Raw genomic sequence first — 57,671 nt, 5'->3', positions numbered from 1 at the left:
ACGATCTCGACCAGGCGCGCCTCGGTCGCCCGGGCTTCAGAAGGCATGGTCGAAGCCCACCTCGCCCTGCACGGCCACCTGGTAGGCGGACACGCGCCGCTCGAAGAAATTGGTGAGCTCCTGCACGTCCTGCAGCTCCATGAACGGGAACGGGTTGTGCGCGCGGTACAGCGGCGGCAGGCGCAGCATCGCGAGGCGCCGATCCGCGACGTACTCGAGGTACTGGCGCATCTCCTTCAGGGTCAGGCCGGCGACGCCGCCGCCGAGCACGTCCTCGGCGAACCCGGTTTCGCAGTCGACCGCCTCGCCGATCATCTCGGCGACCTGCGCCGCCCATCGCGCATCGAACAGCTGCGGCTGCTCGCGCTCGACCGTGCGCAGCACCTCGAACGCGAAGTCCATGTGCGCCGACTCGTCGCGGAACACCCACGCGGTGCCCGCAGCGAGTCCCGGCAGCAGGCCGCGCGAACGGAGGAAGTAGACGTAGGCGAACGCGCCGAAGAAGAACAGGCCTTCGATGCACGTCGCGAAGCAGGTCAGGTTGAGCAGGAAGCGGCGCCGGTCCTCGTCCGACGCGATGCGGTCGAGCGCGTGGACCGAATCGATCCAGCGCTGGCAGAACGCGGCCTTGCGCCGGATCGACGGGATGGTGTCCACCGCGGCGAACGCGTGCGCGCGGCGATCGGGTTGCGGGATGTAGTTGTCGAGCAAGGTGAGGTAGAACTGCACGTGCAGCGCCTCCTCGTACAACTGGCGCGACAGGTACATGCGCGCCTCGGGCGCGTTGATGTGCCTGTAGAGGTTGAGCACGAGGTTGTTGGCGACGATCGAGTCGCCCGTCGCGAAGAACGCGACGAGGCGCTCGACGAGGTGGCGGTCGGCGGGCGTCATGCGCTGGGCGAGATGACCGAGATCGATCTGGAAGTCGATTTCCTCGACCGTCCAGGTGTTCCTGATCGCCGCGCGGTACATCTCGTAGAACCGCGGATAACGCATCGGCCGCAGGGTGAGGTCGAAGCCGGGATCGAGCAGGCTGCCATGAGCGCTCATTGGCAGGCCTCGCACGCTTGCGGGTTCTCGAGCGAGCACGCAACGGCTGCGCCGTCGTCGTATGCCCTGGCCGGGGTGCCGCCGACGGTCGCCTTCGCAATGCGCGTCGCAGGACGCGAACGCAGGTAGTACGTGGTCTTCAGCCCGCGCTTCCAAGCGTACATGTACATGCTCGACAGCTGGCCGATGCTCGGGTTCTCGATGAACAGGTTCAGCGACTGGCTCTGGTCGATGAATGCACCGCGGTCGGCCGCCATGTCGATGAGCGCGCGCATCGGCGTCTCCCACACCGTGCGATAGATCGTGCGCAGTTCCTCCGGTAGCGCCGCGATCGACTGCACCGAACCTTCGGCGAGCTTGATCGCGTCGCGGACATCCGCGGTCCACAGGCCGAGGCGCTTGAGCTCGTCGACGAGGTAGCGATTGACCTGCAGGAAATCGCCCGACAGCGTCTCGCGCTTGAAAAGGTTCGACAGCTGCGGCTCGATGCACTCGTAGCAACCGGCGATCGAGGCGATCGTCGCGGTCGGCGCGATCGCGACGAGCAGCGAGTTGCGCAAGCCGTGCACGCGAATCTCTTCGCGCAGCGCGTTCCAGCGCGCTGCGTCGCGCGGTGCGACGTTCCAGGCGTCGAACTGCAGTTCGCCGAGCGCCGCCCGCGTCTGCGCGAAGGCGGGATGCGCTCCCTTCTCGCGCGCGAGTTCGAGCGAGGTGCGCAATGCCCAGTAGTAGATCTCTTCGGATATGCGCGCTGACAGTTCGCGCGCGGCGGCGCCGTCGAACGGGAGGCGCAGCGCGAAGAACACGTCCTGCAGGCCCATCAGGCCGAGCCCGACCGGCCGCCAGCGCAGGTTCGACGCGCGCGCGGGTTCGATCGGATAGAAGTTGAGGTCGATCACGCGATCGAGCTGCCGTACCGCGACCTGCACCGTGTGCGCGAGCCTGTCGAAGTCGAACGCGACGCCGTCGTGATGCTGCGCGAGATTGATCGAGCCGAGGTTGCACACGGCCGTTTCGCCGGATCGCGTGACCTCGACGATCTCGGTGCACAGGTTCGACAGATGCACCGTGTTGCCGTCGCGCGCGGTCTGGTTGCACGCGCGATTGCAGGCATCCTTGAACGTCATCCAGCCGTTGCCGGTTTGCGCGAGCGTGCGCATCATGCGCGCGTACAGGTCGCGTGCCTTGATCGTCCTGCGCGCGAGGCCTCGTGCCTCGGCCTGCGCGTAGGCGTTCTCGAACGCCTCGCCCCACAGGTCCGGCAAAGTCGGGACGTCCTTCGGATCGAACAGCGACCAGTCGGCGTCGGCGTCGACGCGACGCATGAACAGGTCGGGGATCCAGTTGGCCAGGTTGAGGTGGTGCGTCCGGCGCGCCTCGTCGCCCGTGTTGTCGCGCAACTCGAGGAACGCCTCGACGTCGGCGTGCCACGGCTCGAGGTAGACGCAGGCCGCGCCCTTGCGCTTGCCGCCCTGGTTGACGGCGGCGACCGACGAATCGAGCGTCTTCAGCCATGGAACGATGCCGTTGCCGAGCCCGTTGGTCGAGCGGATCAGCGAGCCCTCCGAACGCACGCGGTGCCATGCGACACCGATGCCGCCGGAGAACTTCGACAGCAGCGCGACGTCGCGATAGGTGTCGTAGATCGCCTCGAGCGAATCGTCGGGCGAGTCGAGCAGGAAACAGCTCGAGAGCTGTTCGTGGCGCGTGCCGGCGTTGAAGAGCGTCGGCGAACTCGGCACGTAGTCGAGGCGGGCGAACAGCCCGTACAGCTCGATCGCATCGGCGGCCTGGTCGCAGAGGGCGCACGCGACGCGAAGCCAGAAGTGCTGCGGCGTCTCGATCGCCTGCCGCAGGGTCGGATGCCTGAGCAGGTAGCGGTCGTACAGCGTGCGCAGGCCGAAGTACTCCAGGCGGCGCGTATGCGCCGGATCGATCGCGTCGTTGAGCTTGCGCGCGTTCGCCTCGACGAACGCGAGCACGCGGTCGTTGATCAGCCCGGCGTCGTGACCGAGGCGGATCGACTGCGAGAACGAGTGCACGCCGAGTCCGTGCACCTCCTTGTCGACGTAGCCGGCGAGCAGGCGCGCGGCGACCTTCGAATACTCCGGCTCCTCGGCGATCAACGACGCGGCGGTGCGGATCGACAGCTCGTCCAGCTCGCGCGTCGAGGCGCCGTCGTAGAGGCCTGCGATCGTCTTCAGCGCGACGCGCATCGGATCGACGTCGGCGAGGCCATCGCAGCAACGCGCGACCGCGCGCACGATTTTCTCGAGATCCACCGGCTCCTTCGCGCCGGAGCGTTTGGTGACGCACATCGACGCCGGCGCCGCATGCGGCGCCGTGAGGCGGAAATCGGACTGGGTCGGCGCTGCAGCGACGGCCGCGGGCGCAACGGCCTCGCCGGCTTCGGGGATGGTCATCGGAGCTTCTCCTTCGCGATCGGTGGACCCGCGAGAAGAACGGCACGACGACGCGCGGATCGAGACGATCGTCCGCACCCCGCCGGCCATCGCTCCCGCGAGCGAAAGAAGACCGGCAGTCGGACACGGACGAAGGGACGGAGGCCCCGACGGGACGCCCATCTCCCGACCGGCCCCTCCCACGAGGGCCTTCGAGCCTGCGCCACGCCGGGGAGGCGCGACGGTCGGGCAGGTATTCGGACTTGCGGGCGCGAGGGAAACCCTCTCCTAGTGGACGCGACGGCGGGCCTCGCGGCCCGTCGCCCACATCGTTCGTTCCCGACCACCGTTGCGGGGCAGCTCCGGATTCGCACCGGAATTCCCCTCGCCGGCATGAGGCCGGCGGCCCAGATGTTGTGCTGGGCGCCATCGACGAACACAAGAGTATGGGTTCGGACGTGGATCCGCAATGGGTATCCGCGACGCCAGGCTCGGGCGTCCATCGACCGCGTTGCGACGAGAGTCGCTCGGGTCGCACCCTCATTCGCGCAATTCCGGCAACGCGATCGATCTGCCCAAAGCAAGCTTACGTCGTGCATCGTACGTAATCCTTTGGACAGCGTGCGTCGCACGCGTTTCGCGACTCGTAGGGGTTCATGCCGGCATACCTCTCTCCCGGCGCCGCCTGGCGGCGTCGCGCCACGCGCAGCGGTGCACGCGCGTGCTGAACGCACACGTCGACATCGGAAGCCGCCCCGACGATGCACAGGCGCGGCTCGAACGGGCCTCGCGCCTGCTGCGCGAGGGAAGGACCGGCGACGCGGAGCGCGTGCTGCGCGATGCGCTGGTGCATCGGCCGCGTGACGTTCCTGCCATGACCTTGCTCGGTCGCGTGCTCCTCGCTGGCGATCGCCCGGCCGAGGCGGCCGAGGTGCTCGAGCGGGCCGTCGCGACGACGCTGCGCGTGCCGCCCGAACTGCTGCTGCTGCGCGCGCAGGCGTTGCTTGCGGCAGAGCGGGCCGAGGCCGCGATACCGGCTTTCCACGAAGCGATCGCGGCGTCTCCGCACGACGGCAAGGCCGAACTCGGCCTCGCGGTCGCCTTCGCCCAGCATGGCCAGTACGAAGCCGCCGCGCGCGCCGCGCGGAGCGCGATCGCCAAGGGCGCGGACAGCGCCGGTGCCCGCTTCGTGCTCGCGCGTGCGCTGTTCGACGGCGGACGCCTCGACGAGGCCGAAGCGCAGTTCCGCGACGTGCTGCGGCTCTGCCCCACGCACGTACCCGCGCATACGAATCTCGCCGAGCTCGTCTGGATGCGCAGCGGCGACGCGGCGGCCGCGGCGACCGAACTCGACGCGGCCCTGCGCGCGTCGCCGTCGCTCGCGACGTTGCGCATCGCGAAGGCGCGACTGCTCGAAAGCGCCGGACAACTCGAACGCGGCTATTCGGCGCTCGCCGCAGGCCTCGCGCTCGCGCCGGAACAACCGGACCTGCATCTGGCCGCTGCGCAGCTCGCGATCGGCTTCGACGCTCCGCGCGCGCTGGCGCACATCGAGCGCGCGCAGCGATGCGCGGCGAACCGCACTGACGTCTTCGCCGCGCTCGCGGACATCCTGCTCGCGCTCGGCCGCGCGCGCGACGTCATCGACGTGACCGGCGAACTGCTGCGTCGCGATCCACACGACGGCCACGCGATGGCCCTGCGCACGAGCGCGTGGCGCCTGCTCGGGGACGAGCGCCACGGGGCCACCTGCAACTACGGCGCGTTCGTGCGCGCGGCGATGCTCGAAACTCCGGCCGGCTGGAACGACCTGCCGTCCTACCTGCGCGACCTCGCCGCGGCATTGCACCGGCGCCACGTGCTGCACGCGCACCCGGTGCACCAGACGCTGCGCCACGGCACCCAGGTGTCGATCGACCCCGAGCGCGCCGCGGAGCCCGCCATCCGAGCGTTCGCGCGCGCGATCGCGGCGCCCGTGCGCGACTACCTGGACCTGCTCGGTTCGGGCAGCGATCCATTCCGCAGGCGCAACACGGGGGCTTGCCGCGTCGGCGACATGTGGTCCGTGCGCTTGCGCAGCAGCGGCCATCACGTGAGCCATTTCCACGGCAAGGGCTGGCTTTCCTCGGCGTGCTACATCGAATTGCCACCCGGAATGGGCGATCGCGACGGCGCCGGCTGGCTCACGTTCGGCGAATGCGGCGTGCCGACGCCGACGGCGCTGCCGCCGGACTACCTGGTCAAGCCGGAGCCGGGACTGCTCGTGCTGTTCCCTTCGTGGATGTGGCACGGCACGCGGCCATTCCACCCGGGCACGGGCACGCGCCTGACGATCGCATTCGACCTCGTGCCCGCCTGATTCCGCCGATCGCCGTGCCGGTTCGGGGATTCGTCGCCGGACCGCGTATGGGGAGGAAACAGGAGGTGCATCCATGATCCGCTCGCTGGCCGTCGCCGTCGTCTTCTCGCTCGTCGCCGTTTCCGCTCGTGCCGACATCCTGATCGGCAGCTACGGCGACGGCGGCCTCACGCCGCAACCGCTGCGCGCGTTCGCGGACGACGCGGACGGCGACGCGCTGCCGCTGCGCGTGCTCGGTGGTCCGCAATCGACGATCGTGTCGGCGACCGGCGGAAGCTTCGAGGCGAACGAAGGCGTCGTCTACGTCGCCGACTTCTGGGGCCAGGCGATCCGCGTGTTCCCCGCCTACGCCGACGGCGACGTCGCGCCGCTGCGCGTGCTCGACGCGCCGATCCTCGGCCAGGCGCGCACGGTCCTCACCGATGCCGCGCACGGTGAACTCCTCACGACCGCAAGCGGCTGCTGCCTGGTCGGCTTCGCGCTCGACGCGAGCGGTTCGGCGCCATGGCTGCATCTGCTCGACTGGGGCGGCTCATCGACGAGCGTGACCCAGCTCAACTATCCGGGCTCCCTCGCCTACCTCGCCGCGAGCGACGAAGTGGCGCTCACCGACAGCGACTTCGCGCCATCGTTCGCGCCGAAGGTACTCGTGTTCAACCGCGCGGACGCCGGCAACACCGCGCCCAAGCGCGTGATCAAGGGCGAGCTCGCCGGCCTCGGAGGATGGCTCGGCGGCATCGCCTGGGACGCGCAGGCGCACGTGTTGTTCGTCGGCGCCAACACGCGTCTTCCCGACGGCTCGGTCTCCGCGCGCATCCTCGCGTTCCACGACGACGACGACGGCGACGTCGCGCCGCTGCGCGTGATCGCCGGTACGGCGACCGGCCTCGAGCTGCCGTCGGGCTCGCACCTGCTCGGCCTCGCGATCGATCCGCTGCGCCGCCGCCTCGTCGCGAGCATCAGCGCCGACTCCGTGACGACGGACAACAAGCTGCTCGTGTTCGGCCTCGACGACGACGGCGACGTCGCGCCCCTGCAGGTGATCGCCGGGCCTGGCACCGGCATGCAGTCGATCGGTGCGCCGGTCTGGATACCGCCCGACGCGATCTTCGACGACGCCTTCGACGGGCCCGCATAGGCATACCGCGCGCGCTAGACTAACCGGTCAACCCGCCAGGTCGGACCGGATGTCTGCCGTAGAACCCTCGCAACACACGCCGCTGATGCGCCAGTACTTCGCCGCCAAGGCGGAGTATCCCGATACGCTCGTGTTCTTCCGCATGGGCGACTTCTACGAGCTGTTCTACGACGACGCGCGCAAGGCCGCGCGCCTGCTCGACATCACGTTGACGCAGCGCGGCGCGTCGGCCGGTGCGCCGATCCCGATGGCGGGCGTGCCGTATCACGCGGTCGAAGGCTATCTGGCCAAGCTGGTCAAGCTCGGCGAGTCGGTCGCGATCTGCGAGCAGATCGGCGACCCGGCGACCAGCAAGGGCCTGGTCGAGCGAAAGGTCGTGCGCGTGGTCACCCCCGGCACCGTCACGGACGCGGCGCTGCTCGAGGAACGCCGTGACAACCTGCTGCTCGCGATCGCGGCCGGCACGTCGAGCTACGGGCTCGCCTGGATCGATCTCTCCACGGGCCGCTTCCTGCTCGGCGAAGCGGCCGACGCCGAGGCGCTCGCGGCGGAACTCGCGCGCCTGGCGCCTGCGGAAACGCTGGTCGGCGAAGACGTCGCGTGGCCCGCGTTCGTCGCTGCCCTGCCCGGGCTGCGCCGGCGCGCGCCATGGCATTTCGACCCGACCACGGCGCAACGCGAACTCGCGCGCTTCTTCGGCACGCGCGACCTGTCCGGATTCGGTTGCGACGACCTCCCGCTCGCGGTCGCCGCCGCGGGCGCGCTGCTCGGCTACGTGCAGGAGACGCAGAAGTCCGCGCTGCCGCATCTCGCGGGGCTCGCGATCGAGAGCGCGGACGAGACGCTCGCGATGGACGCGGCGACGCGCCGCAACCTCGAGCTGGACACGCACGCGAGCGGGAACCGCGAGCACACCCTGCTCGGCGTGCTCGACCGCACGATCACGCCGATGGGCGCGCGCCTGTTGCGCCGCTGGCTGCATCGGCCCCTGCGCGACCGCGACGTGCTGCGCCGGCGCCAGCAGGCGGTCGACAGCCTCGTCGACGCGCGCCGCCACGAGGAGCTGCGAGAGGTACTGCGCGGCATCGGCGACCTCGAACGCATCCTTGCACGTGTCGCGCTGCGGTCCGCACGCCCGCGCGACCTGTCGACCTTGCGCGACGGCCTCGCGCTCGCCCCCAGGCTCGCCGACGCGATCGTCGCGACGCGCGGTCGGCTCGAGCGTGACGACGCCTCGCGCCTGAGCCCGCTGCTCGGCGAACTCGTGGACCGGCTGGGCGAGCACTCCGACACGTCCGCGTATCTCGCCGCCGCGATCGTCGACGCGCCGCCCGTGCTCGCGCGCGATGGCGGCGTCGTGCGCACCGGCTTCGATGCCGAGCTCGACGAACTGCGCGCCCTCGCGACGAACGCCGACCAGTTCCTGGTCGAGCTCGAGGAGCGTGAGAAGGCCGCCAGCGGCATCCCGACCCTCAAGGTCGGCTACAACCGCGTGCACGGTTACTACATCGAGATCAGCAAGGGCCAGGCCGACAAGGCGCCCTTGCACTACACGCGGCGTCAGACGATCAAGGGCGCCGAGCGTTACGTCACGGAGGAGCTCAAGGCGTTCGAGGACAAGGTGCTGTCCGCGCGCGAGCGCTCGCTCATGCGCGAACGCGCGCTGTACGACGACATTCTCGGATTCCTCCTGCAGCGGCTCGCGCCGCTGCAGGCGGCCGCGACGGCGGTCGCCGAACTCGACGTGCTCGCGAACCTCGCCGAGCGCGCCGACAGCCTGCGCTGGAGCCGCCCGATGCTCGCGGACGCCGGCGGCATCCACGTCGTGCGCGGGCGGCATCCGGTCGTCGAACAGGTGCGCAGCGACCCGTTCGAGCCGAACGACCTCGATCTGCACGACGGCCGGCGCATGCTCGTCGTCACCGGGCCGAACATGGGCGGCAAGTCGACGTACATGCGCCAGGCGGCGCTGATCGTGCTGCTCGCGCACATCGGCAGCCACGTACCCGCCGACCGCGCGACGATCGGCCCGATCGACCGCATCTTCACTCGCATCGGCGCCGGCGACGACCTCGCACGCGGCCAGTCGACGTTCATGGTCGAAATGAGCGAGACGGCGAACATCCTCCACAACGCGACCGCGCGCAGCCTCGTGCTCATGGACGAGATCGGCCGCGGCACCTCGACCTACGACGGCCTCGCGCTCGCGCGCGCGTGCGCGATGCACCTCGCGACGACGAATCGCGCGTACGCGTTGTTCGCGACGCACTATTTCGAACTTACCGGGCTCGCCGAAGAAGTCGAAGGCATCGCCAACGTCCACCTGGACGCGGTCGAATTCCACGACAAGGAGCGCGGCGAGCAGCTCGTGTTCATGCATGCGGTCAAGGAAGGTCCGGCCAATCGAAGTTTCGGCCTGCAGGTCGCCGCGCTCGCGGGCCTGCCGAGGTCGGTCATCGCCGATGCGCGCGCGACCCTGCGCGCGCTCGAAAGCGGAACGCACGCGGCGGCCGAGCCGACCCCGCGGGCGCAGGCGCAACTCGGCCTGTTCGCGCCGCCGCTGCCCTCGCCCGCGGAGGAAGCGCTGCGTGCGCTCGACCCGGACGCGATGTCGCCACGCGAGGCGCTCGATGCGCTTTATCGCCTGAAGAAGCTCACGTGAACGCTGCCGTCGGCGTCGCCTCCGGGACGATCCGCGAAGTCGGCCCCGTTCCGGAGGCCGCGCGCGGCGCCGCGGCGATCGACCGCGCGACGTCGACCTCGCACGTCGCACACGTCGACGGCCTGCGGGCGCTCGCCGTCCTCGCGGTGCTCGCCTATCACCTCGACGCAGGCTGGCTGCCGGGCGGATTCGCCGGCGTCGACATCTTCTTCGCGATCTCCGGTTTCGTCGTCGCCGGCTCGGTCGCCGCCTGGAAGCACGGTGGCATCGTCGCCTTCCTGTCGTGGTTCTACGCGCGCCGCATGCGACGCATCGTGCCCGCGCTGCTGGCGTGCCTGCTGCTGACCGCGCTCGCATCGAAGCTGTTGATCCCCGCCGCATGGCTCAGCAATGCGAACGAGACGACGGGCCTGTACGCGTTCTTCGGATTGAGCAACTACTTCCTCGCCTACCATCGCGAGAACTACTTTTCGCCTGCGATCGACTACAACCCGTACATGCACACGTGGTCGCTCGGCGTCGAGGAACAGTTCTACCTGATCTTTCCGCTGCTGTTCTTCGCCTGGACGCGCGGTGCCCGTTGGCGCGCGGCCTCGGTCGCGCTGTTCGCGATCGCTCTGTGCGCTTCCATCGCGCGAGGGTCGCAGCTCGGGCGCTCGGATCCCGCGGCAGGCTTCTTCCTGGTCACGAGCCGACTGTTCGAACTCGCCGCGGGCGTGCTCCTCTACCAGGCGCTCGCATGGCGCGACTCGCCGGCCGGCGCCGAATCGCGGACGCGTCCTTTCGCCGCGGCAGGCGCATGGTTGTCCGCAGCCGTCCTGGCGGCCTGCCTGCTGCGCTCGAACCCGGCGGATTTTCCGTTCCCGGGCGCCGTACTGCCCGTGCTCGGCACGCTCGGACTGCTCGGTTTCCTGCACCGCGGCAGCGGCGGCGCGCTGCGCGGCATGCTCGGCAGTCGCATCGCGACCTCCATCGGGCGCCTGTCGTATTCGCTGTACCTGTGGCACTGGCCCGTGTTCGTGACGTTCCGCTGGACCTGCGGCCTCGACACGGCATCGACGCGCGCTGCCGCACTGTGCACGACCTTCGCGCTCGCGATGGCATCGTTCCATGCCGTGGAACGACCGTTGCGTTACTCGCGGCGACTGCGCGCGTGGCCACGCGTCGCGGTCGTCGCGCTCGGCCTCGCATCGATCGGCGGAGGATACTGGCTATCGACGCGGCTCATCGCCGCGCCCGGCTCGCTGTCGCTCTCCACCGTCACGCGCCATGCCGACGACTGGTATCCCGGCGCGGTCGTCGCGCTGCCGGACGTTCCCGGGTGCCGCCTCGAAACCCGTCTCGCGGCTGCGGCGGGCACCGATGCCGTCGTGATCTACGCGCCGAGCGGATGTGCGGCGGCCACGGCGCCGACGCCGAACGTCTTCGTCCTCGGCGATTCGCATGCCGGCGCGTACCTGACCCTGCTCACCGAACACGCGCTCCGTACCGGCGCCACGATCGTCTTCTATAGCAATCCGGGCTGCACGTTCGCCAGCCTGCAACCGGAGCGCGAACAGGGCGCCTGTCCGCAACGCGCGAAGGCTGCGATCGACGACATGGTCGCCCGGGGACGCCCGGGAGACGTCGTCCTGCTCGCCGCGCTGCGCCTGGCCCGCCTCAGCAGCCAGTACGCGCCGCTCGACGAGGCCGCGGCGCGCGAAAGCATGAACGGCGCTCCCGCGAAGGCGCGGCGAGCTGCAACGGAGAACGCGCTGATCGCGCAACTCGCCCCTTTGGCGCGCACCGGCATGCGGATCATCGTCGATGCGCCGAAGCCGGTGTTCCGCGCGCCGGCCTTCCGCTGCGCGGATTGGTTCGATCGCGCGAATCCCGCCTGCGCGGCGGGCCTCGAGATGCAGCGCGAAGAACTCGAGCGTTATCGCCGACCGGTGCTCGACAGCCTCGAGCGCATCGCGCGGCGCATGCCCGCGCTGCAGGTCTGGGATCCGTTCCCGGTTCTCTGCCCTGGCGCCGTATGCACCGCGATGCTCGACAGCAAGCCGCTGTTCTTCGACGGCGATCACCTGAGCGCATACGCGAATCGCGTGCTGCGCGACGATTTCGATCGCGTCCTGCGCGACGTGCGCGCGAATCCGACGACCTACGACCGACCCGGCCCCTACAGCGCGTCGATGTCGCCGAGGGCGCGGATCAGGCGTCGCGCACGCTTGTCGGGCTTGCCCGGCGGTTTCGCGTACCCGGCCCCCGTGAGTCGGCGCTGCTCGGCGGCGGCGAGGCGTGCGGCGCGGCCGGACTCCGTTTCGCCATACAGGCGCTGAGCGGCGCTCGCCGGCCCGCGCGCTTCGCCGAGTTCGAGCACGTCGACTTCGTAGCGCTCCTCGCCGCGGGCGATGCGCAGGCGGTCGCCGACGTGCACGAGCCGCGCCGGACGCGCGCTGCCCTCGGCGAGTTCGATCTTGCCGCCCTCGATCGCCTGCTTGGCGAGCGAGCGCGTCTTGAAGAAGCGCGCGGCCCACAACCAGACGTCGAGGCGCACGCCCGCGCGCGATTCGCCACCGGCGCGCGCGGCTTGCCTCGTCATGCCTGGCCTGCTCCACCGAGCCACTTGAGTCCGATCACGCCCGCGAGGATCAGCGCGATGCAGGCAAGCCGGGCGACGTCGCGCGATTCGCCGAACAGCAGCATGCCGAGGATCACGGTGCCGACGGCGCCGATGCCGGTCCAGACCGCGTACGCGGTGCCGAGCGGGATCTGGCGCATCGCGAGCGCGAGGAAATAGAAGCTGACGATCATGCCGGCGACGGTCCCGAGCGTCGGCAACGGTCGCGAGAAGCCGTCGGTGTACTTGAGGCCGACTGCCCATGCGATCTCGGCGAGTCCGGCTAGGAGCAGATGGAGCCAGGGCAGCGACATGGATGCGGAACCGCACGGCGGATACGGCCGAGCAGCCTAGGCCGGGCAGGATTTCCGGTCAACGCGCGACGGCGCGCCACGGATCGATCCGAGCCGAGGGTGGTCGAAACGACTTGCTTCGTGTATGGTGCATCGGTCTGTTGCGCCGCTACGCGGTTTTCCCTCTGGAGCGCACCCGATCGCCGCCATCCGCAGCGATCCGCGTTCCGTACCGATCGGCTTCGTCGCCTCATTCCGGAATCGTCGGCCATGCCGGCCGCGATCCGCCCATCTTCGCACCTGCAGCGCGGTTTCTTTGGGAACGCTGGGTGCTGCCTGGTCTTTCGGTCGCCTCGACGGAAACGCCGGCACGGCACATTCGTGTGCCGACTCTCACCAGGAGTTTGCAATGTCTTTCGAAACCCTCGGGCTCGCGCCCGCGCTGCTGCGTGCGCTCACCGAGCAAGGTTATACCGATCCGACGCCGATCCAGGCCGCGGCGATTCCGCCCGCGCTGGAAGGTCGCGACCTGCTCGCGGGCGCGCAGACCGGCACGGGCAAGACCGCCGCGTTCTCGCTGCCGCTGCTCCACCGCCTGTATACGGGCGAGCGCAGGCCGGCCGCGCCGAAAGCGCCGCGTGCGCTCGTGCTCACGCCGACGCGCGAGCTCGCCGCGCAGGTGCACGAGAGCGTGCGCGCCTACGGCAAGCACCTCGGCGTGCGCGCGACGACGATCTTCGGCGGCGTCGGCATGCAGCCGCAGATCGAAGCGCTGCGCCGCGGCGTCGAGATCCTCGTCGCCACCCCCGGCCGCCTGCTCGACCACATCCAGCAGCGCACGGTCGATCTCTCGCGCATCGAAGTGCTCATCCTCGACGAGGCCGACCGCATGCTCGACATGGGCTTCCTGCCGTCGATCAAGCGCATCCTCGGCCACTTGCCGAAGCAGAACCGCGTCACGTGGCTGTTCTCGGCGACGTTCGCGCCGGAGATCAAGGCGCTCGCGGGCGAGTTCATGCGCGAGCCCGTCGAGATCCAGATCGCCAAGCCGAACAGCGTCGCCGCGACCGTCACGCACCGCGTGCATCCGGTCGACGCGTCGAGGAAACGCGACCTGCTGCTGCATCTGTTGCACAACGATGCGCGACAGACGCTCGTGTTCGGCCGCACCAAGCACGGCGCGGACAAGCTCGCGCGCACGCTCGAGCAAGCCGGTCTGCGCGCGGCCGCGATCCATGGCAACAAGAGCCAGAACCAGCGCACGCGCGCGCTCAAGGACTTCAAGGGCGGCAAGATCTCCGTGCTCGTCGCCACCGACATCGCCGCGCGCGGGCTCGACATCGACCAGCTGCCGATGGTCATCAACTACGACCTGCCGATGGTCGCCGAGGACTACGTGCACCGCATCGGCCGCACCGGTCGCGCCGGCGCCGAAGGCCTCGCGATCTCGCTCGTCTCGCACGAGGAAGACGGCCTGCTGCGCGACATCCGCCGCCTGCTCAAGCAGGACATCGCGGTCGAAGCCGTCACCGGTTTCGAGCCGTCGCACCCGCTGCGCATCGACGATTCGGCGCGTTCTCGCCCGCAGCAGAACCAGCGCGCGCCGCAGCGCCATGCGCGTCGCCCGCACGTCGGCAGCAACGGCGGCAACGCGCATCCGGGCGCACGCAACCGCAAGCCGCAGCGCGGCGGCGACCAACGCAGTTCGCGTCCGGCCTGACCGCGACCCAGGGCGCCGCGCGTTGCAACGCGCGGCGCAACTGCTACGCTTGCGCATTCCGTAGCGGAGTATCCAAATGCGCACGAAGTGGCGGGTCGCTGTCGCCTTCACCCTGCTTGCCGGCGCGGCGTTCGCCGCACCGAAGACCGAGTACGTGCTTTCCCTGAATGGGGCGCTCGAAGTCGGCCCCGACGGTTCCGTTCGCAGCTATGCGATCAACAGCGATGCCGACGCGGCGGCGAAGAAGGCCGTCGAAGCGGCGGTCGCGAGATGGCGCTTCCAGCCGATCGTGCGTGATGGCAAGCCGGTCATCGCACGCACGACGATGCGCCTGGGCCTCAAGGCGATCCCGACCGAGCACGACACGTACCAGTTGCGCCTGACCTCGGCCTCGTTCGGCGACGACGTCAGGATCAAGAGCATCCCGGCGCCGAAGTACCCCTACGCGGCCGCGCGCGCCGGACTCGGCGCACGCGTGCTCCTCGTGCTCGAGGTCGACGCCGACGGCAAGGTACGCAACGCGGGCGCCTACCAGACGAACCTCGGCGCCACCACGACCAACGCCAATGTCGCCGAGGAATGGCGGCGACTGTTCGAGCGATCGGCCTTGAACGCGGCGCGCGCCTGGACCGTCCAGCGTGCCGACGGCAGCTCGGCCCCGCTCGAACCGCGCCAGTACATCGCGCCGGTCGAATTCCGGATGCTCAGGCAAGGCGAGGACGAGAACAAGCCGCGCTGGATGGCCACCGTACCCGGCCCGACGCACGCGGAGCCGTGGATGCACCTCACCTCGATGCGCGCGGACGCCGTCGATGGCCTGCCGAATGGCGCAGCCGTCGCGCTCGATTCGGACTTCACCCTGCTCAGCGACGTGATCGGCAAGACGCTCTGAGCGCCTCCGGGGGCGCTCAGCGGTGATGCGCGACCGCGAAGCACTGCGACAGCGCGACGCCGAGCCGCGTCCGATAGCCCTCCGGCATCGCGCGCACCTCCAGCTTCGCGCCACCCTGCGGCGATTCGACCGTGAGCCACAGCTGCTGGCCGCCGTCGGCGACCCAGCGTCGCAGCAGGCGCGCGAGGTCGGTTTCCTTGTTCGATCGTCGCGCGCTCGCGAGCAGGAAGCCGTCGCCATCGACGCCGCGCCAGCCCGAGATCGGGCTCGTCACGTCCATCGCGTTCGGCCCGAGCATCGACCATTTCGCGAGCATCTTCGTTTCGCCGACGCCGTCCGGCCCTTCGAACGCGTCGAGCGGGAACCCCGCGACCGCTTCCGGCGCCGGCAGGATCGCGGCGACCTGCAATGCGCCGCCCTTGCCCGTCGTGCAGCTGAACTCGAGCTTCGCGTCGGCGAGCGGCGTGTCCCCGACACGCGCCTGTGCCGGCATGCGCAGCACGCCACGCGCGGTCGCCGGCGTCGCGTCAGCCGGCACTTTCGGCGGCTCGGCCGCGAGCGCGCATGCGCACCCGAGCGAGAGCAGCAACGGCATGCGACGGGCGAAACGCATGGGGATCTCCGGTTGGTCGGACGGCGGGTCGAATACTAGCGGCTCCTCGTGCCCCTCGCATGACGACGTTCATGGCGGCGACGGATCGTCATCGGGCATGTCCGGGAAGCGGCGACGGAACGCGCGTTCGATGCCGCCGCCGAACTGCACGGCGAGCGCACCGAGCGCGAAGGCGATCGCCACGCCGACGTACTGTCCTGCGCCGCAGGCGACACCGATGAGCGCGGTGAGCCAGACCGTCGCCGCGGTCGTGAGCCCGCGCACGCGCCCCGCGTCGTGCAGGATCACGCCCGCGCCGAGGAAGCCGATGCCCGTGAGCACGCCCTGGATCACGCGGCTGAGCGCATCGACGCGTTGACCGACCTCGCCACCCGGCGGCAGGATCGCGATCACCATGAGCGCGGTACCGAGGCTCACGAGCGCATGCGTGCGTACGCCGGCGGGCTTGTGGTGCAGGTCGCGGTTGAGACCGATCAGGCCGCCGACGACGACCGCGAGGCCGAGGCGAACGAGTGTCGTGACGATGTCGTCGGCGGCCATCGTGGGCTCCTGTCGCATCGGGGCGCGATCATGGTGCGCATTCCGCCGCCGCGCGGCAAGCCGTCACGCCCGCGCGTGCGCAGCCAGGGCGGCACGCAGCGGCACCCTGGCGGTCGCCGGTTCGCAGCGGCCCAGGCTCACGCGCGGCGTCGCGTGCCAGTCCGCACAGTCGAGGATCGCGGTGGCGAGCGCATCCAGCAGGGACTCGCCGGCCTGCACGCCCGCCTCGAGATGGAGCGCCTTGACCTCGAATACGCCGTCGACCCGGTGCGCCTTCGCGTCAAGGCGCCCGACGAGGCGGCCGCGATGCAGGATCGGCAATACGTAGTAGCCGAATCGCCGCTTCGGCGCCGGCACGTAGCACTCGATGCGGTAGTCGAAGCCGAACATCGTCGATGCACGCTCTCGATCCCACACCACCGGGTCGAAGGGGGACAACAGCACGCTGCGCGTCGCGCGCAGGCGGCCCTGCGCCGCTTGCGCGAGCAGGTCCGCATGGGCCGCGTGCACGTAACCCGGCTTGTCCCAGCCGTCGACCTCGACGCGCAGGAGCTCGCCCGTGTCGACCCAGCGATCGAGCTCCGCATCCTTGAGCTTGCCGCCGGAACGGAAATAGTCGTTGACCCAGCGCGACTGCGTCACGCCGAGGGCGCGCACGGCACCGAGCACGAACGCGCGACGCATGGTGGCCTCGTCGTCGACCGGCTCGGGCCGCGCGAGCCGGAGCGCCTTCGCGCGAACGCGTTCGGCGAGGTCGTAGACGCGCTGGAAGTTCTCGCGCCGCGCGATCATGAGCTCGCCATGCGCGAATAGCGCTTCGAGCCAGCGCTTCTCGTCCTTCCAGCCCCACCAGCCGCCCCCGGCGCCGTCCTTGCGTTCGAATTCGGACGCCTTCACGGCTCCGTTCGCGCGGATGTGCTCGAGCAGTCGGGCCATGCCGTCGGCGTGCGCGTCGCGCGCGCGCGCGGCGCTTCTCATCGACCAGTGCGCGCGGCGACCCGCGTGGAAGCGGTGCAGATCGTGGTCGACGAACGGAGCGAAGCACGCCTCGTGCGCCCAGCACTCGAAGATGCGGCCTTCGTCGAGCAATTCGTCGAGCCATTGCGGCGCATAGCGGCCGAGGCGCGAATACAGCACGAGGTAGGGACTTCGCGCGACGACGTGGATCGTGTCGATCTGCAGCACGCGCATACGCGCGATCGCGTCGAACACGTCCTCCTTGCGTGCGCGGCGGCGCGGCGGCGCGAGCAGGCCCTGCGCGGCGAGGTGGAGGTTGCGCGCCTGTTGCGCGCCGAGTCCGTGCACGGTGCGACTCCGCGGACGAACGCGCTCAGCGGCGCGCTGCGAGGATCGCGCCGAGGCGATCGGGGGTGCCGGGGATGCGCTCGAGGTGCGGATACTTCAAGCCGTCGTGGTAATCGACGCGCACGCTGCGGTAGTCGTCGCCGTCCCTGACCAGCAGCTCGATCGGCGCCTTGCCGCCCTTCGCCGCCTTGATCGCGTCGGCGAGGCGCTCGGGGGTGAACGCGCGCGAGTCGACCGCGACGAGGGTGCCGCTCGCACCGAGCCCCGCCTTGAATGCGGGGCCGTTCCAGCGCACGTCGGCGATGCGGCCGTCCTTCGTGCCGACGACGATGCCGAGCGAAGCCGACAGGTCGATCGACTTGCGATCGGCCTCGACGCTGCGCTGGAACGCACTCGGCGCATCGGTGTAGGCAAGCTTCCAGCCGCTCGCCGCGAGGCCGTCGAGCGGCGCCGCCTTCGCCTCGACGTGCGCGCGCAGGAAGGCGTCCCAGTCGAACCGCGCGATCGCATCGAGCGCGGCGACGACATCGGCGCGGGTATAGGTCTTGACGCCCCAGCGCCCGTCGTCGATGCCGAAGAACGCGCGCGCGAAGTCGTCCAGCGAGCGGCGTTCGCGGCTGAGCTCGCGCAGCTTCGCGTCCACCGCGAGCCAGGTGAGCAGGCCCGCGTTGTAGTAATCCTCGCTCATCTGCCAGCTGCGGTACGGCAGCGGCCGGCGCGCGGCGACGATCGGATCGTTGGTCGTATCCTGCACGTCGCGCCAGTCGAAGCCGGGCCGGTTGTCGGCGTAGGTCTGGGCGACCAGCGCGAGCGCGTCGCGCGCCTGTTCCTCGCTCCACAGGCCCGAGCGCGCCGAGAGCACGTGGCCCCAGTACTGCGTCTGCCCTTCGTAGACCCACAACAGGCTGCCCTGCATCGGCATGTTGAAGTTCGCGGTCGCCAGATCGGCCGGCCGGCGGAACTTGCCGTTCCACGAGTGCGTGAATTCGTGCGGTAACAGGCTGCGTCCGGGCGCCTGCTTGTCCCAGTCGGTGAAATAGGCGGGATCGGCGCTGTTCTCGCTCGAGCGGTGATGCTCGAGGCCGATGCCGCCGAGCTCGTCGCTGAGCGCGAGCAGGAAGTCGTAGTGATCGTAGTGCTGCGCGCCGAAGAGCTTGCGTGCCTGTTCGACCAACGCGCGATGCGCGCGAACGTGCTCCGGCTTGGCTTCGAGATTCTTCGCTTCGTCGGCGACCAGATCGAGGAACACCGGCGTCTTCGCGCCGGGCGCGAGATCGATCCGCTCGAAATGACGCCCGGCGTACAGCGGTGAATCGACCAGCGTGGCGAACGGCACGGGTGCGAAGCGCACGCTGCCGTCGGCCGAGGTCGCGTTCGGCGTCTGCCCGGGGGCGACATCGAGCGCGCCGGCGAAGCGCCAGCCGGCCGGCAACCGCACGCCCGCGTCGACGAGGATGCCGCGGGTGTCGACGCCGGATGGATAAAGCGCGACGGTTTCCCACTGCAGGTTGAGCATCGAACGCGTGACGATCACGCGACCCTGCGTGCCGTCCTGCGGCGTGAGGAATTCGAACGCGATGTCGAGCCGGCTCACGCCCGCAGGCACCTCGAGCTCGAACGCGTACACGTCGAGCGGATCGCGCTTCCATGCGATCGCCTGGCCGTTGGCGCTGAAGCGCAGCCCCGCAAGCTTGTCGATCGGCCCACGCGGCGCGTGCTTTCCGGGCAGCCATTCGGGATAGAGCAGTTTCAGCGGACCCGGCGACACGGGCAGCTGCTCGCGCACCCGGAAGATGCGGTGATCGATGTCGGTCGCGTCGACGTCGAGCCTGATCGTGCCGGGCCACGTCGCCGCGAGCGGCGCATCCGCGCGTGCGATCGATGCGGCGGTGGCGAAAAGCAGGGCGATGGCGGTGACGGCAAGGCGCGTTGTCGGCATGCGAAGGTTCCGGGGACGGCGGCGGCAGTTCGGCACAAGCCGATTGTTGCACGCCTGCCTGCGGTACCGGATCGGTCTGCATGCCCGACTTGCGATCTACGAAGGACCTCGTTAAAAATCGCGGCAACGGGGACTCGATGGAGGCCGGGATGAAGATGCTCGCCGCAGGTATCGCGATCCCGCTCCTGGCGTGCGTCGCCCTGTGCTTTCTCGTGCCCGGTGCCGGCGACGCCCGAAGGCCGCCGTCGATGCGCGCAAGCGCGCCCGGCGAGCCGCGCGCCGAACGCGGCAAGCGCGAGGTCGAAGCGCCGGGCGACGCGGCGTTCTGGGAATGGCGTCTCGCCTATCCGACCGGACGCTACAGCCCGCACTGGTACGCCGACGCGCGGCCGAGCGATGCGCGCTTGCGCAAGGCGACCCCACGGGCAACGCCGGATGGCGAAGCGGCGACCGGCGTGTTGCCCGCGGACCGCGCCACCGCGCTCGGGCCTGCTCCGCTCGCCAATCCGACCTACGGCCTCGTCGCGGGCCGCGTCACCGCGATCGTCACGCATCCGGCCGATCCGCGCATCGCCTGGTTCGGATCGGACGGCGGCGGCGTCTGGAAGACGACGGACTGCTGCAGCGCCGGCACGACGTGGACGCCGAAGACGGATGCGGTCGGCATCGCCGACATCGCGATCGGGACGCTCGCGCTCGATCCGACCGATCCCGACATCCTCTACGCGGGCACCGGCGACTTCCGCCGCAATCGCCCGTTCGTGTTCGGCGCCGGCGGCCTGCTCAAGAGCATCGACGGCGGCGAACACTGGCAGGTGCTCGCGACCGACGTCTTCGATCCGGCCTACGAACAGCCGCCCGGCCGGTTCCCCCAGTACCGGGCGATGAGTGCGATCGTGGTCGACCCGCATGCGCCGTCGCGCGTCGTCGTCGGGACGAACCAGGGGCTGTACTTCAGCCATGACGGCGGCAGCCACTTCGACGGCCCGTGCTACACGAATGCGTGGACGAGCCAGCGCCAGGACGTCACCGGCATGATCGCGGTCGACGACGGCGAGCGCACCGACCTGCTGGTCGCGATCGGCGCGATCGGCCGTCCCTCCGACGTCCGCGCGGACCTGCGCGAGAACGGCGCCAACGGCGTCTATCGGGCAGCGATGCCCGCGAGCGGCTGTGCGAGCGGGTGGTCGCTGCTGTCGCGGGCCGACAACGGCTGGCCGGCCGGCAGCGGCAGCGGACGGCCTGCCTACGCGGGCGGAAACCCGCTCGGGCGGCTCGATCTCGCGGTCGCGCCCGGCCGTCGCGACACCATCTACGTTCAGGCGATGGGCATGGGCGTATTCCGCACTCGCGACGGCGGCGCGACCTGGACGAACAGCGCGGTGCCGCCCGCTGATTTCGCCAGCGGGTGCGTCAACGACGCGTACGCCAACGGCATGCTGTTCGAGGACTACAACGCGGGCCTGCTCGTGGACCCGACGAACGCCGATACGCTGTTCCTGAGTTCGACCGACCTGTGGCGATCGACCGATGGCGCCGACACGTTCGCCGACCTCACCTGCGGCTACGACGAGATCGCACCCGATCGTCCCGGCAGCGTGCACGTCGACAACCACGTGCGCGCGTTCGTCGGCGGCGATCCCGATCGCCTTCTCATCGGCAACGACGGCGGCATCTACTACAGCGCCGACGCACGCGCGCAGCGGCCGACCTTCGTCGCGATGAACGGCGGCACCAACACGATCGAGTTCTACTCCGGCGACATCACCGCGCGATTCGACGATCCGGCGACGACCATGCGCGGCATCAGCGGCGGCGCGCAGGACAACACGTCCTCGTCGCAGACCTGGGGTGCGGGCGAACCGCCCGGGCTCGCGCACTGGGGCACGCGCCTCGACGGCGACGGCACCTACACGAAGATCGAACCGATCCTCGCGCAGCGCTGGTACTACAGTGCCCAGTTCGGCTTCATCGTCGCCTCCACCGATGGACCGCACGCCGACGCGGCGCAGCTCGTCGCCCCGTACGACGAACAAACGGGCGAAGTCTGGCGCGGCGATCGCACCGGATTCCTCATGAACTACGACCTCTACAAGTTCGGCGGCGACGATACCTGCCCGCCGACGACCGGGTGCCAGCGCATGCTCGCGGGCACGTACCGCGCGTGGGAGTCGTTGAGCGGGGGGTTGCCGAATACCTCGTGGTACCCGACCAGCCCCGACCTCACCAAACGGATCACGACCTCGGCGAACCTGTCGATCATCAATCGCGTGCGCTATGCCTATTCCGACCCGACCCGCGCGCTCGTCGGCACCAACGACGGCAATGTATGGGGCGGCATCGCGCTCGGCGGCGGCGCGGCGCGGCCGGCACGCTGGATCGACCTCACCGGCGACAACGCCGTGCTGCCGAACCGCCCGGTCATGGACGTCGTCCACGATCCGGCCGCGCCCGACGTCGGTTACGCCGCGCTCGCGGGCTTCGACCAGAACACGCCGGCGACGCCCGGCCATGTCTACCGCGTCGACTGCGACCCCGGCTGCAGCGCGTTCCGCTGGAGCAACCGCAGCGGCAACCTGCCCAATATCCCGGTCAACGCGATCCTGCTCAATCCGAACGTGCCGGGCCAGGCATACGCGGGTACCGACTGGGGCCTCTACTACACCGACGACATCGACGCGGACGCGCCGACCTGGAACCGCTTCGACGCCGGCCTGCCGTCGGCGATGGTCTGGGATCTCGTGATCGATCGCGGCGCGACCACGCTCGCGATCTTCACGCGTTCGCGCGGTGCCTGGGTCTGGCCGCTGCCGCAGGCGCGAGCGCCCGCGGCCCCTCGCGCGCACAGCACCCACGCGCTTGCGCCGCTGCCGGGGCGTCGCTGAACGCCACGCGTCGGAACGGTCCGCGACACCGACCTTGACGAACGGCACCCCGGCGGGTGGGAGCGGACTGTTATGATCGGCTGTCTCATCGAGCCGGATACGCGATGCTGTATCACCTGCATGAAATCAACCGCACCCTGCTGAATCCTCTCGTCACCTGGTCGGGTGCGGCCGCAAACGCGCTGTCGGCGCCGGACAACTGGCTCTCGCGCATGCCCGGCGTCGACCGCGTGGCCGCCGGCTACGAACTGTTCTACCGGCTCGGCAAGGACTACGAGAAGCCCGCGTTCGGCATCACCGGCGTGCACGCGCACGGGCGCGAGGCCGCGGTCATCGAAGAGCGCGCGCTGGACCTGCCGTTCTGCAACCTGCTGCACTTCAAGCGCTGCAGCGACGACCCGCAGGCGCTCGCGCGACTGCGCGAGGACCCGGTCGTGCTCGTCGTCGCGCCGCTGTCGGGCCATCACGCGACGCTGCTGCGCGACACCGTGCGCACCCTGCTGCGCGACCACGACGTCTACCTCACCGACTGGGTCGACGCGCGCATGGTCCCGCTCGACAAGGGCCCGTTCGGGCTCGACGATTACATCGCCTACGTGCGCCGGTTCATCGCCCATCTCGGTGCCGATCGCCTGCACGTGATGTCGGTGTGCCAGCCGACGGTGCCGGTGCTCGCCGCGGTTTCGCTGATGGCGTCGGCGGGCGAGACCACGCCGCTCACGCTCACGATGATGGGTGGCCCGATCGATCCGCGCCGTTGCCCGACCCAGGTCAACGACCTCGCCACGCACAAGCCGTACGCATGGTTCGAGACGAACGTCGTGTTCGACGTGCCGCCGAACTATCCGGGCAAGGGCCGGCGCGTCTACCCGGGCTTCCTGCAGCACGCGGGCTTCGTCGCGATGAACCCGAGCCGCCATTTCAACGCGCACTGGGACTTCTACCGCAACCTCGTGCGCGGCGATCTCGACGACGCCGCTGCGCATCGGCGCTTCTACGACGAGTACAACGCCGTGCTCGACCTGCCGGCGGAGTTCTATCTCGACACGATCCGCATCGTGTTCCAGGAACACCGCCTGCCGCTCGGCACCTGGCATGTCGACGGCGAACGGGTAGCGCCCGAGGCGATCCGCCGTTCCGCCCTGCTCACGATCGAAGGCGAGCTCGACGACATCTCGGGGCTCGGCCAGACGCGCGCCGCGCACGACCTCTGCAGCGGAATCCCGGCGGCGAACCACGCCCATCTCGAGGTCAAGGGCGCGGGCCACTACGGCATCTTCAGCGGCCGCCGCTGGCGCGACGTCGTCTATCCCGACGTGCGCGATTTCATCCGCCGTTTCCACGCGGCGTGAGGGCCGCCAGCGCGGCGCCCGCACGCGGACGCCGCGCGATCGGACCTCGCGGCCGCCGCCGCGCCGACGGCCGGTGCTAGCGTTTGGTCAGTGCGTAACGGCCGGGCCCGGTGATCGCGAGCAGCAGCAGGCCGCCCATGATCGCCATGTTCTTGAGGAAGTGAACCTGGTTGAGCGCGCGCTCGGCCGCCGCCATGGTCCAGAACGGATGGCCGATCAAGGCGGTCCCGGCGACGAACACGAACAGCACGAGCGCGAGCACGCGCACCTGGAATCCGAACAGCACGGCGGCGCCGACGGCGAACTCCATGATCGTCGCGACGACCGCCGCAGCGGCCGGCATCGGCGCATGCACGTATTCCATGTAGTGCACGGTACCGTCGAAGTCGATGAGCTTGCCGAAGCCGGAAACGACGAACAGCGCCATCAGCAGGACGCGCGCGGCCAGGATCAGCGCATCGCGGTTTCGTTCGATCAAACGGTCGATCATGACACCCCTCCTCGCATGGAGCCGCAGGCTCATCATACGGCAGCGGATGAACCGAAGCTGCTGCGGCGGACCGGACCGCGGTGATCCGTTCGCTTAAGATGATGCACCTTCAGGAGACGACCATGACCGCCACGATCCGCTGCGTCGCCGCCGCCATCGCGTTCGCTTGCATGCCGGCTGCGTTCGCGCAGATTCCGGCGAAGGGGCTCACCATGCAGCAGGTGATCGATGCGTCCAAGCCGTCCGACTGGCGACCGCTCGACCCGCACGACACGCTGTACCTCGAACTCGATCGCGGGCGCGTCGTGATCGAGCTCGCCTCCCGCTATGCGCCGCTGCACGCCGCGAACCTGCGGACGCTCGCGCGCGAGCATTATTTCGACGGACTGGCGATCCTGCGCGTGCAAGACAATTTCGTGACCCAGTGGGGCGATCCGAACGCGGAAGACGCGGGCAAGGCACGCGCGTTCGGCAAGGCCGCGCGGACGCTCGCGCCCGAATTCGAGCGCGACAGCGCCGCGGATCTCCCGTTCACGCGACTGCCCGACGGCGACGTCTACGCGCCCGAGGTCGGCTTCAGCGACGGCATGCCGGTCGCCCGCGACCCGAAGTCGGGCAAGACCTGGCTCGCGCACTGCTACGGCATGGTCGGCGCCGGGCGCGACACTGCGGTGGACAGCGGCAGCGGTGCCGAACTCTACGTCGTGATCGGACAGGAACCTCGCCAGCTCGACCGCAACATCGCGCTCGTAGGGCGCGTCGTGCAAGGCATGGAACTGCTCGCGAGCCTGCCGCGCGGCACGGCTGCGCTCGGCTTCTACGACAAACCCGTGCAGCGCATCCCGATCAAGTCGATGCGCCTCGCAGCCGAGGTGCCCGAAGCCCAAAGGACGCCGCTCGAGCGCCTGCGCACCGACACGCCGACGTTCGCGGCGCTGGTGGAATCGCGACGAAACCGGCGTGACGACTGGTACAAGGTTCCCGCCGGGCGGATCAGTCTCTGCAACGTGCCACTGCCCGTGCGCGAGCCGGCCGCGCCCGCGCACTGACGCGCGGGTCGTCGGAGCGGCGCCAGCCGCGGTAGCCGCGACGTCGATGCCATCCGAAGGCCGGGCGCATCGCGGCTTCCGTCGCGCCCGCATCGAGGAAGGCCGGCGCCCGCTTGGCTACAGCTGCGTGGCGGCGAACGTATCGCAGCTCTTGAGGTTGCCCGACGAGAAGCCGGTGCGGAACCAGCGCACGCGTTCGGCCGAACTGCCGTGCGTGAACGAATCGGGCACGACGTAGCCGCGTGCCTGCCGTTGCAGTGTGTCGTCGCCGATCTGGTTCGCCGCGTTGAGCGCGGCTTCGACATCGCCCTGCTCGAGCCAATCGAGCTTCTGCTGTGCGTGGTTGGCCCACACGCCCGCAAAGCAATCCGCCTGCAGCTCCTGGCGCACGGAAAGTCCGTCCGCTCCCTGCATCGGTTCTCCACCCTGCGCCGCGCGTTCGACCTGCTCCATCACCCCGACGAGATTCTGGATGTGGTGGCCGACCTCGTGCGCGATCACGTACGCGCGCGCGAAATCCCCGGCGGCGTGGAAACGCTGCTGCATCTCCTGGAAGAAGTCGAGGTCGAGGTAGACCTGGCGATCGCCGGGGCAGTAGAACGGCCCCATCGCCGCCGACGCCGCACCGCACGCGGACTGTACGGCGCCGTGGAACAGCACGAGCCTCGGCGCCGGATACTGCTGGCCGCCCGCGCGGAACACGTCGCCCCAGACGTCTTCGGTGCTGCCGAGAATGGCGCGCACGAAGTCCGTCTGCTGGTCGTTGCCGGCAGGCGCGACCTGCTGCTGCGCGACGCCGCCTTCGTCGCCGCCGCCACCGATCAGCTGCAGGATCTCGAGCGGATTCTTGTGGAAGATCAGGCTCACGATCACGACGAGGATGATCCCGCCGAGTCCGAGACCGCGGCCGCCACCGAAGCCGCCGCCACCGCCACCGCCCGCGTCCTCGACCACGTTGTCGCTGCGCCGCGACTTCTGCCAGAGCATGAGCGTGTCCTCCCGCGCCGAAACGGCCCTCGACGGCGACACTACCCTGCTGCGCGCGAGCGCTGCAAGCGGCGTCCGCGCGTTCGATCCGTTTCCGTTCAGCGCGTCGCGCGGTCGTCGCGACGGCGCTGCGGGCCGCACACGGCGGTCAGTCCTCGCCGAGCAGGCCGACGGCCTTGGCCGCGTACGCCATGAGCACGGAGTCGATGCCCGTACGCGCCTGCATCGCCGCAGGCTCGGCGCGGAACATCGCGTTCATCGACTGGAGGATGCCGGCGTCGCCGCCGGTGAACTCGCGCACGAGCGAGCGCCAGCGGCGTGCAAGTGCGCGCACTTCGGGGCTAGCGGGATCCTTGTCGAGCGCGAGCGCCGCCTGCATGCCCGCGATGACGTCCGGCCATGCACGCTCGACTTCGCGGATGCGCTCCGCGCCGAGCGCTTCGCCGCGCGCCTTGATCGCCTCGAGTTGTTCGCTGCTGAAATGGTTTTCCATGGTGATGGTCGCCTCGATGCTGTTGAACAGGGTTTCCGCGTCGATCGTGCCGCCCTCGGCAAGCCGCTGCGCGATGCGCTCCAGCCGGCCGAGCAGTTCGTGCTGGCGCACGATCGCGTGCCGCAACCGGTCGATCTGGCGCGCCAGCGCATCGCCGAGCGACGGCGCGTCCGCGTGGATGCACGCGCGAATGTCCGCCAGCGAGAGCCCGAGCGCCTTCAACGACACGATGTGCTGCAGGCGCAGGAGCTCCGCTTCGCCGTACACGCGGTAACCGGCGGCGCTGCGTGCGACCGGCCGCAACAGGCCGGCCGCTTCGTAGTGGTGCAGGGCTCGCACGGTGAGCCCGGTGCGGCGGGCGATCTGGCTGACGGTGTAGCGCACGGACATCGGGGGTTCCGGTGTTGCGGTGGAGGCGATCGTGCGGCCTCACGCTGCGTGAGGGTCAAGTCCCGGGCGCATGCGAGCATGCCATCCCCTGAAAGCGAACGCGCCGGGGCCCGGTCATTCGCGCGTCCACGCAACCGACTCGCATCCAGACTCCGGAGGTACCGATGAACACGACCCTCGCCCGCTGCGCGAGCAGCTGGCACCCGCTCGTCGCGCGCCTCGAGGGCGCGGGCCAGACGCTGCCGCCGTTCGTATTGCGCCTGATCATGGGCTGGGAATTCTGGGAATCGGGCCTCGAGAAGTTGCACGGCGAGAACTGGTTCGCCGACATACAACAGCGGTTCCCGTTCCCGTTCGACCAACTGCCGGCCGGCTTCAGCTGGACGCTGTCGACCTGGACCGAGATCCTCGGAGCGGTCCTGCTGTGGCTCGGCCTCGGCACGCGCATCGCGGCCTTCGCGCTCCTGTTCGTCACTTTCGTCGCAACCGCCGCGGTGCACTGGCCGGACATGTGGTCGATGTGGAGCGACCTCGCCAAGGGCTACGCGATCAAGGACATGGGCCATGGAAACTTCAAGCTGCCGCTCCTGTTCGCGGTGATGTTGCTGCCGCTCATCTTCGGCGGCGCCGGAAAGTTCAGCCTCGACCGCCTGCTGTCGCGCATGCTCGGCGCGAGCGGCGCGCGCGCGCCCGTCGACGATCCGCTCGCGTGGTCGCTCGCCTCGGCCGTGCTCGGCGTGCCGTTCCTGATGCTGCTGCCGAAATTCGGCATCGCGCTGCTCGTGCTCGCGCTGCTGCTCGCGCTGTTCGGCGCGCGCGGTCGGGGCAGACCGACGACTGCTTCGCCCGCGTCCTGACCGGCGCGCCTCGGCGCGCGCGAGCCAAACCGCGGCGGCACGTGCCGTCGCGGCTTGCTATGCTTCGTCGATGATCAGCAGTTCCCCGTCCGCCATCCGCATGGCGCAGCGCTTTCGCGGTTTTCTCCCGGTGATCGTCGACGTCGAGACCGGTGGTTTCGACAGCGAACGGCATGCGCTGCTCGAGATCGCCGTGTCGCCGATCCGCATGGACGCGGAAGGCATCGTCCACGCCGACCCGGTCGTGTCCACGCATGTCGAACCGTTCGCGGGCTCATTGCTCGATCCGCGTTCGCTCGAGATCACCGGCATCGACCCGACCCATCCCTTGCGCGGCGCGCTGCCCGAGAAGGAAGCGCTCGACCTCGTATTCCGACCGGTGCGCGTCGCGATGCGCGAATCCGATTGCCAGCGCGCGATCCTCGTCGGACACAACGCCGCGTTCGACCTCGCCTTCCTCAATGCAGCCATCCGGCGCACCGACCACAAGCGCAGCCCGTTCCATCCGTTCAGTTGCTTCGACACCGTCTCGCTCGCCGGCCTCGCCTATGGCCAGACCGTGTTGAGTCGCGCCGTCGAAGCGTCCGGCCGCGCGTGGGACGCGCGTGAGGCGCACTCGGCCGTGTACGACACGGAACGTACCGCCCAGCTCTTCTGCGACATCGTCAATCGCTGGAGAGAACTCGAACGATCCGCTCGCGCGATACCCGCTTTCGCTTGAGCATCCGCTTGCACGTCCGACCCTGGAGAATCGCCCATGCCCTTCCTTTCGTTGAGTCGTCGCCGCTTCGTCACCCTCGCGGCCAGTGCGCTGCTCGCCGTCCCGCTCGTCGCCGCCGCCAAGGGGCCGGCGACGGATGCGCCGCACGCGCTCAAGTTCAACGGCAAGGGGCTCGCGCAGGCCAAGGGCAAGCTCAAGGGACCGAGCGACGTCGTGCACAACTACACCGTCGACCTCAAGGCCGGCGAAAGCTGCGTCCTCGCGCTCGACGACGGCAAGAGCCGCGTGACGTACTTCAACGTCTTCCCTCCCGGCGCGCAGCAGAAGGAGACCGAGGGCCGGACGCAGTCGGTCCTCAAGGCGAATGCGGACGGTACCTACACGATCCGCGTATTCATGACGCAGGGCGCGGTGCTCAAGGGTGCGGCGTCGTCGTACGAACTGACCATCACCAAGTCCTGACGCGCGTCCGGGCCGTCCCCGCGCGACGCGCTTGATACCGCGGCGCCGAGGGCGCATCTTCGTCCTGCCATGCCGATCCACGAATACGTCCCGCTCGAACCGCCAGGCTGCGCGCTGTGCTGTTACGGCATCGAACGCCTCGAGCGCCTCGCCGATGCGCCGCTCACGCACTGCAGCGCCTGCGGCGCCCCGCTCCGTCGCGTCCTCGGCGCGCCCGCGGTCACCACGGGCGGCGCCCATCTCCTGCGCGAGGGTCATCTCGCGCGGCACGGCTTCACCCAGTACCGCAAGGTAAGCAAGGGCCGCTACGAGAAGACCACGGGTGAGGGTCCGGAGACGATCGGCGGCGACTGATCGCAAACCAGTCGTCATCTGCAAGCCATCGAGCTTTGTGACGCAAACAACTGAATAGTCGCCATATTCCCAGGACGCGCGTGCCGTCGGGGAGCGCCTGAAACCTTTCTGTCACAAATCTCTCATCGTTCTGCAATTGCGCGGGCCTACAAAGCGCGGCGTCGGCGAAAGCCGGTCCGCCCTTCCATGTGAGGAGTCCCGCGTGTTCAACTCGATCAAGTCCCGCTTCGTTGCCGCCGGTATCGCTACCGTCATCGGCGCCGCGTCCGCGCAGGCTGCCGACATCACCGGCGCCGGCTCGACCTTCGTCTACCCGATCCTCTCCAAGTGGTCGGACAGCTACAACAACGTCGCCGGCAGCAAGGTCAACTACCAGTCGATCGGCTCGGGCGGCGGCATCGCGCAGATCAAGGCCGGCACGGTCAGCTTCGGCGCCTCGGACAAGCCCTTGTCGCCGGAAGAACTGCATGAAGCCGGCCTCGCGCAGTTCCCCGCCGTGATCGGCGGCGTCGTGCCGGTCGTCAACATCGAGGGCATCGATGCGGGCAAGTTGCGCTTCACCGGCCCGCTGCTCGCCGACATCTTCCAGGGCAAGATCACCAAGTGGAACGACCCGGCGATCGCGCAGATCAACCCCGACGTCAAGCTCGGCGACGGCGCGATCACCGTCGTGCACCGCTCGGACGGCTCGGGCACGACGTTCAACTTCGTCAACTACCTGTCGAAGGTGTCGCCGGAGTGGAAGTCGAAGGTCGGTGAAGGCACGTCGGTTTCGTGGCCGGTCGGCGTCGGCGGCAAGGGCAACGAAGGCGTCGCCGCGTACGTGAAGCAGATCAAGGGTTCGATCGGTTACGTCGAACTCGCCTACGCGCTGCAGAACAAGATGACGTACGCCGCGATGCAGAACGCGGCGGGCCAGTTCGTGCAGCCGAGCCTGACCAGCTTCCAGGCCGCCGCAGCCGGCGCCGACTGGAAGAATGCGAAGGACTTCCACCTCGTCATCACGAACGCGCCCGGCGAGAACTCCTGGCCGATCACGGCTTCGGTCTTCATCCTCGTCTACAAGCAGCCGAAGGACGTCGCCGGCACGAAGGCCGCGCTCGACTTCTTCAAGTGGGCCTACGAGAACGGCGGCAAGCAGGCCGAGGAACTCGACTACGTGCCGCTGCCGAAGGGCCTGACCGAGCAGATCGAAGCCTACTGGCAGGCGCAGATCAAGCTCTGATCCCTTCGCGACGCACCCTTCCCATGCGGAAGGTACGGATGGGGATGGCGTTGCGGTCCACGTCACCGCGAACGCCATCCCCTTTCCCGTCGCCGATGGCGCGCAATCCTCGAATCGCGAACGACACCACCGCATGGCCGCCAACAGCAGCAGCGCAATCACCCCGACGATGACCGCGGCGGTCGTCGATGCCGGCCGACGCAACATGCGCGATTCGCGCGCCGATGGCGCGTTCCGCTGGATCGTCACCGGCGCGGGCGCCTTCGTCCTGCTCGCGCTCGCGGGCGCGGCCCTGTCGATGCTGTGGGGCGGCCGCGAGGCGTTCGCGACATTCGGTCCCGGCTTCCTGTTCTCGACCGAATGGGACGCGGTCAACCACCGCTTCGGCGCGCTCGTGCCGATCTACGGCACGCTCGTCACCGCGCTCATCGCGATGGTCATCGCGGTACCGGTGAGTTTCGGCATCGCATTGTTCCTCACCGAAGTCGCACCCGGCTGGATGCGCGGTCCCGTCGGCGCAGCGATCGAACTCCTCGCCGGCATACCGTCGATCATCTACGGCATGTGGGGCCTGTTCGTCTTCGTGCCGATCATGGGCGAGTACGTCAGCCCGTGGCTCAACGACCACGTGGGCACGTTGCCACTGGTCGGCCCCCTGTTCTCCGGCCCTCCGCTCGGCATCGGCATGCTGACCGCGGGCATCGTGCTCGCGATCATGGTGATCCCGTTCATTTCCTCCGTGATGCGCGAAGTGTTCCTCACGGTGCCGACGCGGCTCAAGGAGTCGGCCTATGCGCTCGGCTCGACGACCACCGAAGTCGTGTGGGACATCGTGCTGCCGTACACGCGCTCGGCCGTCATCGGCGGTGTCTTCCTCGGACTGGGTCGCGCGCTCGGCGAGACCATGGCGGTCACCTTCGTGCTCGGCAACGCGCACCAGCTCACTGCGTCGCTGCTCATGCCCGGCAACTCGATCGCCGCGACGATCGCCAATGAGTTCACCGAAGCCGACTCGGACATCTACCGTTCTTCGCTGATCGCTCTCGGCTTCCTGCTGTTCGTGGTCACGTTCTTCGTGCTCGCGGCGGCGAAGCTCATGCTGCGCCGGCTGTCCCGCCAGGAGGGCGCGAAGTGAACGCATCGACGCGCGCGATCTCCGACCGGCTCTATCGCAACCGGCGCATCAAGAATGCGATCGCGCTGGGCCTGTCCGGCGTCGCCACGCTGTTCGGCCTGTTCTGGCTCGTCTGGATCCTCTGGACGACGCTGCGCACGGGCATCGGCGCCATAGGGCCTGCCCTGTTCACCCAGATGACGCCGCCGCCGGGCTCGGACGGAGGGCTCGCCAACGCGCTGTTCGGCAGCCTCGTCATGAACCTCGGCGCGATCGCCGTCGGTACGCCGATCGGCATCGCCGCGGGCACCTACCTCGCCGAGTACGCGAGGAAGCGTCCGATCGGCGAGGCGATCCGCTTCGTCAACGACATCCTGCTGTCGGCCCCGTCGATCGTGCTCGGCCTGTTCGTCTACACGCTGGTCGTGCGCACGAGCGGGCACTTCTCCGGCTACGCCGGCGCGCTCGCCCTGGCGCTCATCGTGCTGCCGGTGGTGGTGCGCACGACCGACGAAATGCTGCAGCTGGTGCCGAGCACGATGCGCGAAGCCGCGCTCTCGCTCGGCGTCCCGCAGTGGAAGGTGACGCTGCAGGTACTGTATCGCTCCGCGCTGCCCGGCATCGTCACCGGCGTGCTGCTCGCGCTCGCGCGCATCAGCGGCGAGACCGCGCCGTTGCTGTTCACCGCGCTCAACAACCAGTACTGGACGCACGACCTGTCCCAGCCGATGGCAAGCGTGCCGGTGGTCATCTTCCAGTACGCGATGAGCCCGTACGACTCGTGGCATGCCCTCGCCTGGGCCGGCGCGTTCGTCGTCACGCTGTTCGTACTGCTGCTCAGCCTCCTTTCCCGTGCGATCCTGCTCCGCAACAAGGCCAGCCATGACTGACGCCCACTTCGCCGTCGCCGCCTCCGCGGTTCCTGCCGCCGCTGCCGCTCCCGCGACCGGAGCGCGCCCGAAGATGGTCGCGCGCAACCTCGACTTCTACTACGACGGCTTCCACGCGCTGAAGGGCGTCGACTTCGATATCGCCGAGAGACGCGTGACTGCGTTGATCGGCCCTTCCGGTTGCGGCAAGTCGACCTTGCTGCGCGTATTCAACCGCATCTATTCGATCTACCCGAAACTCGAGGCGAAGGGCGAGGTCCTGCTCGACGGCGAGAACATCCTCGACCCGCGCTTTCCGCTCAACCTCCTGCGCTCGAAGGTCGGCATGGTGTTCCAGAAGCCGGTGCCGTTCCCGATGTCGATCTACGACAACATCGCCTACGGCATCCGCCACTACGAGAAGCTGTCGAAGAGCGAAATGGATGCGCGCGTGGAACAGGCCCTGATGCAGGGCGCGCTGTGGGGCGAGGTCAAGGACAAGCTCAAGCAGAGCGCGCTCGGCCTCTCCGGGGGGCAGCAGCAGAGACTGTGCATCGCGCGCGCGATCGCGCTGCGTCCCGAGGTGATCCTGCTGGACGAGCCGACTTCCGCGCTCGATCCGATCGCGACGGGCAAGATCGAGCAGCTGATCTCCGAGCTGAAGAGCCAGTTCACGATCGCGATCGTCACGCACAACATGCAGCAGGCGGCCCGCTGCTCGGACTACACCGCATTCATGTACCTCGGCGAGTTGGTCGAGTTCGGCGAAACGGAAACCCTGTTCACGAAGCCGACCAAGACCCAGACCGAGGACTACATCACCGGCCGGTTCGGCTGAACGGCGCTCGACCACGAAGCCCGCACGAACGATCCTCGAAGGCAAACGCATGAACGTCACGCATCAGACCCACGACCACATCGTCAAGAGTTACGACGACGAACTCAAGCGACTCACCGGCGAGCTGCAGCGCATGGGTCAGCTCGCCCTCGCCCAGCTCGAAGCGGCCGTCGACGCGGTGATGGCGCGAGACAGCCACGCCGCATCCAAGGTGGTGCACGACGACGCGACGATCGATGCGCTCGAGCACGAAGTCAGCCACGACGTCGTGCGCCTGCTCGCGCTGCGCCAGCCGATGGCGCGCGATCTGCGCGAGATCCTCGCCGCGCTGCGCATCGCGACCGACATCGAGCGCATCGGCGACTACGCCGCGAACGTGGCGAAGCGTTCGATCGTGCTGAACCAGTCCGCCCCGGTGCAGCTCGTGGCGGCGCTGCCACGCCTCGCTCGCCTCGCCCAGTCGCTGGTCGAGGACGTGCTCGACGCCTATCGCAATTACGACACGAACAAGGCACTCGACGCATGGGCGCGTGACGAGGAACTCGACGAGCAGTACACCGGCCTGTTCCGCGAGCTCCTCACCTACATGATGGAAGACCCACGCAACATCACGCCATGCACGCACCTGCTGTTCATGGCCAAGAACCTCGAGCGCATCGGCGACCATGCGACCAACATCGCCGAGAACGTGTACTTCCTCGTGCACGGCGCGCAGATCACGCAAGCCCGCCGCAAAGGCGACACGACGTCGATATTGCCGCTCGACGATCCGCGCTGAGTCAACCGACGCCGACGCCCGCGCCCGTCACGATCTCGCCGATCACGGCGGCCGCGCCGAAGCCGGCGGAGCGGAACGCGCCGAGCACGGCGCCGGCCGCGCCCGGCGCGCAGGTAACGAGCAGGCCTCCCGACGTCTGCGGGTCGAACAGGATCGGGGACGAGAGCGCATCGACGTCCGCCGTGAAGTCGATCTCGCCGTCGAATGAACGCGCGTTGCGTTGCGAGGCGCCCGTCACGTGGCCGCGTTGTGCGAGCGCGACGGTGGACTCCATCAACGGCACGTCGTTCCAGCGTACCGACGCGCGCACGCCACTGCCGCGGCACACTTCGACGAGATGCCCGAGCAGCCCGAAACCCGTGACGTCCGTGAGCGCGTTCACGCCCTCGATCGCGGCGATCACAGGTCCGACGTCGTTCAGGCGCGTCGTCACCGCGATCATCTCGTCGTAGGCCGCGGCATCGAGTTCATCCTTCTTCAATGCCGCGGAATGGATGCCGACGCCGAGCGGCTTGCCGAGCACGATCACGTCGCCGATCCGTGCGCCGCTGTTGCGCTTCATTAGCCGCGGGTCGACGACGCCGATCGCGGCGAGCCCGTAGATCGGCTCGACCGAATCGATGCTGTGCCCTCCCGCGACCGGAATGCCCGCGCTCGCGCAGACCGCCTCGCCGCCGCGCAGGATCTCGCGGATCGTGGCCGGCGGCAGCACGTTGACCGGCATGCCGACGATCGCGAGTGCGAACAGCGGCGTGCCGCCCATCGCATAGACGTCCGACAGCGCGTTGGTCGCGGCGATGCGACCGAAGTCGAACGGGTCGTCGACGATTGGCATGAAGAAATCCGTCGTCGCGACGATCGCGCGCGTGTCGTCGAGCCGATAGACGGCTGCGTCGTCCGACGTCTCGCGCCCGACCAGCAGCGCAGCGTGGGCCGGCGGCGACGATTCGCGCAGCAGGTCGGCGAGCACCCCCGGCGCGATCTTGCAGCCGCAGCCGCCCCCGTGCGAAAGCGACGTCAGGCGCGGCTGCCCTACTACTTTCGTCGATGCCACCGGCGTGCTCCTGTCGACGCGCTCGATCCGGCCGTATAGTGCCTCAGTCGGCTGCCCGCCGCGCATCGGGACCAGGAGTTGCCGATGAAACGCCGCGACCTGCTCGCCTGCGCCGCGCTCGCGCCCGCGGCGGCGCTGGCCGCCCGCCCCGCACTCCCGGCGCGGGCGTGGCGCACGTTCGACGTCGTGACCCACGTCGACGTGGCCGGTCCATCGGCGCCGACCCGGGTATGGTTGCCCGTGCCCTTGCGCGAGGCGGGGGACTACCAGCGTGTCGTCGCGATGCGTTGGCACGCGCCGGGCGCGCGCGCGCGCCTCGTCGACCTCGACACCTACGACATCCGCGCGCTCGTGGTCGATTGGCCCTCGCCGCGGGCGACGACCCAAGTCACGTTCAGCGCGCGCCTGAGGACGCGCGACCGCAACGCGACGCTCGACTCGAAGCCGGCGGGCAGCGACGAGCCGACGGACACGCTGCGACCGTACCTGCGCCCGACCCGCCTGCTGCCGACGGACGGCATCGTCGCGGACACCGCCCGTCGCATCACGGCCGGCCATCGCGACGACGTCGGCATGGCGCGCGCGATCTACGAGTGGGTCGTCGAGCACACCAACCGCGATGCGAGCGTCCCCGGCTGCGGCGTCGGCGACGTCGCCAGCATGCTCGAGAGCGGCCACCTCGGCGGCAAATGCGCCGACATCAATGCACTGTTCGTAGCGCTCGCGCGCGCCTGCGGAATTCCGGCGCGGGACGCCTACGGCTTGCGCGTGGGCGCCTCACGCGTCGGCTTCCACTGCCTCGGCAAGGCGGGCGAGGTCAGCCGTTCGCAGCATTGCCGCGCCGAGTTCCATGCACGCGGCCACGGCTGGATACCCGTCGACCCTGCCGACGTGCGCAAGGTCGTGCTCGAGGAAGACGGCGGCATCCCGCTCGATGCTCCGAAAGCGCGCGCCGCTCGCGAGGCCATGTTCGGCGGATGGGAAATGAACCGGGTCGCCTACAACCATGGCCACGACGTGGTCCTGCCGGGCTCGGATGGACGGCCGCTGCCCTATTTCATGTACCCGCAAGGCCGGACCGGCGAACGGCACCTCGACAGCCTGGATCCGTCGTCATTCGCCTATCGCATCATCTCGACCGAGATCGCCTGGGGACAGACGGGCGGGGTCGCGGCAGGGTGGGACGCAGCGGCGCGAGCACGTACATAGATACGCGGCGCTATGGCGGAAGGCAGCAGGAGTCGAACCTACCGGGAAGCGGCTGACGCCCCCCACTGGGTTTGAAGCCCAGCCGCATCACCGGATGCGCGTGCCTTCCCCGTCACCGACGCCGCCACCGGCCTGCCAACCGCTGTCGGTTCGCAGCACGTGCATATCGCGGACGCGACGAGTGTAGCCAACGCGATCGAAGAACTCCAAGATCTGGACCGCTCGCTTGCGGCCGAGCCCGATCGCGTCGCGGAATGTCGCCGCGACGATCGCCCCGTCGCGCTCGGCGATCGCACGCAGCACATCGGCGAGTTCGCGCATCGTCGCATCGGCGAAGAAGAGATCGTGCACGACCTGGTGGCAATGACCCAGCGCCGCGGCCTTGAGCAGGGTTTTCCGCACGTCCTCCTCGCTCGATCCGAATTGCACGGCGAGCTCTCGCACCCACGGCGGCTCGAATCGCGCGGCAGCGAGTACGGGCGCGATGCGCGCGGCCAGCGCGTGCTCCGCCTCGGTGGGTTCGATGCGATGGCCGGGCCGATGCAGCCACGGGCCGCGCACCGCAAGCGAACGCTCGCGAACGAGTTCGTCGACGATGGCACGCCAGGCCCCGTCGGCGAGCGCCGGCGCGGCCATGCGCCGCAATCGCCCGCGGTCGAGCCCGGGCTCGTCCGGCGCCGCGGCGTGATGCCGCTCGAGTACGCCGACGATCGCGGTGCGCAGTTCCTGCCAGCGCCCGTCGTCGATCGCGAGGCGCTGCGGGCCGTGGCCGAGCACGCGCACGCGCGCGGGCAGGCGGGCGACCTCGAGCGGCCCGCCCATGCGACGTTCGAGGTCGTCGATGCGCGAGCCGAACGGCGCCGCGCGCACGAGGGATTCGATGCCCTCGCCGCGCAGCATGCATTCGATCGCATCGAGCTCGGCGAGTCGTGCGGCGCTGCGGCGGCGCCGCGCGGGCGCCTGCGCATCGAGCACGATGCCGCCGCCGATCGTCGCGCGTGCCTGCGCATCGCGAATGATGAAGCGATCGCCCGTGCACGCGCAGACCGGTACGTCGAACACGAACTGCACGCGTCCCTCGCCATCGCGCGCGTGGTCGAGCCACACGACATGGGCGAGCCGATGCGCCGTGCCCAAGTGCACGTGCACGGGCGTCCAGTCGGCCCAGTCGCCGCGCACGCCCGCGACGCAGCGCAGGCGTACGTCGATGCGCGTCGACAGCGAGGCCGCGCGCGCATCGACGATCCAGTCGCCGCGCGCGAGCGCGCTCTTTTCGATTCCGGTGATGTTGAGGGCGCAGCGCTGGCCGACCCCGGCGCTGTTCGCTTCGCGGTTCTGCGCGTGCAAGCCACGCACGCGCACGGCCACGCCCACGGGCATCGCGACGAGCGTGTCCGACACGCTCACTTCGCCCCCATGCACCGTGCCCGTGACGATGGTGCCGTGGCCGGCGAGGCTGAAGACGCGGTCGATCGCGAGCCTGAAGAAGGCGTCGCTGCGAGGCGCGCGCCGGCTGAGCGCGGCCTGCGCGAGGTGATCGTGCAGCGAGCGCACGCCCGCATCGCCCACATCGCGCGCGTCGAGCGGAAACATCGGCGCATCGTGCAGCGCGGTCGGCGCGAGCAGCGCGGCGATCTCGGAGCGCACCTGGTCGACGCGCGCAGGGTCGACGCGATCGGCCTTGGCGATCGCGACTGCGCCGCGATCGATCCCGAGCAAGTCGAGGATGGCGACGTGCTCGCGCGTCTGCGGCATCACGCCGTCGTCGGCCGCCACCACGAGCAGCGCGAACTCGATCCCGCTCGCGCCAGCGACCATCGTATGCACGAGCCGCTCGTGGCCGGGAACGTCGACGAACCCGACCACGGAATCGACGCCGTCCGTGCCGAGCGGCAGGTAGGCATAGCCGAGCTCGATCGAGATGCCGCGTTCCTTCTCCTCCCGCAAGCGATCGGGATCGACGCCGGTGAGCGTCCGGACCAGCGTCGACTTGCCGTGATCGATGTGGCCGGCGGTGCCGACGATCACGGCTGCAGCCGCGCAAGCTGGGCGACGAACGCAGCCTCGTCGGCTTCATCGAGGCAGCGCAGGTCGAGCCAGAGGGCCTTGTCCGCGATGCGGCCGACGACCGCGCGCGGCAGCGCGCGCAGCGCATCGTCGAGACGATCGAGGGCACCGCCACGCCGCCGCACGCGGATCGCGAGGCCGTGACTGGGCAGCGTGGCGGTCGGCAGCGCACCGCTGCCGATCCGGCTTTCCATCGCGGCGACCGCGACCTCGCAGCGATCGCCGAGGGCCTGCTGCACGGCGGGCGCGAGGCGCAGCGCCTGCGCCTCGATCGCCGCGGGAGCGCGCGTGAGCAGCCGCAGTGCCGGCAATCGCTCCGCGAGTCGCTCGGGCGATCGATACAGCGCGAGGACGGGTTCGAGTGCGGCGAGGGTGAGCTTGCCGACGCGCAGCGCTCGCTTGAGCGGATGGCGCTTGATGCGTTGCACGAGCGCCGCGCTTCCGACGAGGAGGCCGGTCTGCGGACCACCGAGCAGCTTGTCGCCGCTGAACGTCACGAGGTCGGCGCCAGCGGCAATCACGTCCCGCACGACCGGCTCGCGCGGCAGGCCGAAATGGCCGAGGTCGACGAGGCTGCCGCTGCCGAGATCGACCACCAGTGGCAGGCCGTGCGTGCGCGCGATGGCCGCGAGAGCGGCGACGTCGACGCCCGCGGTGTATCCGACGACGAGGTAGTTGCTCGTATGCACCTTCATGAGGGCGGCCGTGCGCGGGCCGATCGCCTCGGCGTAGTCGGCGGCGTGCGTGCGATTGGTCGTGCCGACCTCGCGCAGGCGCGCTCCGGCGGTCCGCATCACGTCGGGGATGCGGAACGAACCGCCGATCTCGACGAGCTCGCCGCGCGACACGATCACTTCGCGTCGGTTCGCGAGCGCCGCGAGCGCGAGCAGCACGGCCGCCGCGTTGTTGTTGACGACCGTCGCCGCTTCGGCGCCGGTAAGTTCGCACAGCAGCGATTCGACCACGCGATCGCGATCGCCACGCCGGCCGGCGGCGAGGTCGAACTCGAGGTTGACCGGCGCGGCCGCCGCGTCGACGAGCGCGTCGACGGCCGCCTGCGGCAGCGGCGCGCGACCGAGGTTCGTGTGCAGCACCGTGCCGGACAGGTTGAATACCCGGCGCAGCACACGGCGATGGCGCTGCTCGAGTGCGGCGCCCACATCCGTGGCGATCGACGAAGCGTTGGTGCCCGCGAGCGGTACCGCGCCCTCGACCACGCGCGCGCGCAATGCGTCGAGCGCGCCGCGCAGCGCCCTCGTCAGCTCGGTGCGCCCGTAGGTGGCGAGGAGGTCCGCGAACGCGGCGTCACGGAGCAGCCGATCGAGCGCGGGGATGTCGCCCGGGGTGGCGGCCGCTCGCGGTCCGGCCGGTGCCACGGTCATCCTCCGGCACCCTGCCAGAGCAATGGATTGCCGCTCGCGCGGTGGTAACCCTCATCGGCGAGCAGCAGGTCGAGCGCGAGGCTCGCGAGGTCGTCGGCAACCGGTTCGACCGCGGCGTCGCGTTCCTGGTAGAGGATCTTGCGATAGCTGCGACAGGCATCGCAGGTCTCCGCGCGCACCGCCTCGGCGTCGGCGACGGCGATGTCGTCGATCGCGTCGCATCGCGCGAGCGTTCGGTACGCGATGTCCTTGCCGCCCGCGCCGCAGCGGGTGCACTGCACGCGAACGCGATGCCATTCGGTCGCGCACAGCGAGCAATGCAGGAAGCGGTAGCCTGCATGCGGCCCCTGCGCGACGACGATGCTCGCGACCGGCGCGCTGCCGCACAACGGGCAGACGGTGCGTACGTCGAGCGCGGGCACGTCGTCCGCGGTGAACGCCGCGGCCGCAGCGACGAAGTGCACCTGCAGCGCGGCCATCACGACCGGTGCCGCAGCCACGTCGATCGCGTCGTCGCGCACGGCGAGCAGCGCGTCCGCCTGGCGTTCGAGCCAATCCGCCGGCGCGCCGTGCAGGCGTGCCGCGAGATCGCCGACCGCGCCGGGCAGGCCGGCCGTCGCGTCGAGCGACGCGGCGATCTCGCGCACGATGCCGTGCCAGCGTGAATCGGGTGGGCGGTCGGTCGCGAGTATCGGCGGCATGGCGTGCTCGCGCGCGCGCGCCAGCCGCTCGGTCGGCAACGGAACCGCCTCGAATGCGGAGAGCGCCCGCTGCTGCGCGTCGCAGACGGCCGCGAGCAGTTGCAGGTAGCCGGCCAGGGGATGGTCCACCGAGCGCTCGCGCAGGCGATCGGCGCGCCGCGCGAACACGCGCTCGCGCACGGGCAGGCGCACGCGCGCCGGTGAACGCTGTCCCGCGGTTTCGATCTGGCCGGGTTCGAGGATGCGCTGCGGCATGGCGGGTCCGGTCTACGGCACTCGCCTATCCTCGCCGCAGCGCAGGCGGCGGTCCAGCGATTTCTGCGGCGCCGCTAGTCGCGCCCGCCGCCTCGCAGCACCTCGCGGAACCACGCATGGTGGTGCTTCCAGGCCCAGCCCGGTGAAACCGTGCCGCGCGTCATCGCCCGCACCGATCCCTTGACCCAGATCGCGGCGTACACATGCACGACGATCGCGCACACGAGCACGGTCGCTGCGATCGCGTGCACGACCGCCGCGAAGCGCACCAGTTCGATCGGGAAGAACAGCGAGAAGTAGGCACGCCAGATCACGATGCCCGACAGCAGCAGCGCGACGAGGCAGAGCACGATGAGCCAGTAGAGCAGCTTCTGGCCGGCGTTGTACCGCCCCGCTTCGGGCAGCTCGCGTTCGCGATCGGCGACGACCTCGCGCCAGCCGCGCAGCCACTGCCAGTCGTGCCGCTGCATGCGGTTGTCGCCGCCGACCGTCGCCGCGAGCAGGGCGAACGCGACCAGCATGGCGACGCCGACGAACGGGTGCAGGAGGCGCGTCCAGGTGCCGCCACCGAACAGGTTGCCGAGCCAGAAGAGCGAGGGGTGGAACATCGCGAGGCCGGACAGTGCGGCCAGCACGAAACCGATCGCGACGATCCAATGCTTGATCCGCGTCGAGGCGCGGTAGCGGATGATCCGCGGGAACGTGCGTGCGCTCATCGCGTTTCCTCCATCTCGCGCCGCGCAGCGGCCTCGTCGTCCTCGTCGACTTCGTTCGGCCCTACGCCGATGTAGTGCAGGAAGCCCGCGAATGCGGTCGCGGCGATCGCGAACAGCGCGAGCGGCTTGCTCATGCCCTTCCACAGCCCGACCATCGCGCTGATCTTCGGCTCGGCGGGCAGGTCCGCGTACAGGTGCGGCTGGTCCGCGTGGTGCAGCACGTACATCACGTGCGTGCCGCCGACGCCGGCGGGGTCGTACAGTCCGGCGTGCTCGAAACCCCGCGATTTCAGGTCCTCGACGCGCTCCGCCGCATGCCGCTTCATGTCGTCCTTCGTGCCGAACACGATCGCACCGGTCGGGCACGTCTTCACGCACGCAGGCTCGAGGCCGACGGCGACGCGGTCCGAGCACAACGTGCACTTGTACGCCTTGTGGTCCTTCTTCGAGATGCGCGGGACGTCGAACGGGCAGCCGGTCACGCAATAGCCGCAGCCGATGCAATGCTCCTCGTTGAAATCCACGATCCCGTTCGCGTACTGCACGATCGCGCCGGGCGCCGGACACGCCTTGAGGCAGCCCGGATCAGCGCAGTGCATGCAGCCGTCCTTGCGGATCAGCCACTCGAGGTCGCCCGCCGCGGTCTCGTGCTCGGAAAAGCGCATGAGCGTCCAGCTGTGCTCGCTCAGGTCAGCCGGGTTGTCGTAGTGGCCGGTGCAGCTGCCGATTTCGTCGCGCAGGTCGTTCCACTCCATGCACGCGACCTGGCACGCCTTGCAGCCGATGCACTTGGTGACGTCGATGAGCTTGGCGACTTCGCCCGTGTGCGCTTCGCGTACCTGCGGCGACGGCGTCGTGGTGGCGGAGCGGCGCACGATGTCGAGCGATTGCAGTGCCATGGCGTGCTCCTCAGGCCTTCTCGACCTTGACCAGGAACGACTTGAACTCGGGCGTCTGCGAATTGCCGTCGCCGACCACGGGCGTCAGCGAATTGGCGAGGAAGCCCGCCTTGGCGACGCCGGTGAAGCCCCAGTGGATCGGGATGCCGACCGTGTGCACGGTGCGGCCATCGACGGTGAGCGCGCGGATGCGCTTGGTCACCATCGCGACCGCGACGATGTGGCCGCGGTTCGAGCTCACCTTCACGCGCGCGCCGTTGGCGACGCCGATTTCCTTCGCGAGCGCCTCGCCGATCTCGACGAACTGTTCCGGCTGCAGGATCGCGTTGAGCCGGACGTGCTTGGTCCAGTAGTGGAAGTGCTCGGTGAGGCGATAGGTCGTCGCGACGTGCGGGAACTGCTCCGCCTTGCCGAACGCGTCGCGGTCGTCCTTGAACACGCGCGCGGCCGGATTGCTGAGCGCCTGCGGCTGGTCGGGATTGAGCGGGTTCTTCGCGAGCGGCGTCTCGAACGGCTCGTAGTGTTCGGGGAACGGGCCCTCGGCCATCGCGCCGCGCGCGAAGAATCGCGCGACACCCTCGGGGTTCATGATGAAAGGCCCCATGCCGCCGGCCGGGTTTTCGTCGGCCTTGAAGTCGGGAATGTCCGCTCCGCTCCAGGCGCTGCCGTTCCAGCCAATGAGCTTGCGTTCCGGATCGAACGGCTTGCCCGACGGATCGCACGATGCACGGTTGTAGAGCACGCGCCGGTTCGCCGGCCACGACCAGGCCCAGTTGATCGTCTGGCCGATGCCGGTCGGATCGGAGCTGTCGCGACGCGCCATGAGGTTGCCGTTCGGGCCCCAGGCGCCGCAGAAGATCCAGCAGCCGCACGACGTGCTGCCGTCGTCGCGCAGCTCGGCGAAGCCTGCGAGTTGGTCGCCGGCCTTGCGCACGACCTTCGTCGCGTCCTTCGGATCGGCGAGGTCCTTGAGCGCACTGCCCGAATATTCGCGCGCGAGTTCGTCCGGCGCCGGGCTGTCGGGGCGCGCGTACTTCCACGCGAGGTTGACGATCGGATCGGGGAACGCACCGCCCTCTTCGCGATATGCCTTGCGCAGACGCGTGAACAGGCCGGCCATGATCTCGAGGTCGCTGCGCGCATCGCCGGGCGGATTGGCGCCCTTCCAGTGCCACTGCAGCCAGCGCGAGGAATTGGTCAGCGAACCGTCCTCCTCCGCGAAGCACGTGGTCGGCAGGCGGAACACCTCGGTCTGGATCTTCGAGGGATCGACGTCGTTGTGCACGCCCGCATTGCGCCAGAACTCCGACGTCTCCGTCGCGAGCGGATCCATGATGACGAGGAACTTCAGCTTCGCGAGGCTCGCGTCCATCTTCGCCTTGTTCGGCGCCGCCGCGAGCGGATTGAACCCCTGGCAGATGTAGCCGTTGACCTTGCCCTGGCTCATCAGCTCGAACGTTTGCAGCATGTCGTACGGCTTGTCGAGCTTGGGCAGGTAGTCGTAGCCCCAGTGGTTGTCCGCGGTCGCCGCGTCGCCCCACCACGCCTTCATGAAGCTCACGAAGAACGTGCCGTAGTTCTGCCAGTAGCTGAGCTGGTTCGGCCGCAGCGGCTTGGGCGCGCGCGCGGCGATGTACTTGTCGTAGTCCTGCTCGGCCTCGTTCGGCAGGGTCATGTAGCCGGTCAACAGGTTCGACATCAGGCCGAGGTCGGTGAGGCCCTGGATGTTCGAATGCCCGCGCAGCGCGTTCATGCCGCCGCCCGCGACGCCGATGTTGCCGAGCAGCAGCTGCACCATCGCGCCGGTGCGGATCATCTGCGAGCCGATCGAGTGCTGGGTCCAGCCGAGCGCGTACATGATCGTCATTGCGCGCGTCGGCGTCGCGGTCGAGGCGATCATCTCCCAGATCTGCAGCACCTTGTCCTTCGGCGTGCCGCACACGCGCTCGACCATCTCCGGCGTGTAGCGCGCGTAGTGCTGCTTGAGCAGCGAGTAGACGCAGCGCGGATCGGTCAAGGTCGGGTCGGCGCGTACGTAGCCGTCGTCACCGAGTTCGTAGTCCCAGCTCGACTTGTCGTAGCTGCGCTTGTCCGCGTTGTAGCCCGAATAGAGGCCCTGCTCGAACGTGAACGCGTCCTTCACGATGAAGGACAGGTCGGTGTAGTTGACGACGTACTCGCGCTGGATCTTGTCGTTCGCGAGCAGGTAGGCGATCAGCCCGCCTAGGAACACGATGTCCGTGCCCGGGCGGATCGGCGCATAGATGTCGGCCACCGACGCCGAGCGGGTGAAGCGCGGGTCGACGACGATGAGCCTCGCCTTGTTGTGCGCCTTCGCTTCGGTGACCCACTTGAACCCGCACGGGTGCGCCTCGGCGGCATTGCCACCCATGATGAGGACGAGGTCGGCATTCTTGATGTCGACCCAGTGATTCGTCATCGCACCTCGGCCGAACGTCGGGGCAAGACCTGCCACCGTCGGGCCGTGTCAGACGCGCGCCTGGTTGTCGAAGGCAAGGAGTCCGAGCGAGCGCGCGACCTTGTGCGTGAGGTAACCGACCTCGTTGCTGCTCGCCGACGCCGCGAGCATGCCCGTCGTGAGCCAGCGGTTGACCGTCTGCCCCTGCGCATTCTTCTCGACGAAGTTCGCGTCGCGGTCCTGCTTCATGAGTTTTGCGATGCGGTCGAGCGCGTCGTCCCAGCTGATCCGTTCCCAGCGGTCCGAACCCGGCGCGCGGACCTCGGGATACTTGAGGCGGCTGTCGCTATGGATGAAATCGATGAGCGCGGCGCCCTTCGGGCAGAGCGTGCCGCGGTTGACCGGATGGTCCGGGTCGCCCTCGATATGGAAGATCGACGCCTGCGCGTTCTTCGCGCGGTCGCCGAGTCCGTACATGAGCACGCCGCAGGCGACCGAGCAGTAGGGACAGGTGTTGCGCGTCTCGGTCGCGCGGCTCAACTTGAACGCGCGCACCTCGGCCAGCGCGGGCGCCGGCGAGAAGCCGAGCAGGCCGAGACTCGAACCCACCAGCGTGGCGCCGGTGACCTTCAGAAACTGACGCCGGGTCAGATCCGTCATCGGAGGCTCCTACACGGGTTGCAGGACGCCCGGAGTGTATGCCTACCGTGCGCTCGCCGCCATGCGACCTTCCGGTAAGGCGTCCCGCCCGCGGGGGGCCGGACCGCGCTCGGGGGCCGCCGTCGCGTGGCCGACCCGGCGCCGCCGCCTCGCGGCCGTACCGCGCAGGAGGGGATCGGAACGCGCAGGCTAGTCCTTGGCGGACCGCTGGCGCAGCGCCTCGAACAGCACGATCCCGGTCGCGACCGACACGTTGAGGCTCTCGATGTCGCCGCGCATCGGGATCTTCGCGAGGAAATCGCAGTGCTCGCGCGTGAGGCGGCGCATCCCTTCGCCTTCGCCGCCGAGCACGAGCGCGATCGGACCGTCGAGGTCGACCGCGTAGACCGACTGCTGCGTGTCTCCGGCGAGCCCGACGAGCCAGACACCCGCCTCCTTGAGCACTTTCAGCGCACGCGCGAGGTTCGTCGCGGCGACGATCGGCACGCGGTCGGCCGCACCCGCGGAGGCGCGTCGTACGGTCGGCGTCACGCCGACTGCGCGATCTTTCGGCACGAGCACCGCGGTGACGCCCGCAGCCTCCGCGCTGCGCAGACAGGCGCCGAAATTGTGCGGGTCGGTGATGCCGTCGAGGACGAGGAACAGCGCGTCGCGACCGGCCGTCGCAGCGAGCTCCGGCAGGGCCGATTCGGGCAGCGGTGCGGGAGCGTCGTAGCGCGCGACGACGCCCTGGTGGCGCGCGCCGCCGGTCATGCGATCGAGCGCGGCGCGATCGCGCGCATGCGGCTTCACGCCGAGCTCGCGCGCGCGCTCGCCGAGTTCCTTCAAGCGCGCGTTGTGGCTGCCGCTCTCGATGTACAGCTCGACGAGGTGGGCGACGTCATGGTTCAACGCGGCCTCGACCGCGTGGATGCCGATCAGGAGTTCGTGGCTCATCGAGTGCGTGGGGTGGGATTGATCGTGCGAAGCGTAACGCCCGTGGCGGAATTGTGGGAGCGGGGTCGGTCGCGATGCGCGGCGCCGCGCAGCGGGTCGCAGCACCACGGGCCGGCCGCGCGGCGCGCAGCGCACGTAGCCGGGCGACCGGCGGTCGCCCGGCTCGCAGGGGCGCGGCGGACGCCTACCGTCCGCTGACGAGGCGGAAATCGATCTTGCGGTCCTCGAGGCTCGCGCGCAGCACCTGCACGCGCACCTCGTCGCCGAGCCGGAAGCGCAAGCCGCGCCGTTCGCCGCTGAGCAAGCGCCGGGTCGCGTCGAAGTGGTAGTAATCGTTCGGCAGCTGGGTGATGTGCACCAGACCGCTGATCTTCGATTCGACCAGTTCGACGAAGAGGCCGAACGAGGCGACGCCCGACACGATGCCGGCGAACTCGCTGCCGACGTGCTTCTCCATCCAGGCGCACTTGTAGCGCTCGTCGACGTCGCGCTCGGCCTCGTCCGCACGGCGCTCGTTGTGCGAGCAGTGCACGCACAGGCTCGCCATCGCGCTCGGGCTGTACTCGTAGCCGGCAGGCTTGCCGCCCGTCAGCGCGTAGCGGATCGCGCGATGGACGAGCAGGTCCGGATAGCGGCGGATCGGCGACGTGAAGTGCGTGTACGACTCGAGGCCGAGGCCGAAGTGGCCCGGATCGTCGGGCTGGTACACGGCGAGGCTCTGCGCGCGCAGCAGCACCGACTCGATCAGGCTCGCGTCCGGACGCTTGCGCACCTTCTTCAGCAGGGCCGAGAAATCGCCCGGGGTGACCTGCTCGATCGGCGGCAGGCTCAGCTTGAACTCGCGCAGGAACTCGAGCAGGTCGTCGTACTTGGATGCCGGCGGCGACGCATGGACGCGGTACGGCGTCGGGATGCGACGCTTCTGCAGGTACTTCGCCGCCTCGACGTTGGCCGCGATCATGCATTCCTCGATGAGCTTGTGCGCGTCGTTGCGTTCGTACGCGCCGAGCTGCACCACCTCCCCGGCCGCCCCGAGGCGGAACGACACCTCCGTACTCTCGAAGTCGATCGCGCCGCGACGCTGGCGCGCCTTCGCGAACAGCTTGTAGAGCTGGTGCAGGTGCCTGAGCTGCGGCAGCACGTCGGCGAGTTCGGCGCGCGCGTCGGCATCCTTGAGCCCGATCGCGCGCCAGACCTTGTCGTAGGTCAGGCGCGCATGCGAGCGCATCACGGCCGGATAGAACTTCGAGCGCTCGACCTCGCCTTCGTGGTCGATCTGCATCTCGCAGACCATGCACAAGCGCTCGACATGCGGGTTCAGCGAGCAGATGCCGTTCGACAGCGTCTCCGGCAGCATCGGCACGACGAAGCCCGGGAAATAGACCGAGGTCGCGCGGTTGTAGGCTTCCTCGTCGAGCGGCGCACCGGGTCGCACGTAGTGCGAGACGTCGGCGATCGCGACGATGAGGCGGAAGCCGCGTTCGTTCTGTTCGGCGTAGACCGCGTCGTCGAAGTCCTTCGCGTCCTCGCCGTCGATCGTGACGAGCGGAACGTCGCGCAGATCGACGCGACCCTTGCGCTCGTCCGCGGAGACGACGGGCTCGACCTGGGCCGCGTCGCCCAGCACCGCAGCGGGCCATTCGTGCGGCAGGTCGTGGCTCGCGATCGCCATCTCGACCACCAGCGACGGCGTCAGGCGCTCGCCGAGGATGGTCAGGATGCGGCCGAGCGGACCGCGCTGGACGGTCGGCTGCTCGGTGATCTCGACCACGACGATCTGGCCGGAACGCGCGCCGCCATCCTTGCCCGGCATGATCAGCACGTCCTGGTGCAGGCGCCGGTCGTCGGGCTTGACGAGCACGAGGCCGTTCTCCTCGATCACGCGCCCGACGAGGCGCGGCGAGCGGCGTTCGAGCACCTCGACGATCGCGCCCTGGCTGCGGCCGCGGCGATCGACGCCGACGATGCTCGCGAGCACGCGATCGCCGTGCAGCACCTTGCGCATCTCGGCCGGCGACAGGTAGAGGTCTTCGCCGCCTTCTTCCGGTCGCAGGAAGCCGAAGCCCTCGGCGTTCGCGATCACGCTGCCGCGAATGAGGTCCAGCTTGGTCGCGACGCCGTAGCCACCGCGTCGGTTCTGGATCAGCTGTCCATCGCGCAGCATCGCCGCGAGGCGGCGCGTGAGCGCGTCGAGATCCTGCGGCGATGACAGCTGCAGCGCGCGCGCGACCGCCTCGATCGTCATGAGCTCGCCGCTCCGTTCGAGCAGGGCGAGGATCGCTTCGCGGCTCGGGATCGGCCGGTCGTAACGGCTCGCCTCGCGTTCGGCGTAGGGGTCCGGCACGACCGGCGCGTGCGCGCCCTTCTTCGCCGGCAGCGGCGGCAGCCGCTCGGGCATGAATTTGGGCAACGCGGCGCGCTTGGCCGGTGCGCGTGCGTCACGCGGGCCGCTGCGGCGCGCGCCGCCGTCGTCCTTCTTCGCCGGCGCTACATCCGGCCAGGCTTTCGACGCGCCGGCGCGCTTGCCGGGCCCGCGCGGATTGCGCGCCTCGGTACTGCGCGAGCTTCGTGTTCTTCTTCTCTTCAAAGTGAGATCCTTGTGGTCCGCCGGCAGCGTCGCCGAGCGGGTGCCCGATTGCAAGCCGCGCGCGTTGACAGCCCGCGACGCGGCCAGTATCGTTCGCGCCCCCGGTCAGGCGTGCCCTGCCCGGTCGGCCCAGGTGGCGGAATTGGTAGACGCACTAGTTTCAGGTACTAGCGGGTAAAACCGTGGAGGTTCGAGTCCTCTCCTGGGCACCAATGAATGGATGATGAAAGCCCGCTTCGAGCGGGCTTTTTTTATGCGTCGCTCGGCCGCGTCCCTGCGTGGACTCGTCTTCCGACGCATCGGCGGAGATCCCGATGCCTGGCAGCTGCTCCACTCGCCCCGTGCGCGTCGCCGATCACGACGCCTGGCGGCACCTGTGGGACGGCTACAACGCATTCTACGGCCGCAGTGGGGCGACCGCACTCGCCGAAGCGACGACACGCGCGACCTGGTCGCGCTTCCTCGACGACGCCGAACCGCTGCACGCGTTCGTCGCCGAGCGCGAGGGTTCGTTGCTCGGACTCGCGCACTGCGTGCTCCATCCGAGCACCACCGCGATCGCTCCGTCGTGCTACCTGCAGGACCTCTACACGGACGAGGCCGCGCGTGGCAGCGGCGTCGCGCGTGCGCTGATCGAAACGGTATGTCGCTTCGCGAGGCAAACCGGGTGCGCTCGCGTGTACTGGCAGACGCACGAAGACAATGCGATCGCGCGGCGCCTGTACGATCGCATGGCCGAGCGCTCGGGCTTCATCGTCTACCGACGCGCACCCTGAACGACCCGTTCGCCGCCCGGCGGCGGCGCGAGGGGGCGAGGCCGCCGAGCTTGCGCGAGGCGAACCGGCTATACTCTGCCGGTCCACGGTTCGCGGTGGGAGAAGCGGCGAATCAGGCCGCTGCCGAAGGCGCAACGCCCGTAATCGCTCAGGCCCTGCACCACCGCGCACGGACACTCTGGAGAGACCGGCCGCCCGTTCGGGAAGGAGCCGGCGCCGAAGGGGCACGAAGCCGCCGCCTGCGAGGGCCGGCTTCCAAACTCTCAGGCAAAAGGACAGAGGGGCGCCCGGCGTGCGGCCTCGCACGCGCCACAGCGGACCCTTTTGCCATGAGCCAGACCCCCAACACTTCCCTGCGCGAGCTGGAGCACCACGGCGCGTTCATCGAACGCCATATCGGACCGAACGACCTCGAGATCGCGCACATGCTGCGCACGATCGGCCTTGCCTCGCTGGACGCGATGACCGACGCGATCGTGCCGGCGTCGATCAAGTCGCCCGACGCGCTCGCGCTGCCCGCACCACTCACCGAAGTCGAGGCGATCGCGAAGATCCGTGCGATCGCCGACCGCAACCAGGTGTTCCGGTCCTGGATCGGCCAGGGGTATTACGGCACCCACACGCCGAACGTCATCCTGCGCAACATCCTCGAGAACCCCGCCTGGTACACCGCGTATACACCGTACCAGGCCGAGATCTCGCAGGGCCGGATGGAAGCGCTGATCAATTTCCAGACGATGTGCGCGGACCTCACCGGCATGGAGATCGCGAACGCGTCCCTGCTCGACGAGGCCACCGCGTGCGCGGAGGCGATGACGCTCGCCAAGCGCTCGTGCAAGTCGAAGTCGAACCGCTTCTTCGTTTCGTCCGGGGTGCACCCCCAGTCGATCGAGGTCGTGCGCACGCGCGCCGAACCGCTCGGCATCGAAGTCGTCGTCGGCAAGGACGAGGACGCGGCGGGCACCGACGCATTCGGCGTGCTGCTGCAGTACCCCGATACCTTCGGCCATGTCGGCGACTACCAGGCGATCGCCGATGCCGTCCACGCGCGTGGCGGACTCGTCGCCGTCGCGACCGACCTGCTCGCGCTGACCCTGCTCGCGGCGCCCGGCGAATGGGGCGCCGACATCGTCGTCGGCAACTCGCAGCGCTTCGGCGTGCCGTTCGGCTTCGGCGGCCCGCACGCGGCCTTCATGGCCTGCCGCGACGCCTACAAGCGCTCCATGCCCGGCCGCCTCATCGGCGTGTCGGTCGACGCCGAAGGCAAGGCCGCCTATCGACTCACGCTGCAGACGCGCGAGCAGCACATCCGCCGCGAGAAGGCGACCTCGAACATCTGCACGGCGCAGGTGCTGCTCGCGGTGATGGCCAGCATGTACGCGGTCTACCACGGCCCGGAAGGGCTCGTGCGCATCGCGCGCCGCGTGCATCGCTTCGCGGCGATCCTCGCCGCGGCGCTGCGAAAGGCCGGCGCGCGCGTCGGCGGCGACCACTTCGACACGCTGCACGTGAGCGGCATCGATGCCGCCAGCGTGCACGCGAAGGCCGCGGCCGCGCGCGTCAACCTGCGCCCGCTGGACGCCGGCAGCCTCGCGCTCAGTCTCGACGAAACCACGACGCGCGAGGACGTCGTGCAGCTTGCCGCGCTGTTCGGCGCGCGCATCGACGACGTCGACGCACTCGATGCGGCGACGCCGGACGCGCTGCCCGCCTCCCTGCAGCGCCGCTCCTCATTCCTGACCCACCCGGTGTTCAACACGCACCACAGCGAGCACGAACTGCTGCGCTACATGCGCGCGCTCGCCGACAAGGACCTCGCGATGGATCGCACGATGATCCCGCTCGGCTCGTGCACGATGAAGCTCAACGCGACGGCGGAGATGATCCCGGTCACGTGGCCGGAATTCGGCGCGATCCACCCGCTCGCGCCGGCCGCGCAGACGCAGGGTTACAAGGAGCTCGTCGACGGCCTCGAGGCGATGCTGGTCGAGTGCACCGGCTACGACGCGGTCAGCCTGCAGCCGAACTCGGGCGCGCAGGGCGAGTACGCGGGCCTGCTCGCGATCCGCGCCTACCACCGGTCGCGCGGCGACGACCGGCGCGACATCTGCCTCATCCCCGAATCCGCGCACGGCACCAATCCGGCCTCGGCGCAGATGTGCGGCATGCAGGTCGTCGTCACGAAGTGCGACGCGAACGGCAACGTCGACGTCGCCGACATCCGCCGCGCTGCCGAAAAGTACAGCGATCGCCTCGCCGCGATCATGATGACGTATCCGTCGACGCACGGCGTGTTCGAGGAAGACGTCGTCGAAATCTGCCGCATCGTGCACGAGCACGGCGGACAGGTTTACACCGACGGCGCCAACATGAATGCACTGGTCGGCGTCGCCAAGCCCGGCAAGTGGGGCTCGGATGTGTCGCACCTCAACCTGCACAAGACGTTCTGCATCCCGCACGGCGGCGGCGGCCCCGGCGTCGGTCCGTGCGCGGTGAAGTCCCACCTGGCGCCGTTCCTTCCGAAAGCGTTCGGCGACGACGGCGTCCGTACCCGCGGAACGGGCAGCGGCCCGATGGTCAGCGCGGCCAGCTTCGGTTCCGCATCGATCCTGCCGATCAGCTGGATGTACGTCGCGATGATGGGCGCGCGGGGACTGCGCAAGGCGACCCAGGTCGCATTGCTCAACGCGAACTACATCGCCCGGCGCCTCGCGCCGCACTACGAGACCCTCTACACCGGACGCAACGGGCTCGTCGCGCACGAATGCATCCTCGACCTGCGCCCGATCAAGGACGCGACCGGGATCAGCGCCGAGGACGTCGCCAAGCGCCTCATCGATTTCGGCTTCCACGCGCCGACCCTGAGCTTCCCGGTCGCGGGCACGCTCATGGTCGAGCCGACCGAGAGCGAATCCCTGCACGAACTCGATCGCTTCGTCGACGCGATGATCCAGATCCGCGACGAGATCCGCGCGATCGAGGACGGCCGCCTCGACCGCGAGGACAATCCCCTCAAGCACGCGCCGCACACCGCGACGCAGGTATCGGCCTCCGAGTGGACGCACGCCTATCCACGCGAACTGGCCGCATTCCCGCTGCCCGTCCTGCGCCAGCAGAAGTACTGGCCGCCGGTCGCGCGCGTGGACAACGTGTACGGCGACAAGAACGTCATGTGCGCGTGCATCCCGGTGGAGGCATTCAAGGGCGAGATCGAGGCGTTCAGCGAACCGAACGTCGCCTGATCCGACGTGCGATCGGGGCCGCGGCGATGGCCCGGCCCCTTTCTCGCCCGCTTCCGCGGGCACAGGCGTGCTTGCCAGCGCGAGGGGTGTCGCCTAGGCTTCCCGTTCCGCCGTCGTACGGCAATTGCCGCAAAGTGCACCATGCCCGACTCTCCGCAAGCCACGGTTCCCTGGGCCGAACAGAAGGCCACCGCTTCCGATGGAACGCCCCTGGCGTGGCTCGGCTCCTGGGTGGCGATTTCAGGCTCGACCGCCTTCGTCAGCGCGAGGAACGCGACCGTCGACGGACAGCCATCGCAGGGCGCGGTCTACGTGTTCGAGAGATCCGCCGGCAGCTGGCATCAGCGGCAGAAGCTCGTCGGCAAGGAAAGCGCGGCCGGCGACCAGTTCGGCGCTGCGGTCGCATTGCACGGCAACATCGCGTTGATTGCGGCACCGAACGCGACGATCGACGGCCATCTCTGGCAAGGTGCAGTGCACGTCTTCGTGCACAGCCCGACCGCGCGCGGCTGGACGGAAACACAACGGCTGGTCGCGAGCGATGGTGCTCGTCTCGCCACGTTCGGCACGGCCGTCGCGTTCCACGGCGAGTACGCGTTCGTCGGTGCGGGCGGGGCGAACACGCACGGCGAGTTCCTGCCGCGCAAGGTCTACGTGTTCCGGCGCACCTCGCGCACCGGCGATCACTGGGTCCAGACCCAGATCCTCGACAACCCCGATCCCGCGGACGTGACCAGCTCCTTCGGCGCGGCGCTGGCGGCTTCCGCGGACTTCCTGCTCGTCGGCGCACGCTCGGCGACGCTGCAGGGAAACATCGGGCAAGGCATCGTCTATGTCTACCGCCTGAAGGACGGGGCATGGTCGCTGGACGGCAAGATCTCCGATCCCCACGGCGCCGCACGCGACAACTTCGGCTGCTCGATCGCGCTGCAGGACCATGTCGCGCTGATTGGCGCGCAGGGCGCCGCCGTCGACGGCAACCAGGGGGCCGTGTACCACTATGCATTCAAGGGCGCGGGATGGCAGTTCGTGCGCAAGCTCACGCCGACCCACCCCATGCGCCCGGCGCTGTTCGGCGCTTCGGTGAGCGTGTCGGGTGACTCGGCGCTCGTCGGCGCGTACGCGGAGAAGCAATACCAGGGCGCAGCCTATTTGTTCAAGCTCAAGTCGGGCACGTACGTCCAGCAGCAGAGGCTCACCGCCGGCGACGGCGTCGCGAACGATGTGTTCGGATACTACGGCGCGCTCGACGGTGCGACCGCGGTCGTGGGTGCCTACACGAAGAAGGTCGGCGGGAACGTGCAGCAGGGCGCCGTCTATTTCTACGTGGGTCCGTCGATCGGACCGGCGCTGGGCGTGGCCGAGGCCTGATCGCGCCTTTCAGCGCGCCCGCAAGGCCATCCACGCCGCGGTCGCATCGAGCGCATCGCACAGGATCTCCGCGTCGGACCGCCCGCTGCGAGCGGGCGCGTGGAACGAATGATCCGCGTGCGCGAGTTCGTGCAACGTCACGTCGTCGCCGAGGCGGTCGAGCAGCGGGCGCAGCAGCGCGGGCGAGGCGAGTTCGTCGCGCGTCCCCTGCAGGAACAGCATCGGTACGCGCACGCTCGACAGATGCACCGCGCGCTCGTCCGACGGCTTGCCGGCCGGATGCAGCGGGAATCCGAAGAACACGAGGCCACGCACGCCCGGCAGCGGCTCGAGCGCCTGTGCCTGCGACGTCATGCGTGCGCCGAACGACTTGCCACCCGCAAACACCGGCAGCCGGGGCCAACGCCGCGCGACCTCCGCGACCGCCGCGCGCACCGTCGCATGCGCCACCTTCGGCGGATCCGGCCGCTTCGAACCGCGTTCCATGTACGGAAACTGGTAGCGCAGGCTCGCGATGCCTCGTTCGGCGAGGCCGCTCGCGACCGCCGTCATGAACGGATGCGCCATGCCGGCGCCGGCGCCGTGCGCGAACGCGAACGCCGCACGCGCTTGCGCGGGTTCGACCGCGAGGGCCGATATCCGCCCGGCGACCGAATCGATCGAAAGGCTAGCCATGCATCGCCTCCGCCTCGATCAGCAGCCTGGCCGCATACGCGGGCGCGGTCGGTTCGTGCATGAAGTACGCGTAGGCTTCGCTCCACGACGTCGCTCGCAGGCGGCGCGCCCATCGCGCGAGATCGTCGTCCGAGTACGTCTCGAGGCGAAGGCGCACATACCCCCAGGACGCCGTCTCGACCAGGGGCGGCGGCGCGTCGTCCTCGCGTTCGGACAGGCACAGCGCCGCGCTCGCGTCGCCGAGCAGCGCATACACGTCGTCGTCGAACCAGCTGTCGTGCCGGAACTCGAATGCGGCGCGATGTCCGGTCGGCAACAACGCGAGGAACTCGCCGAGCCGCCCGAGATCCTTGCGCAGGAAGGGCGGCAGCTGGAACAGCACCGGCCCGCGCTTGGTCCCGAGCGAATCGAGCGCCCGATACAGGAACTTGAGTGGGTCGGCGGCGGCATCGGCCTTCAGTCGCGCTTCGTGCGTGATGCGCCGCGATGCCTTGACCGCGAAGCGGAAGCCGGCCGGTGTCGTCGCAGCCCAGTTTTCCAGCACGGCCGCCTTCGGCATCCGGTAGAAGGTATTGTTGATCTCGACGGTGGGCAGGCGTCCGGCGTACCAGGCGAGCATGCCGTCGGGCTTCATCGTCTCCGGGTAGAAGGTCCCTTTCCACTCCTTGAACGAGTAGCCGCTCGCGCCCGCCCACAGTCGCGCTGTCATGGTCCGATCCTCGTTCGACGATAAAGACATGGCCAAACTCGGCGAATATTCCGCGAAGCGCCGCTTCGAAGCCACCCCCGAACCCGGGCCCGAACTGCGCGAAGCCGCTGGCGCCGGTCCGCTGCTGTTCGTCGTGCAACAGCATTCGGCGCGCCACCTGCACTACGACTTCCGCCTCGAGTGCGATGGCGTGCTGCTGTCGTGGGCGGTCCCACGCGGGCCATCGCTCGACCCGGCCGACAAGCGACTCGCGATGCTCGTCGAGGATCATCCGTTCGAGTACGGCGCGTTCGAGGGCGTGATTCCGCCCGGCCAGTACGGTGCGGGCGAAGTGATCGTGTGGGACTGCGGCGTGTACAGCCCCGACGAGGGCGGCACGGTATTCGGCGACCGCGCCGCGGCTCAGCAGCGCGTGCGCGAAGGACTCGCCGCGGGCAAGCTCGGCATCGAGCTGCGTGGCGTGAAGCTCAAGGGATCGTTCGCGCTCGTGCGCACCAAGGATGCCAAGACCTGGCTGCTGATCAAGCACAGGGATCGCTTCGCCGGCGCCAACGATCTCGACGCGCAGTCGCGTTCGGTGCTCTCCGGCGTCGAGGTGACCGATCTCGCGGTCGTGCCCGTGCAGCGCATGCCCGCGGCGCGCCTCGTACCCTCCGGCACGCGGGCCGCGATGCCTGCGCCATTCGCGCCGATGCAGGCCGAATCCGGCATCCGGCCGTTCAACGACGACGGATGGCTGTGGGAACCGAAACTCGACGGCTATCGCGTCCTCGTCTACATCGACGGCCGCGGCGTGCGGATGCGCTCGCGGCGCGGCCTCGAGCTGGCGCCGACCTTCCCGCGCCTCGCGGCCGAGCTCGCGCAGCAAGGCACGCACGAGACGGTTCTCGACGGCGAACTCGTCGCGCTCGACGCGCACGGACGCGCATCGTTCACCGCGCTGCAGAACCGCGTCCAGCTCCGGAACGAACGCGAGATCGCGGCGGCCGACAAGGCCTCGCCGACGCTGTTCTTCGCATTCGACCTGCTGTTCTTCGCCGGCATCGACCTGCGCCGCATGCCGTACGTCGATCGCCGTCGCCATCTCGCGCAGTGTCTGCTGCCGTCGCCGCTCGTTCACCTCGTGCATGCGCACGAGGACGGCCCCGCACTCGAACGGGCAGCCCTTGCGAGTGGGTTCGAAGGCGTGGTCGGCAAGCGCAAGGACAGTCGCTACGAGGCCGGCAAGCGCGTGCCGGCGTGGCTCAAGGTGAAGCCCGTGCAGAGCGCGGAGTTCGTGATCGGCGGCTACACGCGCGGCAAGGGTTCGCGTGCAACGCTCGGCTCGCTCCTGATCGGCTACCACGAAGGCGGCGAGCTGCGCTTCGCTTCGCACGTCGGCTCCGGCCTCGACGACCGCTCGCTCGCCGACGTCGAGGCCCGCCTGCAGCCGCTGCGCACGCGTGCATGCCCATTCGCGACGAAGCCCGTGGTCAATGGTCCGGTCGCGTGGGTCGAACCCGACCTCGTCGCCGAGGTGGCGTTCCAGCGCTGGACCGACGACGGATCTCTGCGCGCGCCGGTGTTCCGGCGCCTGCGCGACGACGTCGATCCACGCACCGTGCGCCGCGTCGAGCCACGCTCGCCGGCAGGCG

At 69.4% G+C, this 57,671-nt stretch carries 45 protein-coding genes, 2 tRNA genes, 1 pseudogene and 3 riboswitches (1 of these 51 running past the window's edge); of the genes and pseudogenes, 24 read left to right on the top strand and 24 right to left on the bottom strand.

The genetic code is table 11. The annotated features are described in order from the left end of the window. The 3 genes in view from VI238_RS14835 to VI238_RS14825 are tightly spaced (each overlapping or abutting the next) and all read right to left on the bottom strand, a layout consistent with a single transcriptional unit that may run on beyond the window. Positions 1 to 47: the beginning of an acyl-CoA thioesterase gene (locus VI238_RS14835; RefSeq protein WP_331652710.1), read on the bottom strand. The gene continues 334 nt to the left of window position 1, outside the view; the window shows 47 of its 381 coding nt (coding positions 1-47); it begins with the start codon at positions 45 to 47; its stop codon lies off the left edge, out of view. Then, on the bottom strand, positions 37 to 1,050 hold the full coding sequence (locus VI238_RS14830; protein WP_331652708.1) for a ribonucleotide-diphosphate reductase subunit beta: 1,014 nt from the start codon (positions 1,048 to 1,050) through the stop codon (positions 37 to 39). Before VI238_RS14830 ends, VI238_RS14835 begins: the two co-directional genes overlap by 11 nt. Further along, complete coding sequence (locus tag VI238_RS14825; protein WP_414650073.1) at positions 1,047 to 3,368, bottom strand: ribonucleoside-diphosphate reductase subunit alpha; 2,322 nt, start codon at positions 3,366 to 3,368, stop codon at positions 1,047 to 1,049. The genes VI238_RS14830 and VI238_RS14825 overlap by 4 nt, the downstream gene beginning before the upstream one ends. Positions 3,369 to 3,737: 369 nt before the next feature. After that, a riboswitch (cobalamin riboswitch) is annotated at positions 3,738 to 3,898 on the bottom strand. Positions 3,899 to 4,173: 275 nt separating this feature from the next. Between VI238_RS14825 and VI238_RS14820 the strand changes: the two genes are divergently transcribed. The 4 genes and pseudogenes from VI238_RS14820 to VI238_RS14805 all read left to right on the top strand — a co-directional run. Continuing rightward, a complete protein-coding gene (locus VI238_RS14820) occupies positions 4,174 to 5,811 on the top strand; it encodes a tetratricopeptide repeat protein (protein WP_331652704.1) in 1,638 nt (545 codons plus the stop codon). Between the two features lie 73 nt (positions 5,812 to 5,884). Then, positions 5,885 to 6,949 (top strand): hypothetical protein, encoded by a 1,065-nt coding sequence (locus VI238_RS14815; protein WP_331652702.1) that lies wholly within the window; start codon positions 5,885 to 5,887, stop codon positions 6,947 to 6,949. A gap of 49 nt (positions 6,950 to 6,998) precedes the next feature. Then, positions 6,999 to 9,611 (top strand): DNA mismatch repair protein MutS, encoded by a 2,613-nt coding sequence (mutS, locus tag VI238_RS14810; RefSeq protein ID WP_331652700.1) that lies wholly within the window; start codon positions 6,999 to 7,001, stop codon positions 9,609 to 9,611. Beyond that, positions 9,608 to 11,707, top strand: a pseudogene (locus tag VI238_RS14805) (acyltransferase family protein); the annotation flags it as partial. The gene mutS and the pseudogene VI238_RS14805, both read left to right, overlap by 4 nt. A 65-nt stretch (positions 11,708 to 11,772) precedes the next feature. Here the strand turns inward: VI238_RS14805 and VI238_RS14800 are convergent. Both VI238_RS14800 and sugE read right to left on the bottom strand, forming a co-directional pair. Continuing rightward, positions 11,773 to 12,195: an RNA-binding S4 domain-containing protein gene (locus VI238_RS14800; protein ID WP_331652698.1), complete on the bottom strand. Its 423-nt coding sequence runs from the start codon at positions 12,193 to 12,195 to the stop codon at positions 11,773 to 11,775. Continuing rightward, complete coding sequence (gene sugE, locus VI238_RS14795; RefSeq protein ID WP_422653342.1) at positions 12,192 to 12,527, bottom strand: quaternary ammonium compound efflux SMR transporter SugE; 336 nt, start codon at positions 12,525 to 12,527, stop codon at positions 12,192 to 12,194. Before sugE ends, VI238_RS14800 begins: the two co-directional genes overlap by 4 nt. A gap of 388 nt (positions 12,528 to 12,915) precedes the next feature. On the opposite strand from sugE, the gene VI238_RS14790 reads away from it, so the two are divergent. After that, entirely contained in the window at positions 12,916 to 14,226 is a 1,311-nt protein-coding gene (locus tag VI238_RS14790) for a DEAD/DEAH box helicase (protein ID WP_331652696.1), read from the top strand. 76 nt (positions 14,227 to 14,302) lie between these two features. After that, positions 14,303 to 15,118, top strand: coding sequence for a hypothetical protein (locus VI238_RS14785; protein ID WP_331652694.1), 816 nt, complete (start codon positions 14,303 to 14,305; stop codon positions 15,116 to 15,118). Between the two features lie 16 nt (positions 15,119 to 15,134). Here the strand turns inward: VI238_RS14785 and VI238_RS14780 are convergent, their stop codons facing one another. The 4 genes from VI238_RS14780 to VI238_RS14765 all read right to left on the bottom strand — a co-directional run bounded on the left by VI238_RS14780 (position 15,135) and on the right by VI238_RS14765 (position 19,515). Next, positions 15,135 to 15,731, bottom strand: coding sequence for a hypothetical protein (locus tag VI238_RS14780; RefSeq protein ID WP_331652692.1), 597 nt, complete (start codon positions 15,729 to 15,731; stop codon positions 15,135 to 15,137). A 69-nt stretch (positions 15,732 to 15,800) separates the two neighbouring features. Then, a complete protein-coding gene (locus VI238_RS14775; RefSeq protein ID WP_331652690.1) occupies positions 15,801 to 16,271 on the bottom strand; it encodes an MgtC/SapB family protein in 471 nt (156 codons plus the stop codon). A gap of 63 nt (positions 16,272 to 16,334) precedes the next feature. Further along, entirely contained in the window at positions 16,335 to 17,576 is a 1,242-nt protein-coding gene (locus tag VI238_RS14770; protein WP_331652688.1) for a winged helix-turn-helix domain-containing protein, read from the bottom strand. 25 nt (positions 17,577 to 17,601) lie between these two features. Then, entirely contained in the window at positions 17,602 to 19,515 is a 1,914-nt protein-coding gene (locus tag VI238_RS14765) for a peptidase M61 (protein ID WP_331652686.1), read from the bottom strand. A 149-nt stretch (positions 19,516 to 19,664) separates the two neighbouring features. Here VI238_RS14765 and VI238_RS14760 point away from each other — a divergent pair, with 149 nt between their 5' ends. After that, entirely contained in the window at positions 19,665 to 22,400 is a 2,736-nt protein-coding gene (locus tag VI238_RS14760; RefSeq protein WP_331652684.1) for a hypothetical protein, read from the top strand. A 104-nt stretch (positions 22,401 to 22,504) separates the two neighbouring features. Further along, positions 22,505 to 23,752 carry a polyhydroxyalkanoate depolymerase gene (locus tag VI238_RS14755; RefSeq protein ID WP_331652682.1) on the top strand — a complete coding sequence of 416 codons (1,248 nt, stop codon included), beginning with the start codon at positions 22,505 to 22,507 and terminating at the stop codon, positions 23,750 to 23,752. A 76-nt stretch (positions 23,753 to 23,828) separates the two neighbouring features. On the opposite strand, the gene VI238_RS14750 is transcribed toward VI238_RS14755, so the two are convergent. Then, complete coding sequence (locus tag VI238_RS14750) at positions 23,829 to 24,242, bottom strand: DoxX family protein (protein WP_331652680.1); 414 nt, start codon at positions 24,240 to 24,242, stop codon at positions 23,829 to 23,831. 122 nt (positions 24,243 to 24,364) lie between these two features. Here VI238_RS14750 and VI238_RS14745 point away from each other — a divergent pair, with 122 nt between their 5' ends. Continuing rightward, the gene (locus VI238_RS14745) at positions 24,365 to 25,291 is read left to right on the top strand and encodes a peptidylprolyl isomerase (RefSeq protein ID WP_414650072.1); all 927 of its coding nucleotides are present in this window, start codon (positions 24,365 to 24,367) and stop codon (positions 25,289 to 25,291) included. Positions 25,292 to 25,408: 117 nt separating this feature from the next. Here the strand turns inward: VI238_RS14745 and ypfJ are convergent, their stop codons facing one another. Then, positions 25,409 to 26,278, bottom strand: coding sequence for a KPN_02809 family neutral zinc metallopeptidase (gene ypfJ, locus VI238_RS14740; protein ID WP_331652679.1), 870 nt, complete (start codon positions 26,276 to 26,278; stop codon positions 25,409 to 25,411). 148 nt (positions 26,279 to 26,426) lie between these two features. After that, a complete protein-coding gene (locus VI238_RS14735) occupies positions 26,427 to 27,161 on the bottom strand; it encodes a MerR family transcriptional regulator (protein WP_331652677.1) in 735 nt (244 codons plus the stop codon). A 164-nt stretch (positions 27,162 to 27,325) separates the two neighbouring features. Between VI238_RS14735 and VI238_RS14730 the strand changes: the two genes are divergently transcribed. The 9 genes from VI238_RS14730 (at position 27,326) to phoU (ending at position 34,379) form a co-directional block, all read left to right on the top strand. Beyond that, positions 27,326 to 28,018 carry a DoxX family protein gene (locus VI238_RS14730; RefSeq protein WP_331652675.1) on the top strand — a complete coding sequence of 231 codons (693 nt, stop codon included), beginning with the start codon at positions 27,326 to 27,328 and terminating at the stop codon, positions 28,016 to 28,018. A 70-nt stretch (positions 28,019 to 28,088) separates the two neighbouring features. After that, positions 28,089 to 28,739, top strand: coding sequence for a ribonuclease T (gene rnt / locus VI238_RS14725; protein WP_331652673.1), 651 nt, complete (start codon positions 28,089 to 28,091; stop codon positions 28,737 to 28,739). 36 nt (positions 28,740 to 28,775) lie between these two features. Next, on the top strand, positions 28,776 to 29,201 hold the full coding sequence (locus VI238_RS14720) for a hypothetical protein (protein WP_331652671.1): 426 nt from the start codon (positions 28,776 to 28,778) through the stop codon (positions 29,199 to 29,201). A gap of 69 nt (positions 29,202 to 29,270) precedes the next feature. After that, a complete protein-coding gene (locus VI238_RS14715) occupies positions 29,271 to 29,555 on the top strand; it encodes a hypothetical protein (RefSeq protein WP_331652669.1) in 285 nt (94 codons plus the stop codon). Between the two features lie 202 nt (positions 29,556 to 29,757). Beyond that, complete coding sequence (pstS, locus tag VI238_RS14710) at positions 29,758 to 30,780, top strand: phosphate ABC transporter substrate-binding protein PstS (RefSeq protein WP_414650071.1); 1,023 nt, start codon at positions 29,758 to 29,760, stop codon at positions 30,778 to 30,780. A 169-nt stretch (positions 30,781 to 30,949) separates the two neighbouring features. Next, positions 30,950 to 31,915, top strand: coding sequence for a phosphate ABC transporter permease subunit PstC (gene pstC / locus VI238_RS14705; RefSeq protein ID WP_331652726.1), 966 nt, complete (start codon positions 30,950 to 30,952; stop codon positions 31,913 to 31,915). Next, entirely contained in the window at positions 31,912 to 32,784 is an 873-nt protein-coding gene (pstA, locus tag VI238_RS14700; protein WP_331652667.1) for a phosphate ABC transporter permease PstA, read from the top strand. Before pstC ends, pstA begins: the two co-directional genes overlap by 4 nt. Beyond that, complete coding sequence (gene pstB / locus VI238_RS14695) at positions 32,777 to 33,601, top strand: phosphate ABC transporter ATP-binding protein PstB (protein ID WP_331652665.1); 825 nt, start codon at positions 32,777 to 32,779, stop codon at positions 33,599 to 33,601. Before pstA ends, pstB begins: the two co-directional genes overlap by 8 nt. Positions 33,602 to 33,650: 49 nt before the next feature. Continuing rightward, positions 33,651 to 34,379, top strand: a complete 729-nt coding sequence (phoU, locus tag VI238_RS14690) for a phosphate signaling complex protein PhoU (RefSeq protein WP_331652663.1) — start codon at positions 33,651 to 33,653, stop codon at positions 34,377 to 34,379. Between the two features lies 1 nt (position 34,380). Here the strand turns inward: phoU and selD are convergent, their stop codons facing one another. Beyond that, the gene (gene selD, locus VI238_RS14685) at positions 34,381 to 35,499 is read right to left on the bottom strand and encodes a selenide, water dikinase SelD (protein WP_414650070.1); all 1,119 of its coding nucleotides are present in this window, start codon (positions 35,497 to 35,499) and stop codon (positions 34,381 to 34,383) included. Between the two features lie 18 nt (positions 35,500 to 35,517). Here selD and VI238_RS14680 point away from each other — a divergent pair, with 18 nt between their 5' ends. After that, positions 35,518 to 36,642, top strand: a complete 1,125-nt coding sequence (locus VI238_RS14680; protein ID WP_331652659.1) for a transglutaminase family protein — start codon at positions 35,518 to 35,520, stop codon at positions 36,640 to 36,642. 13 nt (positions 36,643 to 36,655) lie between these two features. On the opposite strand, the gene VI238_RS14675 is transcribed toward VI238_RS14680, so the two are convergent. The 9 genes from VI238_RS14675 to rnr form a co-directional block, all read right to left on the bottom strand. Beyond that, a tRNA-Sec gene (locus VI238_RS14675) sits at positions 36,656 to 36,751 on the bottom strand. Further along, positions 36,730 to 38,670, bottom strand: coding sequence for a selenocysteine-specific translation elongation factor (gene selB, locus VI238_RS14670; protein ID WP_331652657.1), 1,941 nt, complete (start codon positions 38,668 to 38,670; stop codon positions 36,730 to 36,732). The genes VI238_RS14675 and selB overlap by 22 nt, the downstream gene beginning before the upstream one ends. Then, positions 38,667 to 40,091, bottom strand: a complete 1,425-nt coding sequence (gene selA / locus VI238_RS14665; protein ID WP_331652655.1) for an L-seryl-tRNA(Sec) selenium transferase — start codon at positions 40,089 to 40,091, stop codon at positions 38,667 to 38,669. The genes selB and selA overlap by 4 nt, the downstream gene beginning before the upstream one ends. Continuing rightward, complete coding sequence (gene fdhE, locus VI238_RS14660) at positions 40,088 to 41,047, bottom strand: formate dehydrogenase accessory protein FdhE (protein WP_331652653.1); 960 nt, start codon at positions 41,045 to 41,047, stop codon at positions 40,088 to 40,090. The genes selA and fdhE overlap by 4 nt, the downstream gene beginning before the upstream one ends. A 74-nt stretch (positions 41,048 to 41,121) precedes the next feature. Beyond that, a complete protein-coding gene (locus VI238_RS14655; RefSeq protein ID WP_331652651.1) occupies positions 41,122 to 41,763 on the bottom strand; it encodes a formate dehydrogenase subunit gamma in 642 nt (213 codons plus the stop codon). Continuing rightward, positions 41,760 to 42,662 (bottom strand): formate dehydrogenase subunit beta, encoded by a 903-nt coding sequence (gene fdxH / locus VI238_RS14650; protein WP_331652649.1) that lies wholly within the window; start codon positions 42,660 to 42,662, stop codon positions 41,760 to 41,762. The genes VI238_RS14655 and fdxH overlap by 4 nt, the downstream gene beginning before the upstream one ends. A 10-nt stretch (positions 42,663 to 42,672) precedes the next feature. Continuing rightward, on the bottom strand, positions 42,673 to 45,741 hold the full coding sequence (gene fdnG / locus VI238_RS14645; RefSeq protein ID WP_331652647.1) for a formate dehydrogenase-N subunit alpha: 3,069 nt from the start codon (positions 45,739 to 45,741) through the stop codon (positions 42,673 to 42,675). A 189-nt stretch (positions 45,742 to 45,930) separates the two neighbouring features. After that, a complete protein-coding gene (rlmB, locus tag VI238_RS14640; RefSeq protein ID WP_331652645.1) occupies positions 45,931 to 46,677 on the bottom strand; it encodes a 23S rRNA (guanosine(2251)-2'-O)-methyltransferase RlmB in 747 nt (248 codons plus the stop codon). Between the two features lie 184 nt (positions 46,678 to 46,861). Beyond that, positions 46,862 to 49,075: a ribonuclease R gene (gene rnr / locus VI238_RS14635; RefSeq protein ID WP_331652724.1), complete on the bottom strand. Its 2,214-nt coding sequence runs from the start codon at positions 49,073 to 49,075 to the stop codon at positions 46,862 to 46,864. Between the two features lie 316 nt (positions 49,076 to 49,391). Between rnr and VI238_RS14630 the strand changes: the two genes are divergently transcribed. The 4 genes from VI238_RS14630 to VI238_RS14615 all read left to right on the top strand — a co-directional run bounded on the left by VI238_RS14630 (position 49,392) and on the right by VI238_RS14615 (position 54,653). Next, positions 49,392 to 49,476, top strand: a tRNA-Leu gene (locus VI238_RS14630). A 102-nt stretch (positions 49,477 to 49,578) separates the two neighbouring features. Beyond that, the gene (locus tag VI238_RS14625; protein WP_331652643.1) at positions 49,579 to 50,040 is read left to right on the top strand and encodes a GNAT family N-acetyltransferase; all 462 of its coding nucleotides are present in this window, start codon (positions 49,579 to 49,581) and stop codon (positions 50,038 to 50,040) included. A gap of 86 nt (positions 50,041 to 50,126) precedes the next feature. After that, positions 50,127 to 50,213: riboswitch (glycine riboswitch) on the top strand. A 1-nt stretch (position 50,214) separates the two neighbouring features. Next, positions 50,215 to 50,323: riboswitch (glycine riboswitch) on the top strand. A 46-nt stretch (positions 50,324 to 50,369) separates the two neighbouring features. Beyond that, positions 50,370 to 53,282 carry an aminomethyl-transferring glycine dehydrogenase gene (gene gcvP, locus VI238_RS14620; RefSeq protein ID WP_331652641.1) on the top strand — a complete coding sequence of 971 codons (2,913 nt, stop codon included), beginning with the start codon at positions 50,370 to 50,372 and terminating at the stop codon, positions 53,280 to 53,282. Positions 53,283 to 53,423: 141 nt separating this feature from the next. Then, entirely contained in the window at positions 53,424 to 54,653 is a 1,230-nt protein-coding gene (locus VI238_RS14615) for a hypothetical protein (RefSeq protein WP_331652639.1), read from the top strand. Positions 54,654 to 54,662: 9 nt separating this feature from the next. On the opposite strand, the gene VI238_RS14610 is transcribed toward VI238_RS14615, so the two are convergent. Both VI238_RS14610 and VI238_RS14605 read right to left on the bottom strand, forming a co-directional pair. Beyond that, positions 54,663 to 55,328 carry an alpha/beta family hydrolase gene (locus VI238_RS14610; protein WP_331652637.1) on the bottom strand — a complete coding sequence of 222 codons (666 nt, stop codon included), beginning with the start codon at positions 55,326 to 55,328 and terminating at the stop codon, positions 54,663 to 54,665. Further along, on the bottom strand, positions 55,321 to 56,037 hold the full coding sequence (locus tag VI238_RS14605) for a DUF72 domain-containing protein (RefSeq protein WP_331652635.1): 717 nt from the start codon (positions 56,035 to 56,037) through the stop codon (positions 55,321 to 55,323). Before VI238_RS14605 ends, VI238_RS14610 begins: the two co-directional genes overlap by 8 nt. A gap of 28 nt (positions 56,038 to 56,065) precedes the next feature. Between VI238_RS14605 and ligD the strand changes: the two genes are divergently transcribed. After that, positions 56,066 to 57,671, top strand: a 1,606-nt coding sequence (ligD, locus tag VI238_RS14600; RefSeq protein ID WP_331652633.1) for a non-homologous end-joining DNA ligase, incomplete at its 3' end; no start/stop codon positions are given.

This window comes from Dokdonella sp. (assembly GCF_036518555.1).
GTDB lineage: Bacteria > Pseudomonadota > Gammaproteobacteria > Xanthomonadales > Rhodanobacteraceae > Dokdonella_A.
This window is presented reverse-complemented; position numbering and strand designations above follow the sequence as displayed.

Coding starts and splice junctions, on each gene's coding strand:
- VI238_RS14830 (WP_331652708.1), bottom strand. CDS start 1,050: ATGAGCGCTCATGGCAGCCTGCTCGATCCCGGCTTCGACCTCACCCTG.
- VI238_RS14825 (WP_414650073.1), bottom strand. CDS start 3,368: ATGTGCGTCACCAAACGCTCCGGCGCGAAGGAGCCGGTGGATCTCGAG.
- VI238_RS14815 (WP_331652702.1), top strand. CDS start 5,885: ATGATCCGCTCGCTGGCCGTCGCCGTCGTCTTCTCGCTCGTCGCCGTT.
- mutS (WP_331652700.1), top strand. CDS start 6,999: ATGTCTGCCGTAGAACCCTCGCAACACACGCCGCTGATGCGCCAGTAC.
- VI238_RS14800 (WP_331652698.1), bottom strand. CDS start 12,195: ATGACGAGGCAAGCCGCGCGCGCCGGTGGCGAATCGCGCGCGGGCGTG.
- sugE (WP_422653342.1), bottom strand. CDS start 12,527: ATGTCGCTGCCCTGGCTCCATCTGCTCCTAGCCGGACTCGCCGAGATC.
- VI238_RS14790 (WP_331652696.1), top strand. CDS start 12,916: ATGTCTTTCGAAACCCTCGGGCTCGCGCCCGCGCTGCTGCGTGCGCTC.
- VI238_RS14785 (WP_331652694.1), top strand. CDS start 14,303: ATGCGCACGAAGTGGCGGGTCGCTGTCGCCTTCACCCTGCTTGCCGGC.
- VI238_RS14780 (WP_331652692.1), bottom strand. CDS start 15,731: ATGCGTTTCGCCCGTCGCATGCCGTTGCTGCTCTCGCTCGGGTGCGCA.
- VI238_RS14775 (WP_331652690.1), bottom strand. CDS start 16,271: ATGGCCGCCGACGACATCGTCACGACACTCGTTCGCCTCGGCCTCGCG.
- VI238_RS14765 (WP_331652686.1), bottom strand. CDS start 19,515: ATGCCGACAACGCGCCTTGCCGTCACCGCCATCGCCCTGCTTTTCGCC.
- VI238_RS14760 (WP_331652684.1), top strand. CDS start 19,665: ATGAAGATGCTCGCCGCAGGTATCGCGATCCCGCTCCTGGCGTGCGTC.
- VI238_RS14755 (WP_331652682.1), top strand. CDS start 22,505: ATGCTGTATCACCTGCATGAAATCAACCGCACCCTGCTGAATCCTCTC.
- VI238_RS14750 (WP_331652680.1), bottom strand. CDS start 24,242: ATGATCGACCGTTTGATCGAACGAAACCGCGATGCGCTGATCCTGGCC.
- VI238_RS14745 (WP_414650072.1), top strand. CDS start 24,365: ATGACCGCCACGATCCGCTGCGTCGCCGCCGCCATCGCGTTCGCTTGC.
- ypfJ (WP_331652679.1), bottom strand. CDS start 26,278: ATGCTCTGGCAGAAGTCGCGGCGCAGCGACAACGTGGTCGAGGACGCG.
- VI238_RS14735 (WP_331652677.1), bottom strand. CDS start 27,161: ATGTCCGTGCGCTACACCGTCAGCCAGATCGCCCGCCGCACCGGGCTC.
- VI238_RS14730 (WP_331652675.1), top strand. CDS start 27,326: ATGAACACGACCCTCGCCCGCTGCGCGAGCAGCTGGCACCCGCTCGTC.
- rnt (WP_331652673.1), top strand. CDS start 28,089: ATGATCAGCAGTTCCCCGTCCGCCATCCGCATGGCGCAGCGCTTTCGC.
- VI238_RS14720 (WP_331652671.1), top strand. CDS start 28,776: ATGCCCTTCCTTTCGTTGAGTCGTCGCCGCTTCGTCACCCTCGCGGCC.
- VI238_RS14715 (WP_331652669.1), top strand. CDS start 29,271: ATGCCGATCCACGAATACGTCCCGCTCGAACCGCCAGGCTGCGCGCTG.
- pstC (WP_331652726.1), top strand. CDS start 30,950: ATGACCGCGGCGGTCGTCGATGCCGGCCGACGCAACATGCGCGATTCG.
- pstB (WP_331652665.1), top strand. CDS start 32,777: ATGACTGACGCCCACTTCGCCGTCGCCGCCTCCGCGGTTCCTGCCGCC.
- phoU (WP_331652663.1), top strand. CDS start 33,651: ATGAACGTCACGCATCAGACCCACGACCACATCGTCAAGAGTTACGAC.
- selD (WP_414650070.1), bottom strand. CDS start 35,499: ATGCGCGGCGGGCAGCCGACTGAGGCACTATACGGCCGGATCGAGCGC.
- VI238_RS14680 (WP_331652659.1), top strand. CDS start 35,518: ATGAAACGCCGCGACCTGCTCGCCTGCGCCGCGCTCGCGCCCGCGGCG.
- selA (WP_331652655.1), bottom strand. CDS start 40,091: ATGACCGTGGCACCGGCCGGACCGCGAGCGGCCGCCACCCCGGGCGAC.
- fdhE (WP_331652653.1), bottom strand. CDS start 41,047: ATGCCGCAGCGCATCCTCGAACCCGGCCAGATCGAAACCGCGGGACAG.
- VI238_RS14655 (WP_331652651.1), bottom strand. CDS start 41,763: ATGAGCGCACGCACGTTCCCGCGGATCATCCGCTACCGCGCCTCGACG.
- fdxH (WP_331652649.1), bottom strand. CDS start 42,662: ATGGCACTGCAATCGCTCGACATCGTGCGCCGCTCCGCCACCACGACG.
- rlmB (WP_331652645.1), bottom strand. CDS start 46,677: ATGAGCCACGAACTCCTGATCGGCATCCACGCGGTCGAGGCCGCGTTG.
- rnr (WP_331652724.1), bottom strand. CDS start 49,075: ATGCCCGAGCGGCTGCCGCCGCTGCCGGCGAAGAAGGGCGCGCACGCG.
- VI238_RS14625 (WP_331652643.1), top strand. CDS start 49,579: ATGCCTGGCAGCTGCTCCACTCGCCCCGTGCGCGTCGCCGATCACGAC.
- gcvP (WP_331652641.1), top strand. CDS start 50,370: ATGAGCCAGACCCCCAACACTTCCCTGCGCGAGCTGGAGCACCACGGC.
- VI238_RS14615 (WP_331652639.1), top strand. CDS start 53,424: ATGCCCGACTCTCCGCAAGCCACGGTTCCCTGGGCCGAACAGAAGGCC.
- VI238_RS14610 (WP_331652637.1), bottom strand. CDS start 55,328: ATGGCTAGCCTTTCGATCGATTCGGTCGCCGGGCGGATATCGGCCCTC.
- VI238_RS14605 (WP_331652635.1), bottom strand. CDS start 56,037: ATGACAGCGCGACTGTGGGCGGGCGCGAGCGGCTACTCGTTCAAGGAG.